49 protein-coding genes and 1 riboswitch (1 of these 50 running past the window's edge) are annotated in these 57,671 nt (G+C 46.5%); of the genes, 24 read left to right on the forward strand and 25 right to left on the reverse strand.

What is annotated here, in order from left to right:
* From L5L77_RS17240 to L5L77_RS17255, 4 genes are all read right to left on the reverse strand, one after another.
* A partial coding sequence (locus L5L77_RS17240) for a transposase (protein ID WP_263185135.1) occupies window positions 1–156 on the reverse strand: 156 nt, incomplete at its 3' end.
* A gap of 123 nt (window positions 157–279) precedes the next feature.
* A complete protein-coding gene (locus tag L5L77_RS17245; protein WP_263223273.1) occupies window positions 280–1,479 on the reverse strand; it encodes a lipocalin-like domain-containing protein in 1,200 nt (399 codons plus the stop codon).
* A complete protein-coding gene (locus L5L77_RS17250; RefSeq protein WP_263186482.1) occupies window positions 1,479–4,088 on the reverse strand; it encodes an ABC transporter permease in 2,610 nt (869 codons plus the stop codon). The genes L5L77_RS17245 and L5L77_RS17250 overlap by 1 nt, the downstream gene beginning before the upstream one ends.
* Window positions 4,078–4,752, reverse strand: coding sequence for an ABC transporter ATP-binding protein (locus tag L5L77_RS17255; protein WP_173246740.1), 675 nt, complete (start codon window positions 4,750–4,752; stop codon window positions 4,078–4,080). The genes L5L77_RS17250 and L5L77_RS17255 overlap by 11 nt, the downstream gene beginning before the upstream one ends.
* A 446-nt stretch (window positions 4,753–5,198) precedes the next feature.
* Window positions 5,199–5,328: riboswitch (glycine riboswitch) on the forward strand.
* A gap of 250 nt (window positions 5,329–5,578) precedes the next feature.
* On the opposite strand from L5L77_RS17255, the gene L5L77_RS17260 reads away from it, so the two are divergent.
* The 3 genes from L5L77_RS17260 (at window position 5,579) to L5L77_RS17270 (ending at window position 13,480) form a co-directional block, all read left to right on the forward strand.
* Window positions 5,579–6,937 carry an alanine/glycine:cation symporter family protein gene (locus tag L5L77_RS17260; RefSeq protein ID WP_263204465.1) on the forward strand — a complete coding sequence of 453 codons (1,359 nt, stop codon included), beginning with the start codon at window positions 5,579–5,581 and terminating at the stop codon, window positions 6,935–6,937.
* A gap of 144 nt (window positions 6,938–7,081) precedes the next feature.
* Window positions 7,082–12,415, forward strand: coding sequence for a PAS domain S-box protein (locus L5L77_RS17265; RefSeq protein WP_263223274.1), 5,334 nt, complete (start codon window positions 7,082–7,084; stop codon window positions 12,413–12,415).
* 48 nt (window positions 12,416–12,463) lie between these two features.
* Entirely contained in the window at window positions 12,464–13,480 is a 1,017-nt protein-coding gene (locus L5L77_RS17270) for a two-component system response regulator (protein ID WP_263143070.1), read from the forward strand.
* 88 nt (window positions 13,481–13,568) lie between these two features.
* On the opposite strand, the gene ygfZ is transcribed toward L5L77_RS17270, so the two are convergent.
* Together ygfZ and serA are read right to left on the reverse strand one after the other, a co-directional pair.
* Window positions 13,569–14,531 carry a tRNA-modifying protein YgfZ gene (ygfZ, locus tag L5L77_RS17275; RefSeq protein WP_263145364.1) on the reverse strand — a complete coding sequence of 321 codons (963 nt, stop codon included), beginning with the start codon at window positions 14,529–14,531 and terminating at the stop codon, window positions 13,569–13,571.
* 154 nt (window positions 14,532–14,685) lie between these two features.
* Window positions 14,686–15,915: a phosphoglycerate dehydrogenase gene (gene serA, locus L5L77_RS17280; RefSeq protein WP_105251515.1), complete on the reverse strand. Its 1,230-nt coding sequence runs from the start codon at window positions 15,913–15,915 to the stop codon at window positions 14,686–14,688.
* Between the two features lie 154 nt (window positions 15,916–16,069).
* Here serA and L5L77_RS17285 point away from each other — a divergent pair, with 154 nt between their 5' ends.
* Both L5L77_RS17285 and L5L77_RS17290 read left to right on the forward strand, forming a co-directional pair.
* Window positions 16,070–16,678 (forward strand): DUF2238 domain-containing protein, encoded by a 609-nt coding sequence (locus L5L77_RS17285; RefSeq protein ID WP_105251516.1) that lies wholly within the window; start codon window positions 16,070–16,072, stop codon window positions 16,676–16,678.
* Between the two features lie 394 nt (window positions 16,679–17,072).
* On the forward strand, window positions 17,073–17,738 hold the full coding sequence (locus L5L77_RS17290) for a helix-turn-helix transcriptional regulator (protein WP_014611267.1): 666 nt from the start codon (window positions 17,073–17,075) through the stop codon (window positions 17,736–17,738).
* Between the two features lie 165 nt (window positions 17,739–17,903).
* Here L5L77_RS17290 and L5L77_RS17295 read toward each other — a convergent pair whose 3' ends face one another.
* From L5L77_RS17295 to sfsA, 10 genes are all read right to left on the reverse strand, one after another.
* Window positions 17,904–19,409, reverse strand: coding sequence for a curlin (locus L5L77_RS17295; protein WP_263145361.1), 1,506 nt, complete (start codon window positions 19,407–19,409; stop codon window positions 17,904–17,906).
* A 14-nt stretch (window positions 19,410–19,423) separates the two neighbouring features.
* Window positions 19,424–19,843 carry a curlin gene (locus L5L77_RS17300; protein WP_105251518.1) on the reverse strand — a complete coding sequence of 140 codons (420 nt, stop codon included), beginning with the start codon at window positions 19,841–19,843 and terminating at the stop codon, window positions 19,424–19,426.
* 553 nt (window positions 19,844–20,396) lie between these two features.
* The gene (locus tag L5L77_RS17305) at window positions 20,397–20,924 is read right to left on the reverse strand and encodes a DUF4124 domain-containing protein (RefSeq protein ID WP_263145357.1); all 528 of its coding nucleotides are present in this window, start codon (window positions 20,922–20,924) and stop codon (window positions 20,397–20,399) included.
* A gap of 390 nt (window positions 20,925–21,314) precedes the next feature.
* A complete protein-coding gene (gene panC / locus L5L77_RS17310; RefSeq protein WP_173246722.1) occupies window positions 21,315–22,160 on the reverse strand; it encodes a pantoate--beta-alanine ligase in 846 nt (281 codons plus the stop codon).
* A gap of 24 nt (window positions 22,161–22,184) precedes the next feature.
* Window positions 22,185–22,982, reverse strand: a complete 798-nt coding sequence (gene panB, locus L5L77_RS17315) for a 3-methyl-2-oxobutanoate hydroxymethyltransferase (protein ID WP_028761774.1) — start codon at window positions 22,980–22,982, stop codon at window positions 22,185–22,187.
* A gap of 56 nt (window positions 22,983–23,038) precedes the next feature.
* Window positions 23,039–23,521, reverse strand: a complete 483-nt coding sequence (folK, locus tag L5L77_RS17320) for a 2-amino-4-hydroxy-6-hydroxymethyldihydropteridine diphosphokinase (protein WP_263145355.1) — start codon at window positions 23,519–23,521, stop codon at window positions 23,039–23,041.
* Window positions 23,521–25,062: a polynucleotide adenylyltransferase PcnB gene (locus L5L77_RS17325; RefSeq protein WP_173497280.1), complete on the reverse strand. Its 1,542-nt coding sequence runs from the start codon at window positions 25,060–25,062 to the stop codon at window positions 23,521–23,523. The genes folK and L5L77_RS17325 overlap by 1 nt, the downstream gene beginning before the upstream one ends.
* A gap of 19 nt (window positions 25,063–25,081) precedes the next feature.
* Window positions 25,082–25,996, reverse strand: coding sequence for a tRNA glutamyl-Q(34) synthetase GluQRS (gene gluQRS / locus L5L77_RS17330; RefSeq protein ID WP_263186479.1), 915 nt, complete (start codon window positions 25,994–25,996; stop codon window positions 25,082–25,084).
* Between the two features lie 169 nt (window positions 25,997–26,165).
* A complete protein-coding gene (dksA, locus tag L5L77_RS17335; protein ID WP_006082967.1) occupies window positions 26,166–26,609 on the reverse strand; it encodes an RNA polymerase-binding protein DksA in 444 nt (147 codons plus the stop codon).
* Between the two features lie 163 nt (window positions 26,610–26,772).
* Window positions 26,773–27,477, reverse strand: coding sequence for a DNA/RNA nuclease SfsA (gene sfsA, locus L5L77_RS17340; RefSeq protein WP_263193223.1), 705 nt, complete (start codon window positions 27,475–27,477; stop codon window positions 26,773–26,775).
* A gap of 201 nt (window positions 27,478–27,678) precedes the next feature.
* On the opposite strand from sfsA, the gene pepB reads away from it, so the two are divergent.
* Together pepB and L5L77_RS17350 are read left to right on the forward strand one after the other, a co-directional pair.
* Complete coding sequence (gene pepB, locus L5L77_RS17345) at window positions 27,679–28,971, forward strand: aminopeptidase PepB (RefSeq protein ID WP_263193224.1); 1,293 nt, start codon at window positions 27,679–27,681, stop codon at window positions 28,969–28,971.
* Window positions 28,972–29,147: 176 nt separating this feature from the next.
* A complete protein-coding gene (locus tag L5L77_RS17350) occupies window positions 29,148–29,657 on the forward strand; it encodes a GNAT family N-acetyltransferase (RefSeq protein ID WP_263223275.1) in 510 nt (169 codons plus the stop codon).
* Window positions 29,658–30,341: 684 nt separating this feature from the next.
* Here L5L77_RS17350 and L5L77_RS17355 read toward each other — a convergent pair.
* The 3 genes from L5L77_RS17355 to L5L77_RS17365 form a co-directional block, all read right to left on the reverse strand.
* On the reverse strand, window positions 30,342–31,229 hold the full coding sequence (locus L5L77_RS17355; protein WP_011847692.1) for a phosphoribulokinase: 888 nt from the start codon (window positions 31,227–31,229) through the stop codon (window positions 30,342–30,344).
* Window positions 31,230–31,319: 90 nt separating this feature from the next.
* A complete protein-coding gene (locus tag L5L77_RS17360) occupies window positions 31,320–31,565 on the reverse strand; it encodes a YheU family protein (RefSeq protein ID WP_113939743.1) in 246 nt (81 codons plus the stop codon).
* Window positions 31,549–32,592: a hydrolase gene (locus L5L77_RS17365; protein WP_263168356.1), complete on the reverse strand. Its 1,044-nt coding sequence runs from the start codon at window positions 32,590–32,592 to the stop codon at window positions 31,549–31,551. Before L5L77_RS17365 ends, L5L77_RS17360 begins: the two co-directional genes overlap by 17 nt.
* Window positions 32,593–32,780: 188 nt before the next feature.
* On the opposite strand from L5L77_RS17365, the gene L5L77_RS17370 reads away from it, so the two are divergent.
* The 3 genes from L5L77_RS17370 (at window position 32,781) to L5L77_RS17380 (ending at window position 35,414) form a co-directional block, all read left to right on the forward strand.
* Window positions 32,781–33,287: a TAT leader-containing periplasmic protein gene (locus L5L77_RS17370; RefSeq protein WP_105251529.1), complete on the forward strand. Its 507-nt coding sequence runs from the start codon at window positions 32,781–32,783 to the stop codon at window positions 33,285–33,287.
* Window positions 33,288–33,356: 69 nt separating this feature from the next.
* Window positions 33,357–34,952 carry a GMC family oxidoreductase gene (locus tag L5L77_RS17375; RefSeq protein WP_219234457.1) on the forward strand — a complete coding sequence of 532 codons (1,596 nt, stop codon included), beginning with the start codon at window positions 33,357–33,359 and terminating at the stop codon, window positions 34,950–34,952.
* Window positions 34,953–35,003: 51 nt separating this feature from the next.
* Complete coding sequence (locus L5L77_RS17380) at window positions 35,004–35,414, forward strand: GFA family protein (RefSeq protein ID WP_263183050.1); 411 nt, start codon at window positions 35,004–35,006, stop codon at window positions 35,412–35,414.
* Window positions 35,415–35,482: 68 nt separating this feature from the next.
* On the opposite strand, the gene L5L77_RS17385 is transcribed toward L5L77_RS17380, so the two are convergent.
* The gene (locus L5L77_RS17385) at window positions 35,483–35,944 is read right to left on the reverse strand and encodes a TIGR02444 family protein (RefSeq protein ID WP_263183048.1); all 462 of its coding nucleotides are present in this window, start codon (window positions 35,942–35,944) and stop codon (window positions 35,483–35,485) included.
* A gap of 54 nt (window positions 35,945–35,998) precedes the next feature.
* Window positions 35,999–37,912 carry an ABC transporter ATP-binding protein gene (locus L5L77_RS17390; protein ID WP_263193227.1) on the reverse strand — a complete coding sequence of 638 codons (1,914 nt, stop codon included), beginning with the start codon at window positions 37,910–37,912 and terminating at the stop codon, window positions 35,999–36,001.
* 253 nt (window positions 37,913–38,165) lie between these two features.
* Here L5L77_RS17390 and L5L77_RS17395 point away from each other — a divergent pair, with 253 nt between their 5' ends.
* The 8 genes from L5L77_RS17395 to L5L77_RS17430 all read left to right on the forward strand — a co-directional run bounded on the left by L5L77_RS17395 (window position 38,166) and on the right by L5L77_RS17430 (window position 45,132).
* Entirely contained in the window at window positions 38,166–38,369 is a 204-nt protein-coding gene (locus tag L5L77_RS17395; protein WP_012088350.1) for a YheV family putative zinc ribbon protein, read from the forward strand.
* A gap of 662 nt (window positions 38,370–39,031) precedes the next feature.
* On the forward strand, window positions 39,032–39,262 hold the full coding sequence (locus L5L77_RS17400; RefSeq protein WP_263223276.1) for a hypothetical protein: 231 nt from the start codon (window positions 39,032–39,034) through the stop codon (window positions 39,260–39,262).
* Between the two features lie 106 nt (window positions 39,263–39,368).
* Window positions 39,369–39,803: a hypothetical protein gene (locus tag L5L77_RS17405; RefSeq protein WP_248085093.1), complete on the forward strand. Its 435-nt coding sequence runs from the start codon at window positions 39,369–39,371 to the stop codon at window positions 39,801–39,803.
* A gap of 119 nt (window positions 39,804–39,922) precedes the next feature.
* The gene (locus L5L77_RS17410; RefSeq protein ID WP_263186465.1) at window positions 39,923–40,255 is read left to right on the forward strand and encodes a hypothetical protein; all 333 of its coding nucleotides are present in this window, start codon (window positions 39,923–39,925) and stop codon (window positions 40,253–40,255) included.
* Between the two features lie 88 nt (window positions 40,256–40,343).
* The gene (locus tag L5L77_RS17415) at window positions 40,344–40,721 is read left to right on the forward strand and encodes a hypothetical protein (RefSeq protein WP_263223277.1); all 378 of its coding nucleotides are present in this window, start codon (window positions 40,344–40,346) and stop codon (window positions 40,719–40,721) included.
* Window positions 40,722–41,189: 468 nt separating this feature from the next.
* A complete protein-coding gene (locus L5L77_RS17420; RefSeq protein ID WP_263223278.1) occupies window positions 41,190–42,077 on the forward strand; it encodes a pirin family protein in 888 nt (295 codons plus the stop codon).
* A 339-nt stretch (window positions 42,078–42,416) separates the two neighbouring features.
* A complete protein-coding gene (gene dbpA / locus L5L77_RS17425) occupies window positions 42,417–43,793 on the forward strand; it encodes an ATP-dependent RNA helicase DbpA (RefSeq protein WP_011847678.1) in 1,377 nt (458 codons plus the stop codon).
* Window positions 43,794–44,082: 289 nt separating this feature from the next.
* Window positions 44,083–45,132: a hypothetical protein gene (locus tag L5L77_RS17430; protein WP_263193399.1), complete on the forward strand. Its 1,050-nt coding sequence runs from the start codon at window positions 44,083–44,085 to the stop codon at window positions 45,130–45,132.
* Window positions 45,133–45,328: 196 nt separating this feature from the next.
* Here L5L77_RS17430 and L5L77_RS17435 read toward each other — a convergent pair whose 3' ends face one another.
* On the reverse strand, window positions 45,329–46,873 hold the full coding sequence (locus L5L77_RS17435) for a DEAD/DEAH box helicase (RefSeq protein WP_168822533.1): 1,545 nt from the start codon (window positions 46,871–46,873) through the stop codon (window positions 45,329–45,331).
* Window positions 46,874–47,506: 633 nt separating this feature from the next.
* Here L5L77_RS17435 and L5L77_RS17440 point away from each other — a divergent pair.
* The gene (locus tag L5L77_RS17440; RefSeq protein WP_263223279.1) at window positions 47,507–48,553 is read left to right on the forward strand and encodes a DUF3626 domain-containing protein; all 1,047 of its coding nucleotides are present in this window, start codon (window positions 47,507–47,509) and stop codon (window positions 48,551–48,553) included.
* A 135-nt stretch (window positions 48,554–48,688) separates the two neighbouring features.
* On the opposite strand, the gene L5L77_RS17445 is transcribed toward L5L77_RS17440, so the two are convergent.
* Window positions 48,689–49,207, reverse strand: a complete 519-nt coding sequence (locus L5L77_RS17445) for a type II secretion system protein (protein WP_105251541.1) — start codon at window positions 49,205–49,207, stop codon at window positions 48,689–48,691.
* Window positions 49,208–49,493: 286 nt separating this feature from the next.
* On the opposite strand from L5L77_RS17445, the gene cydD reads away from it, so the two are divergent.
* The 3 genes from cydD to cyaB all read left to right on the forward strand — a co-directional run bounded on the left by cydD (window position 49,494) and on the right by cyaB (window position 53,870).
* Window positions 49,494–51,443 (forward strand): heme ABC transporter permease/ATP-binding protein CydD, encoded by a 1,950-nt coding sequence (cydD, locus tag L5L77_RS17450; RefSeq protein WP_263223280.1) that lies wholly within the window; start codon window positions 49,494–49,496, stop codon window positions 51,441–51,443.
* Window positions 51,440–53,191, forward strand: coding sequence for a heme ABC transporter ATP-binding protein/permease CydC (gene cydC / locus L5L77_RS17455; RefSeq protein WP_263223281.1), 1,752 nt, complete (start codon window positions 51,440–51,442; stop codon window positions 53,189–53,191). Before cydD ends, cydC begins: the two co-directional genes overlap by 4 nt.
* A 91-nt stretch (window positions 53,192–53,282) precedes the next feature.
* Entirely contained in the window at window positions 53,283–53,870 is a 588-nt protein-coding gene (gene cyaB / locus L5L77_RS17460) for a class IV adenylate cyclase (RefSeq protein ID WP_263175838.1), read from the forward strand.
* Window positions 53,871–54,182: 312 nt separating this feature from the next.
* Here cyaB and L5L77_RS17465 read toward each other — a convergent pair whose 3' ends face one another.
* Window positions 54,183–54,359 (reverse strand): helix-turn-helix domain-containing protein, encoded by a 177-nt coding sequence (locus L5L77_RS17465; protein WP_006082937.1) that lies wholly within the window; start codon window positions 54,357–54,359, stop codon window positions 54,183–54,185.
* A gap of 93 nt (window positions 54,360–54,452) precedes the next feature.
* Window positions 54,453–55,196 carry a DUF599 domain-containing protein gene (locus L5L77_RS17470; RefSeq protein WP_131524297.1) on the reverse strand — a complete coding sequence of 248 codons (744 nt, stop codon included), beginning with the start codon at window positions 55,194–55,196 and terminating at the stop codon, window positions 54,453–54,455.
* 348 nt (window positions 55,197–55,544) lie between these two features.
* On the opposite strand from L5L77_RS17470, the gene L5L77_RS17475 reads away from it, so the two are divergent.
* Both L5L77_RS17475 and L5L77_RS17480 read left to right on the forward strand, forming a co-directional pair.
* Entirely contained in the window at window positions 55,545–57,107 is a 1,563-nt protein-coding gene (locus tag L5L77_RS17475; protein ID WP_263146494.1) for an OmpA family protein, read from the forward strand.
* 22 nt (window positions 57,108–57,129) lie between these two features.
* Window positions 57,130–57,671, forward strand: the start of a protein-coding gene (locus L5L77_RS17480; protein ID WP_263142684.1) for a hypothetical protein. 1,069 nt of this gene lie beyond the right edge of the window; the window shows 542 of its 1,611 coding nt (coding positions 1–542); the start codon lies at window positions 57,130–57,132; the stop codon falls past the right edge of the window.

A 57,671-nucleotide genomic window follows, 5' to 3' on the forward strand; every position in this document is an offset into this window, starting at 1 on the left:
TTTAGGTAAATCTCGCCAAGGGATACCTGTTCTAAGGCGGTAAAGAATACCTTCGAATGTTTGTCTATGTTCAGGTTTGTCATAAACACGGCCTGTGCTTTTCATTAAATGAAATAGCTTTTCCCAGCGTTCATCGGTTAGCATAAGTCTTGGCATGGCTTGAGGTTATGGTTACTTTTGGCGAAGCAAATTATAACGTCTTGCCATGCTGTCTAAAAATCACTCTCGAAAGATCAACAGACCCTAGTTATATTCACATTGTTTAGTATATATAAGACGTTAATAGCCCGTTAGCTCCATATAACCCGTACCTGTATGGCTGCCAGAGAGATGCACTGGGCCTTCCCAGTAGGGCGTTGATAATGGCATAGCGCTATTGGTATTGAGCGGGATGATAGTGAGATCGATATTTTCGCTGGGGATTTTTACTTGCCAGCTAACGGGATAGTCGCCATTGACTGTGTGTTGCCATTTAAGAGGCGTCATCTGAATGTCATTGGGATTGTTAGTGGAATTGATGTTGCGACCTGTGCCATCGGCAAACATTCTTCTGGCGCTATAAAATGCTGAGATAGGTGCATTCTTTGCGGACTCTGCCGGAGACTGATCCCGTAACTGAAACAACATCAGCGTCGAGCCATCGTTTAACCTGAGCGCGAACCAATCCCAGCCCTGTTGCGTTTTAGTGAGAAATTGCGAGCTCCATTCCCTGTCGAGCCAACCTTGGCCTGTGACTTGCTCCACTTTGCCATTGCGGTTGATTTCACCTGAAATTTCAATAAAGGGTTGGCTGTAATAGTAAGAGGCTACTTGGCCGTCGCGGCTTTTAAGGCTATAGCCGTTAACGCCTTGGTATTGCAGTGGCGCTTGGCTATTAAGCTGAAGTCGATAGCTAAAATCAGAATTCTCCACCGTTAAGGTCGCGGGAAAGAGTGCATTGGTTTCGCTCTGCCAGTGCCAGTTATCGAGGCGGATTTGATAAGGATCTAATTTTACCTCGGCAAACTCGCTATGACGGCGTGACCACTTTTCGTGAGCCAGATGAGTTTGACTCGAGGTTAATGCGCTGTGGGCCAAGTAAAGCTGCTGAGTCTCCCAAGTGGATTCACTTTTGGGCGTTGCATCTGTTACTTGCGGAACTGTTGTTTGTAGAGCGATTGTTTGCAGAGTTGTGGGTTTCAGGGCGACTCTAAACTGCGTCCACTGGACGCCGAGTTGCTCACCTGTTTCTGTGGTTAAATTCGCGGTCAGATACCACCATTCCTGACGAAAGCCATTGTGCGCCAAGTGATCCCGCGGAAATTCAAATCTATAGCCGGGAACAACAGGCGTAAAAGCTAAATCATCTTGATTAGTAGAGGTTTTCCCCACCACATTGGCCATGGATTTGGACTGAGTGTTTTGCGTCGATGGCGTTTTATCGCAGCCGCCGATCAGCATTAACCCAACCACTGCCCATACAATACTGAGTGTTTTCATCACAGGGTCTCCTGCTGCAGACTAGCGACCAGTGGCTTGCGGGTTTGCCAATACAGCGGTAAGAGTACGGCTAAGGTGCAGGTGGTTAAGGCAATCAGTATTGCATGGCCGTAAGCTTGCCAATCCCAAATCATTTTTATCGTCCAGCCAAAGGCTTGCAAGGTGATCTTATTAATAAGCAGGTAACCTAACAGCGCGCCCGTTGGCATAGCGAGCAGGCAAGTGATCAGCACCACAATCAACATCTGCATAAACACCATGCCGCGCAGTGCATTACGACTGACGCCGAGGGAATACAGCCGTGCCAGTGGCGCTTGCCTTGCCTGAGTCAACATTAAGCAGGCACTAAAGAGACCAATCGCGGCGACAATCAGCGTCAAACTATTCAGCACTAAGGTAATGGAAAAAGTGCGTTTAAACATAGCGATAGCTTGGGTTTTAATCTTAGTTTGGCTGTAGATTTGCGCTTGGGATAAACCTAGCTCAGTCGCCAGTTGGACTTGTAGTTGATCCAGTTCTGCTTCACTTATCCTACTGCCTTGCTCTTTACCGCGAAAACTTGCCGCTAAACTCACCGGCAGTACAGGTAACTGGGCCCGTTGCCAAAGTGGCTGGCTGATAATGACCTCGTTTCGGGTATTGCCGTGGTCATAATAAATGCCGCCAATAATGGCTTTGCTGTTACCTGTTTTCTCAAGCACATCCAATGACACAGTATCACCAAGCTGTAATTGGTATTTGATGGCTAGAGGTTCGCTCACCAATACAACGGGGGCATTAAAGTAGGATTGCCACAGAGTCGGCAGGCTTTCTTTTAGTGCACTGGTGTGGCGAATCGAATATTCATCACGGCTAAGTAGGCTAATTGGAATCGTCAACTCGCTCGAATTATCCGTCGATACTGGGAGTGAAAGCTGGGCTTCAATTTGCCACTGCTGATAAAGACCGCTGACTCTAGGATCGTGCATCAATTGGGTTTGAATCGTGTCGATACGCTGGCTCGGTGGGCGGATATAGAGATCGGCATGCAGGCGAGTTTCTAGCCAAGTTCGCAGGGTTTGCTCGAAGCTTCCAACGAGGGTGTTCATCGACACATTGGCACTGAGCGCCAGTAAGATCGCCATCATAGCAAGGGAAAGAGGTGCAATAAGCTCACGGGTTTCGGCGAGCAGATATTGCCATAATCCGGGACGTGCCAAGGGCATTAACGCACTGACGCCCCAATGCAATAATTGCGGCAACAATAAGGGAATAGCGATAGCGACGATACCGAGTAACACTAAGCTGATGTTATAGCTTTGGCTGAAGGGAAACAGCAATGCCGCTAAGGTCAATAAGCCACAGGCTAAGGCAAATTGAATGCTATGGGTTTTGCGGTGTGCCTGCATTTGCTGATAACGATTCGCCCCTTGTGCCAATGCTTGGCGCGTAAGATCTAAATACAAGGGCAAGCAAGCCCCGAGCGCGGCAATTAAGGTGAGGGCAATTGCCTCAAAAAGCCAAGTCCATTGCCAAATACCGGGGAGCAAGTGGGCGCCATACATTTGCTCTAAGGTCATGGCGACCATAGGTTGCAGCCAGTGGCTGAGTTGCAAACCACTGATAAAGCCCAAACTTGAACCTATGACAACTAACAAAATTAATTCGAACATCAGCGCCGTCATCAAGGCGCGGCGCTCGATTCCCTGTTGTAATAATTGCACTAATAGTTTTTGCCGTTTCATTAGGCTGTAGCGCACACCGTTATAGGCGATAAAGAGGCCGACAACGAAGGCTAACATGCTCATGGCATTAAGATTAAGGTGAAAACTGCGGGTCAGCGCTATCAGCGCTTGGCCTTGATCTTGCTGGCTAAAACTGGCCTTTTGCGGCGTAATCCCTAAAGCGTCGAGTTGGGATTTTAGTTTAGGTAGGTTTTCTCGCTCACTGAACATAGCGATATAGCTCAATCTGCCTTGCATGTTTAGTAATCGCTGGGCGAGGGACATATCGGCCAAGATGGCGCTGCCGAGACCAAAACTGTCATCAATTGCAATGACATCTAAGGTGCTATTTTCTAAAACAAGTTTACCGTCGGGTGCCACTTTGGCAGCTAGGCTGCGGCTCATGATTACTGTGGCTGCGCCGCTGAGGAGATCGGCAAGCGGTAAGTCATTCATCTGTGGCGAGGTGGCTGATTGTGTGTCGGTCGAGGCGTTACTTCTCGATTTTTGTAGTGTTAATGCAGCGATCAAATCGCTGCCTTCCAGTTGCCAGAACTGACCGTTTTTACTGGAGATTTTGCCACTTACGACGGCGAGACTCTGACTTAATCCGGCTCGTCTCAAGGCGAAATAGACAGATTCATCTAAAGTGTTTTGTCCAAGGGGCGGCGTGAGTAGCACATCGGCGCGTTGGCTCAAAAGCTCAGTCGCCTCGCTATAGCTGCGCACGGCATTGTCGTTGGTTGCCTTGACTCCAATGAGCAGAGTCACAGCTAAGGCGATACCGAGCAGAATGGCACCTGCTTGTATGGGCGCATGGCGATAATGGGCGATAAAAACCTTTAGGCTGAGCCACGTCAGCCTAAGCCCCGAGGGCGTCGCCTTAGTGAGCAGTTTATTGTTCATAGATAGCGACTGCACCTTGGGATAAATGCCAACGTTTTTGCATGAAGGCGGCGCATTCTTCGCTGTGGGTGACCATCAAGATACTAGTTTGGCTTTCCCGTGCCAGTTCACACAGTAGTGCCATCACTTGTTTGCCTGACACATCATCTAAGTTACCCGTAGGTTCGTCGGCCAGTAGCAAGGTCGGTTTATGGGCTAAGGCGCGGGCGATGGCGACACGCTGTTGTTGACCGCCTGAAAGTGCTTCAACTTGCCGATGAAGTAGTGGCATCAGCCCAAGTTTTTCAACCAGATAGTCACACCAAGGCGACCATGGCTGCGCGGTTAAACTTAAGGAGAAGGCGATATTGTCTTTCACGTTGAGTGGCGTGAGTAAGTTAAATTGCTGAAACACGACACCTAAGGAATTACGTCTGAAACGGCTCCAATCTTTGTCTTGCCAAGTTGAGGTGGACGCTTGTTCTAGCAAGATTTCACCCGAGTCTGGCGTTTCAAAGCCGGCGATCAGGTTGAGTAAGGTGCTTTTGCCGCTGCCGCTGGGACCTGTAAGCGCCACGGTTTCACCTCTGTGGATCTGTAGATTAACCGCTTGCAGTACTTGATGATATTGCTCACCATCGCGAAAGCCTTTGGTGACTTGGTTAAGCTTAGCGACGTCGGCCATTGAGCAACTCCTTTATATCCATTGGCGGCGGGTGTAGTCAGTAGTGTTTTCAACTGTGGCTGCAGCATATCTTGGCTGCAATTTAGCATTGCAATCCCGTGTTCAAGATAAAGCATTTTCTATTCAGATAGATACTGATTTTTCCTGTAATGGGATCATAAACGGGATCACAAAACATAAATCGTCACTTGCCGTAAAAATAGTCAATTGAATTAAATCCTCGACGAACTGTGAGCAAACGGCTTGAGCTGACGCCGTGTTTGTTGCATTCTGTGCGTCCTGTTAGCTTGGGAGTAAATCTCAATCTAGCAATCCGTTCGGATGAAGGTAGCAGGAGAGTGGGGAATTGACCCCACACCGACGAGGCAACTTTGGTTTTACAGAAGCGAGTCTTCTTATAAAAAACAAAGCACTCTTTCAGGTGCCGATAGGCGTGGACTGTTACTGGACGAGCCTCTGGAGAGACTACCAGTTGCACTCATTGTGCAATCAGGTGGCGCCGAAGGCGAAAGTGTCGTGGTGTTATTGTATAACCTGCGACGCGAAACGCTCAGGCAAAAGGACAGAGGAGAGGATGACTGCACAGTCCCTGTCGTTTGTCGTCGTGGGCTATTTTTACTCTTTTGCTTGAGATGGAGCACTTTTGCTCTTATTGAAAGCACTCGTGTAGAGCTCTCGCTTGCTACGCTTTTAGCGTTCGGCTTAGGCGATTCTCGGCCGAGATTAGGTCAAAATAGTTCGCTATAGCGTCCGACTGCGGCGCGTCACAGCCATTTCTTTTCCTCCTCCGTTTATTAATTTTGTTGTTTAATATTCGAGGAATATCATGAGTTTTCAAGCTTTACTTGCCAGTATTAATGGCATCGTCTGGGGCCCAATTACCCTTTGTTTGCTGGTGGGTACAGGGGTTTACCTCACTGTGCGTCTCAAGCTTATCCAAGTATTTCGTCTGCCGATGGCGATGGGATTGTTGTTTAAACCCGCCAAAGGTCATGGGGATTTATCTTCCTTTGCAGCGCTTTGTACGGCGCTGTCCGCCACTATCGGTACCGGTAATATTGTCGGCGTGGCGACGGCAATAAAAATGGGCGGGCCAGGGGCGTTATTTTGGATGTGGTTGGCGGCATTTTTCGGCATGGCGACTAAATATGCTGAATGTATGTTGGCGGTAAAGTACCGTACCACCGATGCTCGTGGGCAGATTGCGGGTGGCCCTATGTATTATATCGAGCGCGGCCTTGGTCTACCTTGGATGGCGAAATTGTTCGCTCTCTTTGGGGTTGGTGTGGCCTTTTTCGGTATTGGTACTTTTGCACAGGTCAATGCCATTAGCGATGCGCTGACGATCGCCTTTGAGGTGCCGACTTGGTTAACCGCGGCCGTACTGACATTTTTAGTGGCCGCAGTTACCTTGGGTGGGGTTAAGCGTATTTCAAATGTGGCGCAAAAACTTGTGCCTGCGATGTCGATTGGTTATGTGTTGGCCTGCGTGTGGATCTTAGTCGGTTTCTCCGAGCAGATTTTACCCGCCTTAGCTTTAGTGATTGAATCTGCCTTTACGCCACTCTCAGCTGCGGGGGGATTTTTAGGGGCGACAGTCGCGCAGGCGATTCAAATCGGTATTGCCCGAGGTGTGTTCTCGAACGAATCTGGATTAGGCAGTGCACCCATTGCCGCCGCTGCCGCTAAGACCAATGAACCCGTTGAGCAAGGTCTCGTCAGCATGACGGGTACTTTCTTCGATACCATTATCATTTGCACTATGACGGGGTTAGTGCTGATCATCACTGGGGTATGGAGTGGTGAGACTGCGGGTGCCGCGATGACGAGTGCTGCTTTTGCTCTGGGAGGCTCAGCGCTTGTGGGTCAGTATTTGGTGACGATTGCGCTAGTGTGTTTTGCGTTTACCACGATTTTGGGCTGGCATTATTATGGTGAACGCTGTTGGTATTACTTAGTCGGTGAGCGCGGGCTACGCATGTATCAAGTGGTGTTTTTGGTGCTGATTGCCGGTGGTGCTTTTATCAAACTGGATGTGATTTGGTTGTTGGCCGATACGGTTAATGGTTTGATGGCTATCCCTAACTTGATCGCCATTGTGGGCTTGAGGCATATCATTATCGCCGAAACCCAAAGTTATTTTGCTCGTATCTTACCTAATCAAACCTTAGAGACGGCTTCTTAGAGACGGCTTATTAGTATTGTTAAAACAATAAATTACTTCACATTATTTTAACTTTGACATTGTCGCCACTAAATTCTTCGTTTACTTTATAAGTGCTATTTTTAAATGCAGTGCTTATAAAATCGGGGGCTTTAGGGCGACACCATGGAAAAAAGTAAACTTCGTACTTTTCGCAGTAGGATTTTATCCCACATAGCCTTGCCTCTCATTTTAATTATGGCGAGTGTCTATGGTGTAAACGCTTGGTTTAGTTATATCTCCTCAGAGAATCGGCTTTACCATAGCCTGACACAAGAGGCGAGTCATTCGGCTTCTCGTCTGCAGTTTCTGCTCGAGCATGCGCAGGCCAAAACCCAAGGTCTTGCTGATTTTATTGGTTTTTTGTCAAGTAAAGAAGACATGAATGACACTGAGAGTGTTAAAAGTGTCTTGATGAATCGAGTCAAACGTAATCCTGATTTTTTTGGCTCCGCAGTCGCATTTAAACCGAACACCTTTCCTAATCGCAAGCTCTTTTCTCCCTATGTTTACCGCGACACCAGTGGCAGCGACGATCTCCATTATCTCGATATTGGCGCTGAAGGCTACGACTATACCGATGGCACTTGGGATTGGTGGAGCAAGGCTATCAATCAAGCGAACGGTTATTGGTCAAAGGCATACTTTGATGAGGGGGCGGGAAATATTCTGATGTTGACCTATTCGGCTCCTTTTGGTGAGGTAGACAATTATTTTGGGGTCGCCACGGTTGATTTAGCTTTAGATGGATTGCCAAAACAATTGGGGATTGCACCAAATCGTCTGGTGGTTTTAGACGATCAAGGGCGGCTGATTTATCATATAGATAAAGAAAAAGTACTGGCAACGACTTCAGCCCAGTGGCTCGATAAGAATAAAGATAAAAATGCCGATTTTTGGACGCTACAGGATAAAAGGCTTGATGGTCAAGCAAGGTTTGTCGATAACCAAGATGTTGTTTATCTTGCGAGTATTGCGACTGTCCCTCAATTAAAGTGGCGTGTGATTGTATTCGCGCCAGAACAAGATTTATTCAACTCCCTACTTGATGATCTAGCATCTATTATCCTCAATTTAAGTTTATTAACCCTCTTATTATTGCTGACTTGTTATCTGGCGGCGAAACGATTAACTCGGCCGTTAGAGCTACTCGAGTCGGGTATCTTGTCCTTTGGACAGGGTAAAACTCAGCAGCTCATTGTACCTAAAGGTGCCGTGAGTGAAATAGTGACGCTGAGTACTACCTTCAATCAAATGGCGGAATTACTCGCAGAACGTGAACAAGCCATTCTTGATTCCCGTGGCAACCGCTTTGCGCGCCTAATTGATGGTATGAGCGATAAATCTTTCTATTGTTCCCTAGAACCTAATGGTCAACTCGCCCAAGTCAGTGAGGGGGTAACTAAGGTGTTGGGGATCTCACCTGATTTGCTCAAGCGCAAATATCAAAGGCTCTTCTCGGCTAATCCCCTTAATGAGAAAAACTGGGAATATACCGATTTGGCCTTAAAGGGCCAAAATGTCCCTTCGCATCAAGTGGAAATGCTGGATGAAAAAGGGCATTTAAGAAGGCTCGATGTATTTATGCAGCCGTTATTATCAGATACGGGTGAGTTAATGTCGGTGGAGATGTTATTTACCGATGTTACTGAGCAGTTTTCAGCAGCAGTTTGGTCAAATGCCGTACTAGAAGCCGCTCCCGAGGCCATGCTCATTGTCGACGAACTTGGGAAAATCGTCTTTACTAACAGTCGCTGTCAGCAGCTCTTTGGATACGAAACGGGCGCTATGCTGGGTTTGCAGGTTGAGGCGTTATTGCCGCAAGAGTTAGGAAACGGGCATGTACTTGAGCGGCAAACATTCCTGCGCGAAGGCCGCGATAGAGGCATGGCAAATGCCCGTCATGTACGGGCGTTAAAAGCTGATGGTAATGAATTTATTGCGGAAATAGCGCTGAGTATTCTTCCCTCTGCCTTTGATGGACAAAGGCAAGTGGCGGCTTCAATACGCGATATGACACAAAAATTGGCCGTTGAGCAGAAGATCCGTGATAGCGAACAGCGTTTTCGTGGCTTAGTGACTAATATTCCCGGCGCCGTTTATCGGACTCGTATCGGGGATGTATGGTTCATGGAATATATCAGTGACAATATTGCTGAGATTACGGGTTATGCAGCGAGTCAGTTTATTGAAAATCGCCAACGTACTTTTGCTTCGCTGATTTTAGAAGAGGATCGGCCTACATGTCATTTGCATATTGATAGAGCACTCGCGCAGCAAGAAACCTTTGAAGTGGAATATCGTATCCGCCATCGCGATGGCAGTGTGCGCTGGGTGCATGAGAAAGGTAAGGCAAGTTATACCGAAGAGGGCGTTCCACTTTGGTTCGACGGCAGTATTGATGACATCACAGAGAGTAAGCTTGCTATAGGACAGCTAGAGGCTTCGCGCCTGCAATTGACCAATATTACAGAGTCTATTCCTTGTACCGTGTACCAATTGTTGTGGCACTCGCCTACTGATCGCAGATTTACCTTTCTCTCTGGTGCGGCAATGAAAATGCTGGGGCTACATCGTGATGATCTTATTAGTAATTTTGACATCATAGCGGAGCGAATTTTTGATGAAGAAAGGCCGGACGTCGTGCGGGCACTTTCGGGTAAGAGTGAAGATAGGTTTCAATGGATCCGCGAGTTTCGTTATCGCCATCCCAATGGCAGCATACGTTGGATGGAGGCGGGTGCGAGCGGCCATGTTGAAGAGGATGGCGCCATTACTTGGAATGGGTATGTAATGGACATCACCCAACGCAAGAGCATAGAACAAGAGTTAGCCCTCAGTGAAGCGCACTTTAAGGCACTGTTCGATGGTGCGACCATTGGTATCGTCAATGTGGATGTTAAAGGCGTTATCTTAGATTGTAATGACCAATTCTGTGCTGATATGGCGCGGTCTCGGGAGAGTTTACGCAATACCGCAATTTTTGAGGTCCTTAGCGCACAAGATAAGCATATCGCCAAGGCGCAATTTAAGGAATTGGTCGGTGGCAAAATTGACCATTATCGTGGCGAGAGAAGTTTTATTCGTCCTTCCGGTGCGCCTTTATGGATGACGGTCAATGTGTCGGCATTGTTAGATGCCCAAGGACAATTTGAATCGGCTGTGATCAGCATGGTCGATATGACAGAGCTTAAATTGCTTTCCGATGAACTGTTACTTGCCAAAGAGCAAGCCGATGCCGCCAGTAAAGCCAAGGGTGACTTCTTGGCGAATATGTCCCACGAAATACGCACCCCAATGAATGCCATTATCGGCATGTCCCAGCTGTGCTTACAGACCGAATTAGATAAAAAACAGAAAAACTATGTGGAGAAGATTGAGCGGGCATCGCAGTCTTTACTGTCTATTATCAATGACATTCTGGATTTCTCTAAGATCGAAGCGGGTAAGCTCGACATAGATTCAGTGCCATTTCAGCTCGATACTATGCTAGAAGATCTCAGCGATATGTTCTCTGAGAAAGCCGCCCACAAGCAGATTGAATTGTTATTTGCAGTCGCCCCTAACGTGCCGCGTTATTTATATGGTGATTCGCTACGCTTAGGTCAAGTGTTGATTAACTTGATGAATAACGCCATTAAGTTCACCGAGCGGGGTGAAGTATTACTGTCGTTAAATCTTGTTGAACAGCAAGATGATGATGTCGTGCTGCGTTTTAGTGTGCGTGACAGCGGCATAGGCTTAACTGAGCAGCAGCAAGCAAAATTATTTAAATCCTTTACCCAAGCGGATACTTCAACCACCCGTAAATACGGTGGTACAGGCTTAGGTTTGGCTATTTGTAAGCAACTCGTTGAACTCATGGGGGGCAATATTGGTGTCGAAAGTCAATTTGGTCATGGCAGCACCTTCTATTTCACTGTGAAGTTACAAATTTCCGAGGGCCAAAAATTAGTGCTTGAGCAAGAGCTTGAGGGCATGTCTGTGCTGGTGGTAGATGATAACGCGACCGCTAGGGACATAATGCGTACAACGCTCGAAAGTATGGGCTTTAGAGTCGATACGGTTCGTTCAGGTGAAGAAGCAATAAGCCGCTGTTTACTGCAGACCTATGAAGTGGCATTAATCGATTGGAAAATGCCCAGTATGGACGGGTTAGAAACCGCCCGTCAGATCCAACTACAGGCTAAGTCTCAGCCTAAGATCTTGATGGTATCCGCCCATGCGAATCATGAATTTATCACTCAAATTGAGCAATTAGCACTGGCGGGGTACATCAGTAAACCCATCAGCGCCTCACGCATGCTCGATGGCATAATGAATGCGATTGGCCGTGAAGGCATATTGCCAGTCAGACGCCGTACCGAAGACCTGGCGCCGCAGTTATTATTACCACTTCAAGGGAAGCGTATCTTATTAGTGGAAGATAACGAGATGAATCTCGAAGTCGCCAGCGAGTTTTTAGAGCAAGTGGGGATTATTTTATCCATAGCGACCAATGGCCAAATCGCCTTAGATAAGCTATCCCAACAGCATTTCGATCTAGTGTTAATGGACTGCCAAATGCCGGTGATGGATGGTTATCAAGCCACTAAAGCGATAAGGAAAAGGCCTGAGTTGGCAAATTTACCTGTCGTCGCTATGACTGCGAATGCGATGGCTGGTGATAGAGATATGTGTCTTCGGGCTGGGATGAATGACCATATTGCCAAGCCCATAGAAGTGAATGTGCTCTATCAAACCCTATTGAAATACCTCGGATCTTCTTCTGGAATTTCTGCTGCGATAAGGGCGGAAGCCTCAACTCGGTTAACTTCGTCCAGCGCACAGGGTGAAGTCAGCAATGGCGCTGATCAAACGGTATTGCTCAAATGGCCAGAACACCCTGAGCTGGATATCGATAGAGGTTTGCAACTGGTGCAGCATTCGACGCGTCTTTATCAACGAATCTTTGATCGTTTCGTGAGCAGTCAACGTAATGTGGTGGAGCAGGTTCGCAAAGCCATCGCGGCGAATCAAGTCGAAGATGCGGTGCGTATCGCCCACACCCTTAAAGGCTTAGCGGGTAATTTAAGTTCGGCAAAATTGGTGGAATTAGCGCGTTTGCTTGAGTTGCATTTAACAGAGAAAGCGCCTTATGAAGATGAATTGGTTCAAATTCAACCGCTAGTGGCCTCTATCTGCGATGCGATTGAACACGACAAACCAGCAGCGGTAAATCAAGCCGAACCTCAAGCCGTTGATTTATTATCTGCTGAAGATTTAAGGGCGGCATTACAGGCCTTGCGGCAGAATCTAGATGATGCCGATGCCAGCGCAGTGGTAAAAATTGATGCCTTAAAGCCGAAGGTGAGTAGTGCGATGTGGCAAACATTAAGCCCCGCTTTATCTATGATTAACCAGTATCAGTTTGATGAGGCAATCGACTTAATTGACGATGTGATTACACAGTTAGGATAGAAAGCGGTAGCGCGAATTTATAATGCGTGACATTGAGTGGAGTTGTTAATGGAAAAAGCAACAATATTAGTCGTCGATGATACACCTGAGAATATCGATATTTTGATTGGTATTTTAGGTGATGATTACAAAGTCAAAGTGGCGATCGATGGCCCGAGGGCGTTAGCGTTAGTGACAAAATCGCGGCCTGACTTGATTCTGCTCGATGTCATGATGCCAGGTATGAATGGCTATGAAGTCTGCAAGGTGCTAAAGCAAGAGCCGCTGACCAGCCATATTCCGGTGATCTTCGTGACCGCCTTATCTGAAATTGCTGATGAAGCCCAAGGTTTTGCATTGGGTGCGGTGGATTACATTACTAAGCCTGTCAGCGCGCCTGTCGTTAAAGCGCGGGTTAAAACACATCTTGCGCTTTATGATCAAAAACGTCTACTCGAACAACAAGTTAAAGTTCGTACTCACGAATTAGAAGAAACCCGTTTCGAGATTATCCGTCGTCTTGGCCGTGCCGCTGAATACAAGGACAACGAGACGGGTCTACATGTTGTGCGTATGAGCCATTACGCCCGCATATTAGCGATAAAGCTCGGCTTACCGACAACCTTTTGTGACTTGATTTTTAACGCGGCGCCTATGCACGATATTGGTAAAATCGGTACGCCCGATGCTGTGCTGAAAAAGCCTGGGAAACTTGATGCGCAGGAATGGGAAATTATGCAGCAGCACGCCGCCATAGGTGCAGAAATTATTGGTGAACATAGCGATCCGTTATTGCAAATGGCCCGTCGTATCGCCTTAACTCACCATGAGAAGTGGGATGGTTCAGGTTACCCTAATGGCTTGGTAGGCGAAGAAATCCCCCTTGAAGGGCGTATCACCGCGATTGCGGATGTGTTCGATGCGCTGACTTCGCAACGGCCTTACAAGCAGGCTTGGACGATTGAAGCAACTATGGAGTTATTTGAAAATCAAGCGGGAAAACATTTCGATCCTAAGCTGGTGGAGGAGTTCAAGCAAATCCTGCCAGAAGCAATTGCCATTCGAGATACTTATTTAGAAAATTGATGCTCGAAGTGCATTGACTAAGGTAAAGGCGCCATTGGCGCCTTTATTCTGCTTCAATATTTTATACTAATCATATTAAATCAAAGCATTACGCTTCATCTAATGAGTAGGGCAGGGCTTGGATCGTTAAATGTGATTGTTCATCGTCGGCAAAACGTAGCTGAGTATCATTAGCCGTGTCATTAGGAAGTACGGCGGTTAACAAGACTTGGTTGCCGCGCTGTACAAACTCAATGATTTGACCGCCACGGCGAAAACTGTCTTCCATCGCGATTTCAAGGCCTGATGCTAGGGTGATTTGAAGACTAGTGTGGCCGTGCAAAATATACAGGGCGCGTTTATTACCACCGCGATATTTCATTCGCGCTATGGTTTCTTGTCCCATGTAGCAGCCCTTGTTGAAGCTGATACCGTTAACCGCTTGTAGATTACACATCTGCGGTACGTACTGGCTGGCATGGCTGGCGGCAAGGTTGGGGTAACCTGCTGCAATCTCTAACGCTTGCCATGCACTGGCGTCAAATACACTCAGTTCCGATTGCGCAACTAAAGCTGCCGCAGCATCTGGTGTTAATACTAAAATAAAACGTTCAGCGTCTTTTAAAATCGCACCATTTTCAATGAGTGTGAGCTCTTGCTGAATGTCACCAAAATGTTTGTTCACGAATTGGCTTGCCTGTTCACCGGCAACCCCGAGCAGAGTCCACTCAGCGGATGCATTGCTTAGGGTGGCTTTACTAAAAACGGCATATTTTTGTAACTGGGGTAAATCGACTTCGATGGCATCCTTTGGCATCAACATAAAGAGTGCATCTTGAATGGCAAAGGTTCTGAAACTGGCCAGCATTTTACCTTTAGGATCGCAATGCGCGCCCCAGCGCCATTGATCTGTGGCCAATGAGCTGATGTCTGTGGTCACTTGGCCATGGATAAAACTGCGGCCTTGTTCTCCAACGACTTTGATGAGGCCCAAATGAGATAAGTTGGCAAGCATAAGTGGAGGCAAGGTAGCGTCCAGATCCCAATGGGGCGTAGAAACTGAAATAGTCATAGCGAGATCCTGAAAATGAAGACGATGTGAGAGGCTAGATTGTAACGGAATTCCAGTTGGCTCAAAAGCATAAGGCGCACATATCTGTGAATGATCTGTGCGCCTTAATATGTGTGCTTTAGTCGATAGGCTTAAAGCGAGTGGAGTTTAAAGTTTAAAACAGCACGCGAGTACGCAATGTACCTTCAATGGCTTTGAGTTCAACTAAGGCTTCTTCCGCTTGAGTTGTGTCTACTTCCATCACGACATAACCAATTTCTGCGGTGGTCTGCAAATATTGGGCGGCGATGTTGATGCCTTTTTCCGAGAAGGCTTGGTTGATCTTGATCAACACGCCCGGACGGTTTTGGTGAATATGCAGCAAGCGCGAGGTGCCTTTATGCGTTGGTAATGACACTTCAGGGAAGTTAACCGCAGAAACGGTTGAGCCGTTGTCTGAGTATTTAGCGAGCTTACCCGCGACTTCGATACCAATGTTTTCTTGGGCTTCGGCCGTGCTACCGCCCACATGCGGCGTGAGTAGAACATTGTCTAAACCGCGTAGAGGACTGATAAATTCATCGTCATTCGATTGTGGTTCAACGGGGAATACATCGATTGCTGCACCTGCGAGGTGACGTTCTTTTAACGCAACGGTTAAAGCTTCAATATCGACTACAGTACCGCGTGATGCGTTGATAAAGATGCTGCCCTTTTTCATTGCTGCAAACTCGGCAGCGCCTATCATGTCTTTTGTTTGTGGAGTTTCAGGGACATGTAAGCTTACTACATCAGCTTGTGCTAATAGGAGTTCCAACGAATGGACTTGTTGTGCGTTACCTAGTGGCAGTTTGTCTTCGATATCGAAGAACACGACGCGCATACCTAAGGTTTCCGCCAGAATGCCAAGTTGAGTACCAATATGGCCGTAACCAATTACACCTAAGGTTTTACCACGCACTTCATAGCTGCCCGCTGCGGTTTTCATCCAGCCGCCACGGTGAGCGATAGCGTTGCGTTCAGGGATACCCCGCATCAACATAATGATTTCGCCAATCACGAGTTCTGCAACACTGCGAGTGTTTGAGAAGGGAGCGTTAAATACTGGGATACCAAGGGATTCGGCGGTGGCAAGGTCAACTTGGTTGGTTCCAATACAGAAACATCCTATCGCGATTAACTTCTCGGCACGTTTCAGCACCTCTGCAGTTAATTGGGTACGCGAACGAAGTCCCACAAAATGCGCATCTTTAATGGACTCAAGTAAGGCTTCATCGCTTAAGGAAGCTTTGTGGTATTCGATATTGGTGTATCCCGCACGTTCAAATACATCGACCGCAGATTGGTGGACGCCTTCCAACAGCAGGATCTTGATCTTATCCTTGTCCAGCGAATGTTTCGCCATGATATGGGTACCCTCTAATTAATAGAAATGTTTCTTATGATATGCTCACAACCTTCACCCACCAAAATAGCACTTTTTTTGCTCAGTGTGGAGGGCTAGATGGCTAAAGTTAATATTCTAAATTTAGAACAATATCGCATAAGAGGAAGAAACATTGAATAACAAAATCGCATGGTGCGGTATTTACCTCTCAGTTTTGGTGTGGTCGGCGATAAAACCCGCAGATCCTTTCACATGGTGGCTCGAAGCCTTACCTGCATTGATTGCTGTACCGATTTTATTCTTTACTCGCAAACGTTTTCCACTAACACCTCTAGTGTATTTTCTCGTCTTAATACACTGCTGTGTGTTGTTTGTAGGTGCTCATTATACTTACGCTGAAGTGCCGTTATTCGACACGATTGCGGATTGGATGGGTTCAGAACGTAATAATTACGATAAAGTGGGTCATTTTGCGCAAGGTTTTATCCCAGCCATGCTCGCCCGTGAAATTATGTTGCGTAATCAAGCTGTCAAACCTGGGGCTTGGTGCGCGTTTCTTGCTACTTGTTTTGTGCTCGCATTTTCGGCGTTTTATGAACTGATCGAATGGTGGGTTGCCGTGGCAACCGGCGAAGGGGCTGAAGCCTTTTTAGGGACTCAAGGCTATGTATGGGATACCCAATCCGACATGTTTCTTGCCCTCATTGGCGCAATTGTCGCGTTAGCTTTACTGTCTCGTTTTCAAGATAAACAAATCGCGAGACTCAAGCAGAGGATTTAGCGGCTAAAAGTGGGTGATGCTCTCTGTTTGAGTTGTAAGACTTTCTTCCCTGAAATATATGGTGTGAGTGTGATGACATTGAGTTGTCATACTTTAGTGTTGTTATTGTGTTTTCTTTGTGTTGCAACTTTGGATTGATAACGTCATAGTTGGAAAGTATTAGGTGCTGGGCGTTGGCCAAGTAAAACGGTATTTTTGACTGTTATTCCATTTTATTGTGGTGAGTTAGTCGAACCTACTAGCATTAAACAGGGAATAGTACATTTGGGTGATGTTTTTCAATCGTTAACTAGTCAGAATTAACTAGGTTAATGGAATGTTGAAAAATCTAACTAAAAAGACGAGTCAAACATACCATTTTGCAATAGAGAATACTTTTCAGGGAGGAGAGTCATTGAGCACAATTAATGAATTGGTTTTTTTACACCAAATGGCCGCGCCATGTCATTTAGCGTTACTCGCTGAATCCATAGGTTTGAAAACGCGAATAGTAAAGCATGCGGCTGAACTGGATTTAGACAAGAGTCGCCGTAGTTTTTATCTGATCACCCAAAAAGGTTCAGCATTAGATAACAAAGGGATACCTCTGTTAGCTTCGCGATTAGTGTCACATTTTCCTGTGGCGCTGTATCAAGTTGAGCGAGACTCCTTAGACCAAGAATCTGCAATGTTACTCGGCATTCGAGGTATTTTATTTGCCGATCAACGTATGGATCTGATGTTAACGGGTTTACGTAAAATGGTGGCAGAGGAACTTTGGTACGATAGAACTTTGCTAAGCAAAATGTTCCGCCGTGTCGTACAAAAGTTAGAAGGTAATAATGAAATGCCCTCTGATACTGTGGCTATGCTGCAGATGCTGACATCCCGTGAACGCACTATCATTCAATTCGTATCGAGTGGTGCGAGGAATAAAGAAATCGCTCATAGGTTATGTATCAGCGAACATACAGTGAAGGCGCATATTTCTTCTATTTTCCGCAAGACCCAGTCTCGTAATCGGGTTGAGCTTTTACGTTGGGCGCAAACCTATCAAACTCACTTTGAGCTGTGCAGTTAGTCAGTTAAAGATATTGGTCGTTAGCTTTTCGCTGTGAGTGGTTAATGATTGCTGGCATATCAACATAGAAAAGCGGGAATGTTTATTTAAACATTCCCGCTTTTTGTTTAACACCCATTTTATAAACCACCAAAGAGTTTAGCTGTGGTGGTTTAACAGTATTGATTAGTATTGCACTACAGTGGCAACGTTCATATTGCCTGATTGGTTCACGTTGATGCTGTTGTTAGTGCCTGCTTGAGAACCTAACACTAAGTTGTCATTACCCGTTTGAGTGATTGACAGGCTGTTATTGTCACCGCTAACGCCAAATGAATTTGAAGCAAATGAAGTGTCGCTATCGCCGCCTACCCAGTTACCTTTACCTGATTGAGTAATTTGCGCGGTGTTTTCATCACCTTCAATAATCAGGTCAATAACGTTAAGATCGCCACTTTGAAGTGCGCTGACATCGGCATTGTTGTTGCCAGTAACAGAAATCAATGTTTCGTTCTCAGCGCCATCTTGCTCAACATCAACTTCGTTATCGCTACCCACGGCATCTACATAAGCAAAGTTCTCATCGCCTTCTTGGCTGACTTCAATGCTGTTATCTTCACCATCAGCGAAGGCAATGATTTCGTTGTTATCGCCTTTAGAAGATAAATCGAAGTCATTATCTGCACCGTATGCACCAAAGGTCGCGAAGTTCGCATCGCCTTTTTGTTTCAAGTCAACGTCGTTGCTATCGCCCCATACTTGGAACTCCGCACCGTTGACATCGCCTTTTTGAGTGATAGTAATATCGTTATCATCACCTTGGATATCGGCCACTAAAGTATCACCGATAGTGTTGCCGCTGCCATTTTGAGTAATATCGACACTGTTGTCATCACCCGTAGTCATCGCAAGATAAGCCGTGTTGCCGTTACCTTTTTGATCCATTGAAATATCGTTATCGCTGCCGGCCAGTGCGTAAACGAAGCCAACATGGTTATCACCTTTTTGGACCATGTCTACTGTGTTGTCATTACCTGCAATACCTTTCGCTGCGCCAAAGTTATTGTTACCCGCTTGATTAACAGAAACGTCGTTGTTGTTACCCACGTTAGCGGTTAAGTCGAGAGCGATTAAACCTGCTTGGTTGTTGTCACCGATTTGTGTGATTTTACCGTCGTTGTTGCTGCCTTCAACGCGAAAAACTGCAAAGTTTGCGTCGCCTTCTTGCTCAACAAACACGCTGTTTTCAGCGCCAGTGATTTCAACTTGGCTTTCGTTGACTTCGCCTAATTGGTTAACGAATACCGTGTTATCGTTGCCAGTAACATCGCTACTGCTTTGGTTAAAGAAACCATTTTGCGACACATTTACATTGTTGTTGTCACCTACAACATTTGCACTTGCCACATGCCAGTCAACTTGTTGCGTTATTTGGACCTTGTTATCATCACCCGTTGAATTAATAGCCGCTTCATGCCACACACCGTCTTGGATGACAGTTGCGGTTTGAGCTGTACCTGTTTGCACAACCGCAGCAGCGTTAAGGCCACCCGTTTGTGAGACTAAAGTGTCTTGGGCTTGGCCTGACTGTACTACGCTAATTTCGCTCACTGTACTGGCAGCAAAAGCTTGACCGCTTAAACCTGTTGCAATGGCCAAAGCAATAAGTGATTTTTTAGCTTGTGATTTCATGTGACGCTCCCTGTTTAATATTGAGTTATTGAGATTGCAGCACCGTCCGCAATCTGTTGAATCGAAAAGTTGCCGCTTCCTAGTTGGTTCAGTTGCACGAGATTGTCATTGCCAATTTGTGTCACTGAAGCCGTATTTTGACTGCCGACTTGCAGTAGTTGGACTTCATTGTTTGAACCAATCTGTGTGATTAGCGCATCGTTATCATTGCCCACTTGTGTTACATCGGCCTTGTTATCGCTGCCTGACTGGAACAGTAATCCTTGGTTGGCAGTGCCTTGTTGAACCAGCTCGATAAGGTTATCGCGACCGGAACGTTCCAGTAATGCCTGAAGGGTTACGGGTAACTCGTTGACATTCAGCTCTTGTGCTGAAGTCATACAACTACAGAGCAAGATCAGCGGCACCAAAAAGCGTATAGAGGTATTTGGCACGGGTGACTCCTTGCATCAAATATCTTGGGCTGCTTAAAGCAACTTGCATCCCAAATTCAGACCTGAAGATACGAGTCCCGTTAATATGTCGCAATTGGCCAAACGGGTATTTATTCTAGAAAGGATTAACGGAAGGTAAATGATGGCTGTATTAATATCGTATTGATTAAATAGATTTTATATGTTTATTGACGTGTTTTTATTTAAGGGGTCTAGCCTAGTTGTCCTAGTAGTTAAGTCGTATTTGTTGTGAAGAGAGTATTTGATTTTTAAACAATGCAATAACAAGTGAAGGGAAATACATCGACTATCGCGTTTGCATTTTCTTGATAAAAAAGCACGCGTTTGTGCCAGCGAGAAACTGCTGTGGGGTTTAATTAACTGTAGCAACCTATGTCATTTACCCAGTGTGCAACAACAGGCTTCTTGTCTTTGCGGTAATGAATCCTAGGTTAAATAAAGGGACATTACTGTGAGCGGAAAATTAACCATTATTATGATTAAATTCCTTAATGGGGTAGAGAAAAGATTAATACTACTGTTTTATGCGAGATCAGTGCTTTTCTGGTTCTTTTAACTCTTCATGGAATGCTTCTGTACTGATTTGGCTTTTACGGTCTTGCAGTTGTTGCATCGCGCTGTTATTACTCACAGTTAACGCATTGAAGCGAGAATTGATATCGTCCATTTCGTTAATGTATTCAGGATCGGTTTTCTCTTTATTTTGCCAATAACGCTTACGTTCTAATTTCTGCAATTCACTGGCGCGCAGGATTTCAAAATAGCTATTTTCCTGCTTAAGACGATATATCTCGCCGTCGAGTAACTGCAATAATTTTTCTTTAGAAATGGTTCGGCTATTCAGTAGAGTGTGTAAGGGATCGACAGGAATGTCTCTTTTATCAGAGTCTACTTCAGTCGTTATCCCTAACTGGTATTCGATTTTATGTTGGCTAAATTCCTGCGGACAAGCGGTTTGGCTAAAGACAATTTTGTCATCTTTACGGCATTTATAAATGGTATTTGCCTGTATTGCAGTGGGCAAAATAACACAAATTAGGGTGAGTATCAGTCTTGCCATGAGGCCACAAATCCTTTGTACACTTGCATAGCTATTATGATTTAATTGTTTGATTAAGCATGATAAATAATGATTGTGACGTTTACATTATTATGCCTTTATAACCGTTTTTTATTAGGCTTAACCGGCTGTTAAGCCCAATAAATTAAAGGATTAGCCATGCATCATTATAAGGTCAAATTCACTCGTCAATGTCTGCCGCTAATCATTTACCTTAAATTAACATCTGCATCATACTATGGCGTAAATTTAGGGATAAAACCAGTTTTTTGACGCTTCAAATTTTTGGCGCTTGGATTGATTCTAAAGAAGAAAATAGCTTCTGGTCGGTCATTAGGTAAATAAAAAGGAGCGACTGCTCCTTTTTATTTATTGATAACGCTTAAGAGATTAGCGATCGAACCTTAAGTTGTCGATAAGTCGCGCTTTACCTATATAGGCGGCGGCCAAAATGACTAAGGTTTGGTCTTGGCTCTGCGCTTTCTCAAGCGTGTGGGCATGACGAATTTCCAGATAATCCGGCGTAAAGCCCGCCGCCACTAAACTGATTTTCGCTTGCTCGGTGACAGCATCAACACTCTGACCTTGTTTGATCCCTGCAGCCATAGCATCTATTGCCTGTTTTAACGCTGGTGCCGCGGCTTTTTCTGCGGCGGTGAGATAACCATTGCGCGAACTCATGGCTAAACCTGAGTCCTCACGTATGGTATCAACACCGATAATCTCAATCGGTAATGACAAGTCTTCAACCATAGTTTCAATGACTAATAGCTGTTGATAGTCTTTATTGCCAAAGAGTGCCACATCGGGCTGTACTATGTTGAATAGTTTACAGACGATTGTCGCAACGCCACGAAAATGCCCCGGACGGCTAGCGCCGCAGAGCAGATCTGAAATACCTGGCACTTCAACATAGGTTTGTTGCGCTAAGCCCTTGGGATACATCACGGCTGGTGTTGGGGTAAACAGCAACTCAGCGCCAGCGGCGGTGAGGGCTTCACTGTCGGCGGCGAGTGTGCGTGGGTAGGCATCGAGATCTTCGTTCTGGCCAAACTGCATTGGATTGACGAAAATCGATACCACCACATGATCACAACGTTTAGCCGCTTCTTTCACTAAGGTGATGTGTCCCCGATGGAGATTGCCCATGGTCGGCACAAAGGCGACAGTCTCGCCCTTGGCACGCCATGCACGCACTTGAGTGCGAATATCATCAATATGGGCGCTAGTGATCATTGAGCCTTACCTTGCATAAATCTGTTATTTGTTAAAAGTGTGTTCTTCGCCAGGAAAAGTTCCTTGGGCAACTTCGTCGATATAAGCACGTACCGCAGAACGAATTTCACCGGTTTGTTTTAGGTAGTTTTTCGAGAAACGAGGAATGTAACCACTTGAAATACCTAACACATCATGCATCACCAATATTTGGCCGTCGGTCGATGCGCCTGCGCCAATTCCAATGACTGGAATCGTTAAGGCTTGAGTGATCGCCGCAGCGAGAGGCGCAGGGATACATTCCACTACGAGTAGTTGAGCCCCCGCGGCTTCTAAAGCCTTAGCTTCGTCGAGGATGCGCTGGGCATTTTCGGCATCGCGGCCTTGCACTTTAAAACCACCAAACACATGAACCGACTGAGGCGTTAAGCCTAAGTGGGCACATACAGGAATACCGCGTTCGGTGAGCTTAGTGACGGTTTCGAGTAACCAGTGGCCGCCTTCGACTTTGACCATGTTCGCGCCAGCTTGCATTAACTCAGTGGCGTTGACCATGGCTTGTTCTGGCGTGGCGTAACTCATAAAGGGCATATCGGCGATCAGCAGGGCACGTTCAATACCGCGACGAACACAGCGAGTATGGTAAGCGATTTCTGCAGTAGTGACGGGCAGGGTATCGTCATGGCCTTGGAGAACCATTCCCAAAGAATCGCCGACCAGCAGCACATCGACACCTTCGCTATCGAACGCGCTGGCAAAACTGGCATCATAGGCTGTCAGTGCCGTGAATTTTCTACCTTCCTGTTTGTATTTCAACAGGGTTGAGCTAGTAATTTTAGACATATGGATGATCTTCAAACCAAATAGAAGTGGTGTTATAAGCTAACTGAGGACGGACTTCAATGATCAATGCCCAGTTGTTGTAACTCGGCCAACATTTTTGTATCGATAAGACTGTCGATGGCAGTGTTGCAAGGCAGAATCAGATCCGGTGCAATTGCGGCTAAAGGCACGAGCACAAAGCTGCGCGTTTTCATGCCGTAGTGGGGCACTTTGAGTCTAGGAATATCAATGTTCTCATTACCATACAAGAGTAAATCGAGATCTAAGGTTCTAGGCCCCCAACGCTCTAGGCGGACTCGACCTTGGGTGTTTTCAATATGCTGCAGTGCATCGAGTAAAGCTAATGGCGCAAGATCAGTATCGAAACTCGCCACCGCATTAATATAATCGGGTTGCACGACATCGCCCATGGGCGTCGAATGGTAATAGGGAGAAACGACGAGCCTATTGTCTAAGGCGGACAATGCCGTCACGGCATTGTCCAATTGAGCCTTGGGATCTTCAAGATTTGCGCCTAATGCGACGTAGACGCGGGGCATTATTCAGCCGTTTTAACTTTAGGTGTGCCACTCGCTTTAGGTGCGCTCGTCGGCGCTGAACCATCGGCATTTGGTGCACGAGGACGGCGACGACGTTGGGTGGCATTACGGTTGCGGTTTGGCGATTTACTGCCGCTACGCGCTATGGCTAAACGTTCTGTTTCATCGGCTTCGACAAATTGTTGCCACCAAGCGGCACTTTTAGCGACATTACCCGCTTCGACTTCGCCCCTGAGCAAGAGCAAATCATATGCGGCTCTAAACTTAGGGTGTTCCATCAGTTTAAAGGCGCGGGTGCCTTGGCTACGATCGAAGCGTAACTGCAATTGCCAAATGTCTTTTGCCGGCGTACTAAAACGGCGCGGAATGCTAATGGTTTGGCATTGCTGCTCCATCACATCGCCCATGGCGGCAAAGAAGGCATCATATAACGTCAGACCACTTTCAACGGCAATATCTTCGGCGCGCTGACGTAGTGGATACCAGAGAAGCGCAGCATAGAAGAATGAAGGTGTGACCGGCTTATCTTCGTTAACTCTTTGATCTGTGCTCTTCATGATGGCTTGCACCATTTTCATGGTCGTACCTTTAGGATCATCTTTTAGCAGAGCGGCCACTTGCGGAAACAGCGGCGCGAATAGCTTGTATTCTTGCATTAATTCGAAGTTGGCTAAGGCTTTGCCTGCAAAGAAGAGTTTCAACACTTCTTCGTACATACGCGCTGCCGGAATATCTTTGAGCAGTGGCGCTAATTGTTTAATCGGCGCTGCTGTGACTGTTTCGATACCCATGTTGAGCTTAGTGGCGAAACGCACCGCCCTTAACATACGTACCGGATCTTCACGGTAACGGGTTTCTGGATCGCCGATTAATCTCAGCGTGCCAGCTTTGAGATCGGCCATACCGCCGCCGTAGCTGCGAATCGAGTAATCGCTGATATCGTAATAGAGGGCATTGACGGTAAAGTCGCGGCGCTCGGCATCTTCATCGATTTCGCCATAGACGTTATCGCGCAGCAAACGCCCTTCGGCATTGGCTTTCGAGACTTTCTCATTGCTTTCGCCATGGTGACCACGGAAGGTGGCGACTTCAATCACATCGCGGCCGAAAACAATGTGCGCTAAGCGGAAACGGCGACCGACAACACGGCAATTACGGAATAATTTTTTGATTTCTTCCGGTGTTGCATTGGTCACTATGTCGAAATCTTTCGGTTCAATCCCTAAGAGTAAATCGCGTACACCGCCGCCGACTAAATAGGCTTTAAAGCCAGATTTATTCAGTCTGTATAATACCTTAAGGGCATTCTCGCTGATTTGTTTGCGCGAGATGGTATGGGCATCTCTTGGTACTAACTCTAAACTCAAAGCACCGGAACTTTGTTCAGGTGTTGTTGGTTCAATCTGAGCTGGAGTCGGAGCGGTCGTTTTAGGCGCGTCTTCAAATAGCTGTTTGCAGAATTGGCTGATACGGCGAAAAATGGGACACCTCGAAATATGATCTGTTATTTGATTAAAAATCTGGCGGCTATCATATACCAAATGCGGCCTAATGAGTATATCAGGGCTCGATCAGTATCTCAGATTGTTGCGGTATAGTGGATAATTGAAACTGATCCACGGCTTGAGCGAGCATTTGCGCCACAGAGCCGCGGGTTTCGACGGGGGGTTGGCCTAAAAATGTCAGTGCCGCATTGAGGCTCGCCTGTGGATTAAGTGTATCAATTGCCTGTGCATGATTTTGTTTTGAGAGCTTAAAGCCTTTACTTAAGCAGGCGAGTGGCAAGTGCAACCATTGCGGTGCGGCTAAACCAAAGCTTTGATACAAACTCAGTTGGCGACAACTGGCTTCGATTAAATCGCAGCCTCGAACCACTTCAGTGATGCCTTGATAGGCATCGTCGAGCACCACGGCCAATTGATAGGCGTACAGGCCATCGCTGCGTTTGATGATGAAATCCTCTGCGGCAAAATGGCTATCAACGCAAATATGGCCCATTAGATTGTCATCAAATTCTTGCACTTGCGCCGTGTTGACGATTCGCACCGCACCCGACCTAACAAGATTTGCAGACTGGGTTTGTGGCAATCGGTGGCAGCGGCCATCGTAGACGCCGCCCATGGTTTGAATTTGCTTGCGACTACATTGGCAGAAATAGGCTTTATCTTGGGCGAGTAGCGAGTCAATTTGCGCTTGATAAGCCGCTGTGCGCTGGCTTTGATACAGAGGCACATCATCCCACTCAAATCCATAGGCTTCTAAGGTGCGTAAGATATCATCGGCGGCACCTTTGACTTCCCGCGGTGGGTCTATATCTTCGATGCGAATTAGCCATTTACCCTGTAGCGAGCGGGCGCGCAGATAGCTGCCAAGGGCGGCGATAAGCGAGCCAAAGTGCAAGGCACCCGAAGGCGAAGGCGCAAAGCGGCCGACATAGGGCTGGCTGGATAAATCGGAATGTAATGGCTTTGACATAACAACTAGATGGCGTTTTAAAGTCGCGACGGTAAAAGTGGATGTATTTTAGAGGGATGCTAAGAGAAAAGCGAATCGGGGTAAATTGGAGTGAGCTTGGCTTAAGCTCGTCGAGTTTACGAGTTGCTAGAAACAAATAGGCGGGGAAATCCCCGCCCAGTATGCTTGATTAACCAGCCATTTGTTTCTCTTTGATCTCTGCAAGCGTTTTACAGTCGATGCATTGATCGGCTGTTGGACGCGCTTCGAGACGGCGGATGCCGATTTCGATACCGCAAGAATCACAGAAGCCGAAATCGTCTTCTTCAATTTTTTGCAGTGTTTTTTCGATTTTTTTGATCAGCTTACGTTCTCTATCGCGAGCACGAAGTTCGAGGCTGAACTCTTCTTCTTGTGCTGCACGGTCAACAGGATCGGGAAAGTTTGCGGCTTCGTCCTGCATGTGGCTAAGAGTACGGTCGACCTCTTCACGCAACTGATTGCGCCAAGCTTCAAGAATTGTCTTGAAGTGACCCAGTTGCTTAGCGTTCATATACTCCTCACCCGGCTTTTCCTGGTAAGGATTTACACCTGCGATAGCGAGTACGCCAAGTTTTTTGGTGCCTTCAGGCATAACGCATCTCCTGTAATCATTTGCGTTTGTAGGGCGTCCTTAAGAACGGCCGCTATCTATAGCAGAATCTTCACATCGAGGCAAACTTTTCATTCTGCTTTGATTGAATTTTTTGACTATGTTCGCTAATTCAAATGAAATCAAATTTAACTCAGCCTTAACATCATACTCGTACATCGCAGGCTTGGGCTAGGTGAATCTCTGTAGGGGAGATTTTACAGCGATAGGCTAGCACTTCAACGCCGGCTAACACAGCCATTTTCAGTAACTTAGCATATTCAGGGTCGATATGTGCTGCTGGGGCAACACTGAATATTTCACTATGCTGCACCACAAATAGCAATACGGCTCGATGGCCTTGACTCACCATGTGCATCAATTCTCGTAAATGTTTTTGACCGCGTAGGCTTACAGCATCGGGAAAATAACCTTGGTCATCTTCGAGCAAAGTACAACTTTTGACTTCTATATAACAGGCGGGTTTTTGAGCACCCTGTAGCAGGATATCGATGCGACTATTTTCATCACCGTATTTGACTTCACGGCTGAGGCTATCATAACCCGTGAGTTCCTTGATGATACCTTTATTGATGGCTTCTTCGGCTAAGGTGTTCGCCTGACCCGAGTGGATACCGATCAAGCCAGCATCTGGCGTGGTCATCAGTTCCCATGTATGGGCGTACTTACGTTTAGGGTTATCAGAGGTAGAAAACCATACAGTTTCACCGGGATACAGGCAATTACGCATAGAGCCGGTATTGGGGCAATGTAGGGTGATCTCACTGCCATCGCTTAGCTGCACATCGGCCAGAAAACGCTTATAGCGGCGCAATAAAATGCCCTGTTGTAGTGGCGGTGTAAATTCCATCGATAGACCTATCTCGGCTGTTCAAGGTCGCAAAGCCTAGCAAATTTCGCAAATGTTTACAGATTTTACCTGAGTAACTTTAGCCAATCGCTTTGCGTCATCGTCTGCTAGCAGTAAACTGCCGCCATAAAGTTTGTTCTGATTGCTGATTGATTGTTCTGATTGATTGTTCTAAAACGAATCGAAAAATAAGGATCCCTAATGAGTGAACTAAAAGTAACTGAATTGATGAAAGTGCAATTAACTAAAGAAACGCCAGCCGCGCACTGGGGCAAGGCTGATGTAACTTATACTGCCGACGGTGCGCAAATTCATTTAGCGGGTGGCGATGAGCTACGTCAAATTCAAATGGCGGCCCGTAAACTGCGCAGTCAAGGCATTAGCTGTGTGGAATTAGCTGGGCAGTTTTGGGATCTCAATAGCCAATGGGTGTTTGCCCAAGGTTTCGCGACGGCAAAACCAGGCTATCAAATCCATTGGTGTGGTGATGAGTCTGTGCAAGCAGAATTGCAACGTCGACTCGATGTGGCGACTTTTGCCCGTCAACTGATCAACGATACGCCTGAGAACCTGTCGCCAGTGAAGCTTGCCCAACAAGCAGCAAAATGGTTGGCTGACGTTGGTGGCGACAAGGTAAGTTATCGGATTATTGAAGGCGAAGCGCTGCTTGAAGAGCAGTGGATTGGTATCCATGCCGTCGGTCGCGGCAGTGAGCGTCCACCAGCAATGTTAGCGTTAGACTTCAACCCATTAGCCGCCGATGCACCCGTGTCTGTGGCGCTTGTGGGTAAAGGGATTACCTTTGATTCTGGCGGCTACAGTATCAAAGCTTCTGAAGGCATGTTAGGCATGAAATGCGATATGGGCGGCGCGGCGACTGTGACTGCAGCACTTGGTTTAGCGATCAAGTCTGGCCTCAACAAACGCGTTAAACTCTTCTTATGTTGTGCTGAAAACTTGATCAGCGGTCGCGCCTATAAGTTAGGTGATATTCTGACCTACAAAAATGGTGTAACAGTTGAAGTGGTGAACACAGATGCGGAAGGGCGCTTAGTGTTGGCCGATGGCCTACAAGCTGCTTCTGCTACAGGCGCACCTTTTATTATCGATGCAGCGACCCTTACAGGCGCCGCTGTGATGGCGGTGGGTTCTAACTACAACGCGATTTTCTCGCCACAGGCGGATGTGTTGCAACTGGCCCAGCAAAAAGCCACTAGCGTTGCCGAGCGAGTATGGCCGCTGCCGCTGGATCCTTGGCACAAAGAAATGTGTCCATCTGCCTATGCTGACACCGCAAACAGCCGCGCAATGAAAGGCGGCGGTGCAGGTGGTGCTTCTAATGCCGCTGGTTTCTTATGGCGTTTCGTGTCACCCGAAGCTAAATGGTTACACGTTGATTTAGCGGGCGCTTTTGAAGATTCAGCTTCTGCCATGTGGGGCGCGGGTGCAACAACCCACGGCGTATTGACTATTAGTGAATTGATTAAAGGCTAAGTCTAGCGCTAAGACTAAGTCAGATATGTTAGCTAAGATCCATTAAGGTTCTGTAGCTTTGATTAAACCGCCTACGGGCGGTTTTTTATTGGTTGAAAGATTAGAACACTCGTTTACTTGGCGTTTTAGCGGCTTCATGGCATGTTATGGCTGAGCATTTTTAATTGGAAAACATGATGATAACTATACGAAAAGCGACGAAAGCTGATGCTCAGGTCTGCTGGGATATCCGTAATGCAGCTATTAATAAAGGCTGCGCCGGATTTTATGATGCGGGCGATCTGGTGATTTGGACCGAGGGCGAACTGACCGAGCAATTTAGTCGTATCGTCGATGCACATTTTTATGTGGCAGAGTTGTCCTCTGACGAGTCGCAGCTTAAGACTGTGGTCGGCACGGCCATGTTGGATGAACCCTATGCTCAGTTAGAAGCCTTGTTTGTTTCCCCCGATGCTATGGGGTTAGGAGTTGGTAAAGTGCTGCTGCAATTTATTGAAACTATGGCTTTTAATCAGGGGATTGCCCAGTTGAGGTTGGAATCGACTTTGAATGCGGTAGATTTTTATCGCCACTGTGGTTTTGGTGGTGAAGGTTTAGAAGAGGAATCCATCTACTGCTCGCCCAGAGGCATAGCCTTAGAGTGCATGGTGATGTACAAGAATCTCGTGCGTAGAAAATCAGTTTAAAATACAGGCTGGATCAAGCACAGGTATGGAGTTAACTGTTTATTAAGAGGTTGCTGACATACACGAGGGAATCAATGGATGTGGAATTAACTCTGAAGATTTAGAGTTTAAGAGAAGTTTGCTGACATACTTAAGGTAATCAACAGGTCAAGCATGGATGTGGAATTAACTCTGAAGATTTAGAGTTTAAGATAAGGTTGTTGGTATACCTAAAGGAATCAACAGATCAAGCATGGATGCGGAAGTAACGCTGAAGACTTAAAAGTTGCTGACATACTCAAGGGAATCAACGGATCAAGCATGGATGCGGAAGTAACGCTGAAGACTTAAAGGTTGCTGATATACTCAAGGAAATCAACAGATCAAGTATGGATGTGGAATTAACTCTGAAGACTTAAAGTTACGTTAAAAGGTTGCTGACATACTCAAGGGAATCAAGAGATCAAGCATGGATGCGGAATTAACTTATATAGTTTCGTTAAAAGGTTGCTGACATACTCAAGGAAATCAACAGATCAAGATGGGGGAATTAACTCCCAAGAGTATGCCAACTATCGTTCTTTCGCCTGAAATCCCGATGCCGACAAGATTAGCGCGAGTGGCTTAAATAAAACTTAATCCATTGCAAAAAAAGACTTTATTTCCTTAGCCTTTAGTCAAAATTGCCCACAAATCCTCAAGGTTTCAGTTCGCCTCTGGAGTATTAAGTTGTTGACGTTTTTCCATCAAATCTTTAATCAAAGGCGTAAGGATCAGCTCCATCGCCAGCGACATTTTGCCGCCGGGGACGACGAGTGTGTTGACCCGTGACATAAATGAACCTTGGATCATATTGAGGTAATAGGGGAAGTCGACATTATTGATACCGCGGAAGCGGATCACCACAAAGCTCTCATCTAAGCTCGGAATATCTTTGGCACTAAATGGGTTAGAGGTATCGACCGTCGGTACTCGCTGAAAGTTAATGTGAGTGCGGGAGAACTGTGGCGTCATGTGCTTAATATAGTCGTCCATACTGCGCACAATTGACCCCATGACTTTTTCACGGCTGTGGCCACGTTCTGAAGTATCGCGGATAATTTTTTGGATCCACTCTAAGTTGACTATGGGCACCATGCCGATCAGCAAGTCCACATGCTGGGCGACATTGGCATCACCAGTAACCACACCGCCATGTAAGCCTTCGTAGTAGAGCATATCGGTATTTTCAGGTAGTGGTCGCCATTGGGTAAAAGTGCCGGGCATCTGGTTAAAAGGCACTGCCTCATCGAAGGTGTGTAAATAGCTGCGGGTTTCACCTTGGCCTGTGGTGCTGTAATCGCGAAAGCATTGCTCTAAACGAGCAAAGTTATTAGCCTCTGGGCCAAAATAGCTAAGATTGCGGTTTTCAGCTTGGGATTTGCGGATCATGACTTCCATTTCGGCGCGGGTAAAATGATGAAAACTGTCGCCTTCGACAAAGGCGGCGTTGATCCCGAGTTGGCGAAAAATATGGCTAAAGGCGGTGGTCGTCGTGGTGGTTCCCGCGCCTGATGAGCCTGTAACTGCAATAATGGGATGTTTTGCTGACATTTTTTCTACCTAGCTAGGAACCAAAAGAGCCGCTTATGGGGAAGCGATAAAAACGCGAGTACTATTTATACGGTACAGAGATAGGACTGGTCAATCTTGCTGCTGTGCTATTTGATCCGCCGAGCGTATCGCGAAGGACTCATCGTCCTCACTGTACTCTAATTTCAGCTTACCTTGTTTAAGTGCTTGTTGACATTGGACTATCGCCTGCATCAGTTCCTGTTCATCGAGACTGGCAAAGCTGCCATCCTCCACTTGACCTAAGAGATATTCGCGGATCACATTGGCGAGCGTTTCCTTTGGGAGTTGTAACAGGGTTTCATAGGGAATGAGCATCGGTGTTTCCTTGGGTGATATTGTCGCCGTTGATTGGGTCTGCGCTAAGTGAGTCAACACTTTGATCGCCTAGTAAAAAATGTAAGATCCGTCGCTCAAGGTAGAAGCGCGGTTTCCAAGGTGTACCGCCTTCAATAAAGCCGACATGGCCGCCATAGGGATGCAGTTCGTATTCCACATAGCCCGACAATTGACTTGATTGGGGGATCACTTCATCGGTCATAAAGGGATCGTCCTTAGCATGTATGATGAGCGTCGGTTTAGTTATGCGGCTGACAAAGGGTAAGCCACTGGCACGCGTATAGTAATCGTCGACGCCGTCAAAGCCGTGTAATGGCGCTGTGACTTTATCGTCAAAATCATAGAAGGTATTTAAACGGTCGACCTGTAACTGGCTTAGCGGCATAGAGATGGCTAAGTCGGGATCATTTAGTTTATGGCTTATTTTCTGTTGCAACTGTTTGATTAGATAGCTTTGATACACCTTCGAAAAGCCATTTTCCAAGCGTTTAGCGCAGGCTGACAATTGCAGCGGCGCAGAGACAACCACAGCGCGGGCTAATAAACTATCATCCTGATATTCGCCTTGATACTTAGTCAGCACATTGCCGCCTAAACTGTAACCTACGGCTAATAAGGGCGATTGCGGATACGCGCTTTTCAGTGTCGATAGACTAAACTGTAAATCGTCCGTATCGCCACTGTGATAACTGCGGGCGAGGCGATTAGCCTCACCCGAACAACTTCTGTGATGGTGCACGACGGCTGCGAGTTGCTGTTCCTTACAGGCTTGCAGTATCCGCCGCGCATAATGGGATTGAGCACTTCCTTCTAAGCCGTGGATGATCACCACGATCGGTTTGCCAGACTGTGGAACATCCTGCCAATCTAAATCGATAAAATCGCCATCGGGTAACTCTAAGCGCTGCCGCTGTAATGCTGGTTTGGCCACTTTAGTGAATACGGGTAAAATCGTTTGTATATGGGGGCTCTTGGCCCACCAAGGTGGCATAAAGGAATTTGGCATAGATGTTTATCTTGGTATCGGCTATTGCTGAAAATTAAAACGTGTGTTTAATTTATACCCAAACCAACTCAAAATGCTGAAATTCGTATTTTGAGGTCGCTTGGGTATAAACTCGCGGCCATTGTAGCACAATTGTTTTTTATGCTGATATTTAGGCCGACATTTAGGTTGATAATTAGGAGATAGAGATGAAGCGACGAACCTTTATAATGGGTGCGTTTGCCGGTACGGCTGCGTTAGCCTTAGGGGTTAATCTCTATTCTCCTGAGTTTAGTTTGCCCGAGGATAGCGAAGGTAAAGATTATCGTTTGTTGTTTAGCGTGCTTTTGCCTGTGATGCTCGACGGCGCCTTGCCTGATGTGGCCATCCATAAGTTAGCGGCGCAAAACCGCACTTTAGATGCCATCAAACAGTCGATTGCTGTGTTACCCGATGAGCAGCAGACCGAATTGTTTGAGCTGCTCGATATGCTCGAAAATCGTCTTGGTTTACTAGTACTCACCTCGAGCATGACGCCGCTATTGATGCGCTCTCCCGCCGAGTTAACTGATATGTTAGAAACCTGGCGCCACAGTTATTTTGCTTTGTTACAAACGGCTTATCTCGGATTGCGCGAATTAGTGATGGCAAGTTACTACGCTTGTCCTGAGCACTGGAGCCGCCTGCATTATGCCAAGCCTGAGCTGTTCAAATAGCGAGTCCATTTTTAACCTAATTAAACGCCGAATAATAAGCATTTTACCCGCGACAGTGGAGCACTCAAGTTGGCAATCATAGATCCTATAGTGAATGGTTTAAACTCTGGTTGGTTGCACACTGATGCGAGCCAATTGCAAGAAAACCAGCAGTTTGAAGCTGATGTGATTATTGTCGGCACAGGTGCTGGCGGCGGTGTGGCGGCTGAAATCCTCACCCAAGCAGGGCTGAGCGTGATCATGATTGAGGCGGGACCGCTAAAATCCTCCAGCGATTTTAATATGGAAGAGCGGGTCGCTTATCCCAACTTGTATCAACAAGCTGCGGCGATGAAAACCGCCGACAAGGCGATTGGGATTTTTCAAGGTCGCGCAGTCGGTGGTTCAACCACAGTTAACTGGACCACTTCTATTCGCACGCCGACCGAGGCGTTAGCCTTTTGGGCGCAACATAAATCGGTTGTTGGGCTTAATCGCGAGAGTTTAGATCCTTGGTTTGAGCAAATGGAACAACGGCTCAACATTCATGAATGGAATTATGAGCCTAATCGCAATAATGCCGCCCTGAAGCAAGGTTGTATCAATCTTGGCTGGGAATACACTGTGATTAAACGCAATGTGGCGGGTTGCTGGAATACCGGCTATTGCGGCATGGGTTGTCCGGTCAATGCGAAGCAATCTATGCTAGTCACTACGATTCCCGCGGCACTTGAGAAAGGCGCGCAGCTGATCAGTCGCGCTAAAGTGACTAAGATTGAGCACCATAATGGCCAAGTGTTTGCGTTAAAGGCGCAGGCGCTGGATGTGAATTTACGACCCACTGACGTTGAGCTGTTATTTAAGGCTAAACATTATATTTTGAGTGCGGGTGCTATCCATACACCGACGATTTTGATGCGTTCGCAAGTGCCCGATCCCCACCAACTTTTGGGTAAACGCACCTTTTTACATCCTACTTTGTTATCCGGCGGCGTATTTGCCGATTCGATCAATGGCCATAGCGGTGCGCCGCAATCTATCTATTCCGATGAATTTGTGTGGAACAATGGCGCCGATGGTGAGCTGGGTTATAAACTTGAAGTGCCGCCGGTGCATCCGATTTTAATTGCCTCTAAAACCTTAGGTTATGGTACAAGTCATGCTGAGTTAATGTCACAATTCAATCAGTTGCAAGTGACTATCGCTTTGATCCGCGATGGCTATCATCCCGACAGTCAAGGCGGTGAAGTACACTTAACGGATAAGGGTTTTGCTTTAGATTATCCGCTGACCGATGCCTTTTGGCGGGCCGCGAGACGCGCTTTTGCCAGTATGGCGGAGTTACAATTCTCGGCTGGCGCCTTAAAAGTGTTGCCGATCAGCGATGGCATGCCTTACTTATCCTCGTGGAAAGACGCCAAAGAGAGCATTGCGCAGATGTCACTCGCGCCACTGCGCACTATCGTTGCATCGGCGCACGTAATGGGCGGTTGTCCCTTCGGCGAAGATGAAAAGCTTTCTATGGTCAACAGTTATGGACAGTCGCACTATTTAGAGAATTTATCTGTAATGGATGGCTCTATCTTCCCGACCAGCCTTGGCGCTAACCCGCAGCTGTCGATTTATGGCATCACGGCACGTAATGCCACCGCACTCGCACAGAAGCTCACTGACGGTAAAGCCTGATGTTATCTTATCAAAATGCAGCTTAGCTTGATAAAGCTTGATGGGGTGTGAATGTCTGAAAACACATTACGGGAAGGTGGTTGCTTATGCGGCGCGATTCGTTATCAGATAGAAGGTGAACCCTTTGATGCGGATTATTGCCACTGCCGTTCGTGCCAAAAAAGCACGGGCTCTGCATTTGGGGCTTGGATGGATTTTAAACTCAGCCAAGTGATTTGGCTTAAAGGTCAGGTGACTGAGTTTGCATCGTCTGAGTTTATTCGCCGTGGATTTTGTGACAAGTGCGGTACATCGTTAACTTACCGACATACTCAATATCCCGATTATTTGACCTTGAGCATAGCGAGTCTGGACGATGCTAACCAAGTTCAGCCTAAGTACCATATTTATACTGAGAGTCAGTTGAACTGGTTGGTGATCAAGGATGACTGTGAACGCTATCCGCAAGGCCGCAGCTGTTAGCGGCTCACGTCAATTTGATTGAGTTTGAGCTAACATGGTTGAGCTTGTTCTAACTTGATTAACTTAGGTCAGGGCGCAATGAGGCCGATTTCGTTGGCATCAATGTCACTGAGTCCAAACAGGCTTAAGTAGCTCACTAGATTTGTTGCTTGGCCGCTTGGGCTGAGTTCATTGAGTTTATTCAAGATGGTTCGCTGCGCTTTACGTTCCATCATTAGCTCAACGGCGAGCATCTGCTGATACTCTTGCTCATTTAGGCTGGACTTAGCGAGTTTACGTAATTTGCGGTAGGGCGTGAGAAACCTTTCATCCCATTCACCTACAGCATTCATCAGTGCTTGCCATTGGTCTGGGCTGTATTGCTGCGGCCCAGACACATCCATAGTGATATCTAAATATTGTGCCAGTAGCAGTAGATTGACGTTCACCTGACAGCTATTTTGCAATTCGAGACAGAGCGCTTTGTTTTGCGCATAGCTCATATCACACCATTGCCAGAGTTGACTGTCGAACTGGGTTAAAACCGCCATACTATTTCCTTGTATTGCCGCTGCTACTGACTTTTATTTAAAAGAACGCTGGAGTTATTGTTGCTCCATGACCTCTTGCTCCATTGCATCTATCTCTTCTTGCAACTCGAGCCATTGCATTTCACTGTCTTCTAAGGTTTGCGTCAAGCTCGTTCGCTCGGTTAATACCGAGGTTAGCTTGGCTTTGTTATCTTGATCATACAATTCGCTATCGGCCAGCAAGTGTTCTAGCTCGGCGAGGCGTTCGCTCAGCTTTTGTTGCTCGGTTTCTAACTTAGTTTGTTTGCGCTTGAGCGGCGATACCTTTTGGCGGATCTCGGCCTCGAGGCGTTTTTGCTGTTTTTTATCGGCGGCAGGTTTGATCTCGTCGCTGGTGCTGTTTTGATTCGAGTTGGCTTTCGCCGCATCGAGCAACCATTGGTGATAATCGTCTAAGTCGCCGTCGAAGGCGCGTACTTCACCTTGATCCACCAGATAGTAATCGCTACAGGTTAATCGCAGTAAATGCCTATCATGCGAGACGACAACCATAGCGCCTTCAAAGGTTTGCAATGCCATTGTCAGGGCGTGGCGCATCTCTAAGTCTAAATGGTTGGTGGGTTCATCGAGCAGCAATAGGTTAGGGCGTTGCCAAACTAATAGCGCTAACACTAAACGGGCTTTCTCGCCGCCAGAAAAGGGGCGTACAGGTGAGAGCGCCATATCGCCATTAAAGCCAAAACCGCCTAAGAAGTTACGCAACTCTTGCTCTCTGGCGTTGGGTGCCAGACGTACTAAATGCTGCATCGGCGTATCGTCGAGGCGTAAAAATTCGATTTGGTGCTGGGCAAAGTAGCCAATATTGACGCCAGGGTTAGGTTCATACAAACCTGTCAGTGGTGACAATTGGCCCGATAACAGTTTGATGAGCGTCGACTTACCCGCGCCGTTACGGCCGAGTAAACCAATGCGCGCACCCGGTACTAAGTTTAAATGCACCTTGCTCAGGATTGGCTTATCGCTATAACCGATCGCGACTTGCTCCATTTTAATCAGTGGATTGGGCAGGGCTTCTGGAGCCCGAAACTCCATATAAAAGGGGCTATCGGCTTGAGACGGCAACAACTCAGTCATGCGCTCTAGTGCCTTTAAGCGGCTCTGCGCTTGTTTGGCTTTACTTGCCTTGTAACGGAAACGGTCAACGAAGGACTGCATGTGTGCACGTTCTTTTTGTTGGCGTTCGAAGGCAACCTGTTGTTGCGACATGCGTTCGGCACGAATGCGCTCAAAGGCACTGTAATTGCCTTTGTAGAAATTGAGTTTTTGATTTTCAACGTGGACGATTTCATCAACGATTTCATCGATAAAGTCCCTATCATGGCTGATTAAAATCAGCGTGCCTTGATAGGACTTAATCCAACCTTCGAGCCAGTACATGGTATCTAAGTCCAAGTGGTTGGTCGGTTCGTCGAGGAGTAATAAGTCAGAGCGGCACAGTAGCGCTTGGGCTAAGTTGAGGCGCATACGCCAACCACCCGAAAAGCTTTTCACTGGATTGCTTTGCTCGGCTTCACTAAAGCCCAGACCCGCTAACAATGAACCCGCGCGCGAATGAATCGCATAACCACCGATAGCGTCGATTTTGCCGTGTAAGAGTGCGATGGCATTGCCGTCGTTCTCTTCTTGGGCCTTGTGCAATAGGGCTTCTAATTGGCGATATTCGCTATCGCCATCGATCACATATTCCAGTGCCGAGACGTCGAGCGCAGGGGTTTCTTGGGCCACAGTGGCAATTTGCCAGCCAGAAGGCAGACTAAATTCACCTTTATCTAGGCTTAAGTGACCTAAAATTAATGCGAGCAGTGAAGATTTGCCTGTGCCGTTAGCACCGACTAAACCGACCTTATGGCCGGGATAAATCGTGAGAGAGGTCTCATCTAGCAGGGTTTTGCTGCCACGGATTAATTGCGCTTGGTTGATGCTGATCATTAACTACAACTTGGTTAGAACGTGAATTCGTCAGGGCACAGATAATAGCGTACAACCCAGTTTCAAACCACAGCCTGACCCGATAACTAGGACAATTATTCGACTTTTCAGGATGATCTTTAGCGAATCGCATCACATCGACCTAAGGCCTCATACTTTCAGGTAACACTGGTATTCAATCATCAGTGTGGCAAAATAGCGGCAATTTCTTCGGCCGAGTCCCTTGGCCCTGCTATCTGGTCCTTTATCTATTATGACAAACACTAAAATCAAAAAGCGTTTCGTAGCCGGTGCTAAGTGCCCAAAATGCAGCGCCAAAGACAGCATTTTACTCTACAAGGAAAACGGCATCGAAACCGTTGAATGCACAGAGTGTGATTACCGTGAACAGCAAACCGATGAAAAGGTCACAGAAAAAGCCACCGGTGCTGTGATCGGCGTGTTTAAACCGGATTAGGTTGAAGCTTCAATTCATCAAAGTTAGTTTCGAAAAAGATTCACAACATGTGCAGTGTCGATTGGCAATATTGCTCCAGCGACACGCCGTAAACTCGTCCTTGAGGGCTCGACGGTGGCATCTGCTGTACATGGATTTACGAATGTTGCGATCACATAGATGTGAATGAGCAACCATGCCACCAACGGTCACTTCCGTAATAATGCCAATCCTAACTAACCCTCTCGCTGCCCGTTCTGCTAAAAAGCTATTGCCCCATTTCGTGTTTCGGCTCGTTAGCTCAACCGAAAATTCCCACTCCTGCTGCCATACAAATTCTTATCTATTTGCCTATGCTTGGCCTTACCAGAAATCGACTAACAATGTATGGGTATACAGTCGTATTTAAATTTAGGTGTTTTGGTATGATTTTCAGACAAAATCAGTGCGCACTAATTCCATTCGAAATAAATAAAACTCTTTAAAATCAGGTAAATATAGTAACTGAATTTTAGTTAATAGGTTTGGAAAACGCGCATGCGCGTTTTTCCAGATGGTGTATTTTATAAAAAGCTGATAACTTCTGCATAAACAGATAGTTAACTGTGCGCATTTTTACTGGTCTAACGTGATAAACGCGCATGCGCACTAATAAAATGTTATATAACAAGAGGCAGATTCAAGTGAGTAAAGCCCTAATCATCGTTGGCTGTTTAGTTCTTTTATATGCGGTTGCAGGCTTCGCGGTAGACTTCTTGCCAGTTGATGCGTTTCAATCGTCATCTAATGATTCTTACTTAAAAATTGCGCCTACTGATGAAAGCTCATTTGATTGGGCAAAATTTAGGTTGCCGGCTTTAGTTGTTGGGGCAATATTGGTTGTCATTGGCAAGTTTGCCGGTGGTAAAAACTAGCATGTTATATAACAAGGCGCATCACTCGTGGCCTGCGGCCACTGGGACGTCAAACGCTGTCGCGTTTTTCCGCCCGTGTGCTTTGCGTTAGCAGCAAAAGGTAGTCATGAGCATAATTTCTATTGGTGCCCAATGTGGCGGTCCCAAAGACGGCGGGCTAGGCAAGATAAAAGTTGACCTATATAAGGCACTGCGAAGCAGTTGCACATCAACGTATTGCAAAGAAATTGATGAATATGCACCTGTACTGAGAATAGATGGAGAATTTCAGAAGTTTGGCGATGAGGGTATAACCAGGCTGAGATTCGCAAAGAAGCAGCGTTACATAACCGCTGATATTCAAATTCCCAGCGAAGTCTGGGAGGTTCGATCCAAGAATGAATTACGAGACTATCTTGCACATAAAGTACGGGAAACAATTGTCACTTTTGTCGAGCGTCTTAGGAAAGATAGGTTGGAAGTGGACGCAGATTCTTTATTTAAAGAGGTTGATGCTGGAATTAGTATATTTAAAGGCTTCGATTACGAGGCCAGCAGCTAACAAGTTGCTGTACTCGGACTCAACTACGCGCCGTAAGCTTGTGGTTTGCTGCGCAAACTTTACCACAAGCTTACTCTGCTCCGTTGGGCCGGTAAGCAAGGCGTTAGGCATTCATCATTATGAGTCCATATATCCTACCAGTAGCGCCATTGTCCCAGGTCGTGTTCGTTCATGACTACATTCATTTGGTGTTTCAGGATGCTTGTTTTAGCATTTACAACACAGCTGAACTAAAGCAGGACGGAAATTTGTTACTGCAAGGGCAGTTTGGTTTTTGTGATGCATTGGTAAGTCTTATCGGTTTACTGTTAACATCAGTTTCAAGTCAGCCCTTGTTGTCACTTAGATTTCAAGGTGGGGCGGAGTTTGTTGTTACAGAAGCTTGTAGCGGGTCTGAAGCATGGCAGTACAGTTCACCAAGCTCGCAAACAGTGGTTGTTCAAAATGCCTAACAAAGCAAAGCAGCGGTGCACAGGCAAAAAGCGCCTGTGCTGGACCTCACTATCGTTCGGCCGCTGTTTGCGGCGTTAGGCATACAAAATGAGCCGTAGATACCTTAATCTTCAAGAAGCTGAGTCGGCGCTTAAGCGAGGAAAAGCAGTTGAGTGCTTTCTTGGTGGCTGTGAACGGGATGGCCGTGCTGGTATTCAGTGGCTAAGCGTTCGAGTTTCCAAATCCGAAATAGATGTTTCAGTTTACGAAACTGCTGATTTGGGTGATGAATCATTCCTTGATATTTATGAGTTTGGTCCACTAGATCCAGATCTAGAGGATGCGAATGAGGTCAAATCATACACTTCATTTGGCCAAGCGATAGAGTTTATTGAGCAACGATTCGCAGGATCATCTGAAAGGTTATTGAACGAGTTTATGATTCAAGATGAATATGCCGACTATATTTCGAGGGGCCGGAAGTAGAAATGCCTAACAATCGCAGGCACAGCGACGGCCTTTTCGTTGCGGCTCCGCCTTCACTACAAAGCCGCGCGTGCTGCGGGCGTTAGCCCATAGAGATTTTCATCCGAAAATGACGAGTTAGAGTTAATAACCTAACTCATTTTTGTCCCAAAGTGTGTTGCGTATATCTTTTAAATCTACAGGTTAGGCTAATGCCAAAAAGTGAGTCATGGTGATTAGCGAGACGACCGTCCGCCCCATGGGCGGACTGGCTGCAAGTTGACGAGTCAATACGATGGCAAACCTGTGTGAGTGGATATCAACAGCCTACCGTTCTATTTTTTCGAATGTTTAGGCCGTGATTTCGCGTTATTCTTTTGTAAACTTCCTTGTTATTCTGCCTCAATCAGCAAAGCGTTTGCGTCTTGTGTTAGCCGTATGATTTTGGCGTTTCACGCATCGCTTTGCTCAACCGATAGGAGAGCAGCAATGAAAGTATTAAGTCAGTTTTCCGCCAAAGCCGCGATGGATGGCGATGGGGTCAATATTCGCCGTGTCGCCGATTTTGTGACGACTAAATTTGATCCTTTCTTGATGATCGACGAAATAAAATCCGATGATGAACAAGACTTTATCGGTGGCTTCCCCGCACATCCCCATCGCGGGATGGAGACGTTCACTTATATTCGTAAGGGCGGTTTTGAGCATCGCGACCAAATGGGCAATGTGAAGGCGATTCGTGCCGGCGATGTGCAGTGGATGAGCACCGGGTTCGGAGTAGTACACTCTGAAATGCCGCTGGCAGATGCTATCGATGGTCTGCATGGATTCCAAATTTGGGTCAACATGCCCGCCAAAGACAAGTTGCGTCCAGCTAAGTATCAAGATACTGCGGGTAGCGCGAGCGTTGAGACGACCAATAACACTGGCGCTAGCTTAAAAGCTTTAGCGGGTGGTTGGGGCTTTAAAGATCAACCGCTTATTAGTGCGGCTATTCAAGGATTAGCGGGCGAAGCAGCCATTGCTGATTTAAGTCTATCGCCAAATGCTGAGGCCACGCTTGATTTGTCTCAACATGAGTTTGTCGCCTTGTACTTGTACCAAGGTGACTTATATAAAAGCGATTCGAGTAAAGGCGAAGATTCGCAGTGGTCATCTGCTTCAAATCAACATCATCAGGGCGAGTTTTTAGTGCTCGATAGCCAAAGTGTGCTTAAGCTTAAAGCCAATGAGCGCGGCGCTGGGATGTTACTATTTGCGGGTAAACCTATCCGTGAAAAAATCGTCCAGATGGGTCCCTTTGTGATGAACACCCAAGCGGAAATTCAGCAGGCGATTCGCGATTATCAAGAAGGGCGTTTCGGCCAGATCGCGTAATTTGTTAAATCTGCCGCGCTGAGCTAATTCTAAACCCAAACCTAAATCTAAGTTTAAGCCCTGTATTCCTGCAGGGCTTTTTTATTGCTGTTCACGCCTACTATGTCTATTGCTTAAGGACTTGAGGCAAAAGCCGCGCTTTGTTGCTACAATAGCCGTGCTTTTGGGTTGAGCGAGCCTAGCGCTTAAATCTAAACTCAAGCTAGCCCAAAGCTAACCTGAATCTTGATAGACCAGTTTAATCGATAAGTAACGCAATTTCAGTAACCTAGCAGCCGCTTCGTTACCCACCACAGGATATTCACCTTGAGCAACTCTGATACTAAGCCTAATCCATCAATGGCTTTTTCGACTCTTAAGCTAAAACCCGAACTGCTTGAGAACCTTTCTTCTATGGGCTACAACGAGATGACGCCAATTCAGGCGCAAAGTTTGCCACCCATTTTAGCGGGGCAGGATGTGATAGGTCAGGGTAAAACTGGCTCGGGTAAAACGGCCGCCTTCGGCTTAGGATTACTGAACAAGTTAGACGTTAAACGCTTTCGCATTCAAACCTTAGTGTTATGCCCAACCCGTGAGTTGGCCGACCAAGTGGCGCAGGAAATCCGTACTCTTGCCCGTGGTATTCATAACGTTAAAGTACTGACACTTTGTGGCGGTGTGCCTATGGGGCCACAGGTTGGCTCGCTGGAACACGGTGCACACATTATTGTGGGTACGCCGGGTCGTATCGTCGATCACTTAGATCGCAACCGTCTAGATTTAAGCAATCTCAACATGTTAGTGCTCGATGAAGCCGATCGCATGTTAGAAATGGGCTTCCAACCCGCTCTCGATGCGATTATCGAACAAGCGCCACGTGAGCGTCAGACGCTGCTATTTAGCGCGACGTTCCCTGAGCAAATTCAATCGATTGCTAAGCAAATCATGTATGACCCAAGCATGGTTAAAGTTGAAGGTAATCACGACAGCTTAAGCATAGCTCAACATTTTTATCACTTAGACGATGACAAGGCGCGTATGCAAGCGCTGCAATTATTGTTGTTAGAACATAAGCCTGAAAGTGCAGTGGTGTTTTGTAACACTAAACGCGAAACCCAAAAAGTGGCCGATGAGCTTGAAGGTTTAGGCTTTAGCGTATTGGCTTTGCACGGCGATTTAGAGCAAAGAGACAGGGACGAAACCCTGCTGCAATTTGCTAATAAGAGTGCCTGTGTATTAGTGGCGACCGACGTTGCTGCCCGTGGTTTAGATATCGATGCACTGGATGCCGTGTTTAACTATCACGTCGCCTATGACACCGAAGTGCACATTCACCGCATCGGTCGTACTGGCCGTGCGGGCAGTAAAGGCGCCGCTTATACCTTCTATAACGACCAAGACGGTTACAAAATTGCCTTGTTAGAAGAGTATTTAGAGCGCGAAATCACCAGCGAATCACTGCCATCTGAAAGCCTGCTCGGCAACACGCCTGCAGCGCCAACCATGATCACTTTGCAGATCGATGGTGGTAAGAAGGAAAAGCTGCGTCCAGGGGATATCTTAGGCGCGCTGACAGGCGAAAACGGTATCGAAGGCTCACAGGTGGGTAAAATCCAAGTGACAGATTACCGCGCCTATGTGGCCGTTAATCGTAAGGTTGCCAAGAAAGCACTGAACAAAATTACTGGCGGCCGGATCAAAGGAAAATCTTACCGCGCTTGGCCAATGAAGTAAGTTTGGCCTAGCTTGAGTTGAATCGTACCTCGATTTAATTCGCTCTATTTTTAAAGGGAATAAACTCAGGTTTATTCCCTTTTTTTGTTCGGTTTTATAGCGGTAGTCATTACACCTTTGTGTCTACTTCACCGCGAATCTTATTGGGCGATTAAGTAACACTTTGTATTTGTCTGCTTAATTGATATGCCCCTCAGCTTGCCTGTGTTAGAAGTGATTCTGAGTAAAAAATAAATGAGCGGATTAACGGCTTTGTCAGGTGATAAGGCTGCATCGGTTTGGAGTATTTATGTTTCGATGGACTATTTTACTAAGCATCTTTTTGAGCGCAGCGAGCGCCGCATCAATTCTGCCAGAGCCGCAACCGTTACAGCACTTCATCTACATTAACCATCGTGAGGCTAACGGAGAAAACATTCGTGCCGACAAGGCGCTGCGCGATCCCCGTTTTGGCGGTGCGCAGATTGTTTATACTTGGCGCAGTTTAGAGCCTAAGCAGGGCGAATATGATTTCAGCGCGATTAGGGCCGATATTGCATATCTCGATTCGATAGGCAAAAAATTGTGGATCCAGCTGCAAGAGAAATCCTTTACGCCCAGAGTCAATGTGCCGCGTTATTTGCTCGATGATCCTATTTATCAAGGCGGTGTGTTGAAGCAAAGCATGTTGAGTGCACCAGAGCGTGATCCCAATAAACCGGTGACGGATGATGAGTATGGCTGGTCAGCCAAAATGTGGGAGCCCTCAGTGCGTGCACGTTATCAACAATTGGTGCGTCAGCTTGGCCAAGAGTTTGATGGGAAAATTGCGGGCATTAACTTTAGTGAAAGCTCAATTGATGTGGGGACTGAAAACGCCGATGGAACGACCACCTTCCCCAGTGATTTTAATCCTAAAGCCTATATCGATGCGATTGGCGAGAATATGCAGGTATTAGCTGAGTCATTTCAGCATTCAACCGCTATGGTGTATTTGAACTTTTTGCCAGACGAATGGCTGCCATGGAATGACAAAGGCTATATGCGAGGCTTATTTGCGCAAGCCAAATCGCTCAACATGGGTGTGGGTGGCCCAGATTTGATGCCTTACCGTAAAAGTCATATGGCACAAAGTTATGCCTTTATTAAAGATTACCCAGCGACACTGGTGAAAGGTATGGCGGTGCAAGACGGTAATTTGCGGCAGATTAATCCTAAAACGGGTAAAAAGAATACTGTGCCTGAGCTGCTGGATTTTGCGCAAAATTACCTAGGCTTAGACTACATTTTTTGGGTTGAAGATGAACCTTATTTTACGGATGAAGTCCTGCAGCAGTTGCCAGATACAAAGGCGAATTAACTTAGGTTGCCGTTTTAGGCTGTTTTTAAGGCAGTGATTGTTCAAGCCGATTATTGTTCAAAGCGTAGATAACGAGCTAAGCATCGATCAAGACAAACTAAGACAAACAAAAACGCCCAATTCCATGCGGAGTTGGGCGTTTCTGTTTAGGACTTAATACGGCTAAATCGCTAAGCAAGTTCGCTTAGCTTTTGCATTAATCCTGTGAGTGTCTTGGACGACTCGCACCATTATTTGGGCGACGGGTGTTTTTCTTTGGACCATTGGCGTAAGGATTCTCACCCGCTTGGCCACGATTTTCGCCAGCGCCTGAACGGCTTTCAGTTGGACGACTAGCGCCTGCGCTATTGGCTCGGCCATCGTTTGAACGTGGTGGACGAGGTTTGGCATCACTGCGGGGGGCGCTACTGGCTTCACCGCTGTGTCTTGGATTCTTGTCGTTTGGCTTGTGACCGCGCGCGACGTCACCGCTGCGTTGACCGTCTTTATGCTCGGCGCTTCTTGGAGCTCCATCGCGTGAGCTAGGTTGGTTTGAGCTGCGGGTATTTCTACGACTTGGTACTGATTTACCGCTACTTTTCCCACCGCCACCTAAACGTGATTCTGGCAATTCATGGTTAAAGCCTTCAACCATTTCTCGGTCTAATACGCGATTGATTAAACGCTCGATATCGTTCAGCAGTTTGATTTCTTCGTTACTTACCAGTGACACGGCTTGACCCGATGCGCCAGCGCGGCCAGTACGGCCGATACGATGTACATAATCTTCTGGCACGTTCGGTAAGTCGAAGTTAACCACTTGTGGTAATTGGTCTATGTCTAAACCGCGGGCGGCGATATCGGTCGCAACCAGTACGCGAGCTTGACCATTTTTAAAGTCGGCTAAGGCTTTAGTACGGGCGGTTTGGCTCTTGTTACCGTGGATAGCGGCGGCTTTGATACCTGCCTCTTCAAGGCTTTTCGCCAGACGGTTAGCACCATGTTTAGTGCGCGAGAATACCAACACTTGTTGCCAATCGTTTTGCTTGATGAGTTGGATCAAGAGTGCCGATTTTTGGCTCTTATCAACTGGGCAAACCCATTGTTTTACTGTGGTCGCTGCCGCGTTACGTGGCGTGACCGAAATTTCGACTGGATCATTGACTAGGCCTTTTGCCAGCTCACGAATTTCATCGGAGAAGGTGGCTGAGAACATCAGGTTTTGACGTTGCTTAGGTAAAATGGCCAAAATTTTACGGATATCGCGGATAAAGCCCATGTCGAGCATGCGGTCGGCTTCATCTAACACTAAGATCTCAAGCTGGCTGAATTTCACCGCTTTTTGATTATATAGATCCATCAATCGACCAGGTGTGGCGACTAATACGTCGACACCGTGGCGCAATTTCGCGATTTGTGGGTTGATAGGCACGCCACCAAATATCACCGCTGAGCGCAGTGGTAAATTCTTACCATAGGTTTCAACACTTTCTGCAACCTGAGCTGCCAATTCGCGTGTCGGAGTTAACACTAATGCGCGCACTTGGCCTGCTTGGGCACGGTTACCTTTACTCAGGAGTTCGAGCATAGGTAGGGTGAAACCTGCTGTTTTACCTGTTCCTGTTTGGGCGGCCGCCATCACATCTTTGCCTTGAAGCACAGCGGGAATTGCTTGAGCTTGGATTGGCGAAGGTGTGTCGTAGCCTTGTTCGGCAACGGCTTTAAGTATCGGGGCCGATAAGCCCAGGGAGGTAAAACTCATAGATTGGTCTCTTGTGGCAACACTGTGCTGCATTTATGGTCAATAGCCAGGTCTGCTGGCGGGCGTGCAGCTTACAGGATCAGGGCTTTAAGTGCCATCTAATAAAGGTTTTTGGGCTGGGTTTCATTCATATTGGCACATAAATCGCTTGTCGGCGGCTTTCACTCGGCCTCGCTTATCTTTTAGGCGCAAGTTTAGATGGCAGAGTTTGAGGTTATGGAAGTTAATTGATTTCAAGGAACAAGATGACTATTAGGCCTATTTCATAATATCAATTGAAGTCATAGGCATTTTTTATTTAGAGTTAGAATGAGTTAGCGGTAGATCACGCTACAATAATGAGAGTGGTATAAACTAAAGTCGATTGGAGTAGAATTAACTAATAACGCAATTGGTTTCGCTATCTGTTCAGTTCGTGATTGATGTTATTCGCTGAATTTTTAACAATGAACCGAGCGAAAGAATTATTGAGTGTTTTCACGGTCACGTTTAACTGAGTCATTCATGTTTAACTTAGTCATTTAGATGGAGTGGCTTAAGAGCTGTTCTCTGCATGCTTGCGATTTATCTCACGTTTATTTTAGGATGAGGCATTGTGGGAACGGTTAAACGCCTCTCATTTATAGGTGGATTATGACAGCGATACAGCATATTGAACGCCTTGCACGAGGACGCAGTGAACAAGCCGTCGCTGTGATTAAAAATGTGCAGCAGATGTCAAATATCCCCATGCATGAGATGCAACTCGCGCTTAAACAATTGCTCAACTGTGGCCGAATTGCTCTGCATTTTCATCCCGATAGAATCGATAGCCGTGGTATGACTGTGGCCGAAGGTTTACTGCGCGATGGTCAATACCGCAGCCAGTTTGAGACCCATATTTCTAATGGTCAGTTGTCACCTGAGTTAGGTGGCCCACGGGATCATTGGGAAAATCAGCTTTTTGGGGATGCATACAAGGGCACTAAATCTCGGCCTAAATACGGTGCACTCGATCTGGGGATGTGGCAGGACGGCCCTGCGCCGCGCTTTGGTAGCTGCTATTTTCTGACTCATACGAGTGCGATGGCGCGCTCAACCTTTAGTTATCTCGACTCGTATCGTAATCCGAAAGAGAAGGGCACGCTGTCATGTTTCGATGATATTTTAGCGGCGCTGCTGACTGAGAGTTTTGAGCGTCACTATGCCTTAGGCAAAACCGATTTTAAGCCGCTGAATGTGATCCATTACTTGGGGCATCAGCTCAATGCTTCCTTGCTGTCACGTTTCGAGCGGCCGCTATCGAATAATCTTGACCATTATATAGAGGCGCAGATCCATGGTGATGTTTCCCTCGATGAAGATATCGCCATGCTGGTGGCGGACCCCAGTTTTAAGGGGACTGATATTGGCGCAAGCTTAAGTAAAATTTGCGATAAATATGATATTGAGCTGCAATATCATGGTGGCTTTAGCCTGCATACGGCGCAGATCCCCAGTGATTTCCGTGGGCCAACTATGCCATCGCTGGCTAATCGGATTGCCATAGAAGACAGAGTCGATGCCTATGCCATAGGCGTGGCGGCGCGGGATTTATACCATTCGCCCCAGCATTGGCGTGACCGCGGTAATCGTGCGCAAGTCGCCCATGAACTTAAGTTGCTCTGGCATGTGCTAGTGAAATACGGTGGAGTGCAATAAGCGCGAACTCTTTAAAAATGCTTAATTGTAAACGTAAGCATTAACAACAAAATGAGTTTAGATCGTAAATAAAACAGCGAGATAACCTCAGGTTAACTCGCTGTTTTTATATAGATATTTTATCGTTAAGGTCGCCTAGCAACCAGTGTCGACTTTTTTATAAGTGGGAACGCCCGTTGTCTCCCATTTATAGTCGATATAGCAATTTGTCGCTTCGACTTGCGCTTCTGTGGGCGTGGCAAGGTTCAGTTTTTGCTTTGGTGTGGCGATAACTTCATAGGTGCCGTTGGTGGTGTAAATTCGATAGGACCACTCATTCACATTTAGCCCTGCCGCTTTAAAAATTTCTGGCGGAGTCGTGTAAGCCGTACTTGGCGTTATACCGCTGGTACTGGCAGCCCAAGGCTGATAGTTTTCACCACGGATTTCGTCGTAAACGACTCTATTCGTGGTGCCACTATTAGCAATTTCCGACTTTGATTTGAATAAAGTGACGGCGGATTTCATCGAAGCCAGTGCACCTGAGAGCTGACTCTTATAGGCATCTGATTGTAAATTAATGAATTTAGGTGCAGCTACTACGGCTAATACGCCAAGAATAATAATAACCACAACGAGTTCAATCAGGGTGAAACCAGCATTTTTATTTGGCATAGATAGATAGATAGAGGACATTTAATACAAAGAGCTTCATGCTACCTAAGTTTTTAAAATCAGGCTAGTACTAGGTAAAGTTCCGTTAACTCCTAGATTTATTTATCTTTAGCTCGTTTTTGTGAGTCCGCTAGCAAAAGTCTGTGATAGGGTTTCATCTGTTGTAGATGCCTGCGATACTGCGTCCCTATCGGAACTTTTTAGCTGTTGCAAGCCCCTTAAACTGAATTATTATCGATAGTCGATCCCGCTACGAGTCGCTTAATTGTTTTCTTGTTGGAGCACCATGGATAAGTCGTTAGAAAAATCCCTTCTCGTTTGGCTTAAAGCCCAGAAAAAAGCCTGTGGCCTGTTCCTTAAATTGTTGTTATGGCTTGGGATGATAAGCGCCGTCGCTATGGTGGCGCAGGCTTATATTATCGCGACGATTCTGGATGGCGTGATCATAGGGCAAGTTATACCGCTAACTGACAATGCCCAAACGATCAGTTCCAGCGTGAATATTGATACCTATACACCTCATTTTATTGCGCTAATTGCCTTGATGTTACTGCGTGCTTTGCTGGCTTATGGGCGTGAACGCGCCAGTTTTGAGGCGGGTAAGCGTCTACGTGGCCATATTCGCGCGGCAGTGATGGACAAGTTGACTAAGCTAGGTCCGGCATTTATTAAAGGTAAACCCGCAGGGAGTTGGGCAAGCATAGTCTTAGAGCAAGTCGAAGATTTACAAGATTTTTATGCCAGATACCTTCCGCAAATCAGCCTTGCTGGTTTTATTCCCGTACTCATTTTAGCGGCGGTATTCCCGATTAACTGGGCGGCAGGCTTAATCCTGTTACTCACAGCGCCATTAATCCCTATGTTTATGATCTTAGTTGGCATGGGCGCTGCCGATGCTAATCGCAAGAACTTCAGTGCGCTTGCAAGATTGAGCGGCCATTTTATGGATAGATTAAAAGGCTTAAGCACCTTGAAACTTTTTCACCGTGGTGATGCCGAACTTAAGGTGATCGCGAGTGCTTCAGAAGAGTTTCGTAGCCGCACTATGTCGGTGCTACGCATGGCCTTTTTAAGCTCAGCAGTCTTAGAGTTTTTTGCCGCGGTATCGATTGCTGTTTTGGCGGTTTATTTTGGTTTTAGTTACTTAGGTCACTTAGATTTTGGCTACTATGGCGCCCATGCCAATATCAGCTCAAGTACAGATCCTGACATGGGTGGTATTCCTTTCAGCCTATTTACTGGGCTATTTATTCTGATTTTAGCTCCTGAGTTTTATCAACCGCTGCGCGACATGGGGACTCATTACCATGCTAAGGCGCAGGCTATAGGCGCGGCAGAAGCCTTGATTACCTTGCTCGAACATCCGGAACCTGAGTTTGTCGGCCACTTCCGTATCAATAGCATAGAGACGCTGAGTGCCGACAATCTTGAGGTGTTCAGTGTCGATGGTACGCGTTTACTTGGCCCACTGAGTTTTGAGTTAAAAGAGGGGGAACGCTTAGCTTTAGTTGGTCCGAGCGGAGCGGGTAAAACCAGTTTACTCAACGCCTTATTGGGATTTTTACCCTACAAGGGCCATTTGTTGATTAATGGCCATGAGTTATCCGCATTAGACTTAGCCCATTGGCGACAGCACTTAGCTTGGCTTGGACAGGAACCGCAGTTATTTCACGGCACAGTGCGGGATAACGTGGCCTTAGCCGACCCAACTCTGCCCGACGATACGCTGTGGCACTTACTGGCTGAGGCCAATATCAGCGACTTCGTTAAGGCGCAGCCATTGGGTTTAGATGCGCCGGTCGGTGAGCAATCTTCCGGTTTATCCGTCGGCCAAGCTCAACGTATTGCTTTAGCAAGGGCGCTTGGGCAGCAGGCGAGTTTGTTTGTCCTTGATGAACCCACAGCCAGTTTAGATAGCCAGAGTGAGCAGGCGGTGAGTTCAGCGCTGAATCGCGCCATGGCGGGTAAGATGTGCATTATGGTGACCCACAGATTAGATCAGTTAGATCAAATGGATACTATTCTTGTGCTCGATAAAGGCTTGATAGTACAGCGGGGCGACTTTACCACTTTGTCTAACACGCACGGCTTATTCCAAACCTTGCTGCGTGAGAATATTGAGTCCGTGGCGGATATTGAACTTGTACCGTTATCGGTCAGTGGCAGTGATACGCAGCTTGATAGTGACACTCCGGTCGATATTGCCGCCGAGCCAACTAAAGGAGAGGCCCAATGAAAGTGCTAATCCCCTTTATTCGATTGTTCTCGCGCCAATGGCTGATGATGTCCGTGGGCTTGCTGCTGACCATTATTACCTTGATGGCTGGCATAGGTTTACTGTCACTTTCGGGCTGGTTTCTTTCTGCTACTGCGGTCGCGGGTTTGACGATAATCACGGCGCAGTCCTTTAACTTTTTCACTCCCGCTGGCGGGGTACGTTTCTTATCAATTGCCCGTACTGCCAGTCGTTATGGCGAGCGTTTAGCGACCCATGAGGCGACCTTTAAGCTGCTGACAGAGCTTCGCGTTTGGGCGTGGCGTAAACTCTTGCCGCTCAGTGCTAAAAATCTGCAGGGGCTACGCCGTGGCGACATGCTTAATCGCTTAGTTGCCGATATCGATACCCTAGATCATCTATATCTGCGACTGCTCACGCCTATGGCTGCATCACTGCTGATGACTGGGCTCTTGTATCTATTTCTCGCTTGGTTCTATGCCAAACTTGCCCTCAGTCTTTGCCTGTTTTTAGTCGCCATTTGGCTGGTGATGCCACTGCTATTTTATCGCCTTGGACACGCGCCGAGCCGGACTATGCTCGAAACCAAGCGTCATTATCGGGTGCAGTTGTTAGATATGCTGCAAGGCCAAGCCGAACTCAGCCTATTTGGCGCCAACGACAGATTCAGGCAAAAACTGAATGATGCGCAGACAGAGCTGTTTCGCAGCCAAAGTGCGATGGCCAATATCACTGCGCTCAGCCAAGCCATGTTGATCCTCTCCACTGGTTCAGCCTTGATCATGATGCTGTATTTAGCCGCTCAAGGCGTGGGTGATGCGGTGCCGCCGGGCCCCATGTTTGCGCTTATGGTGTTTGCCACTATGGCCTGCGTTGAGATGATGATGCCGATTGCGGGCGCGTTTCAGCATTTGTCAGGCTGCGTATTGGCGGCGACACGGATTAATGAAATCACCGAACAAGAGGCCGATATTCAATTTGTTGCCGATACTGGCCTGAGGGCAAAATCTGGCGCCTTACAGATTGAAGATATCCACTTTGGTTATCGAGATGATCAACACGTGCTGCAAGGCTTGTCCCTTGAGATAAAAGCGGGGCAAAAAGTCGCGTTACTTGGGCCAACGGGTTGCGGTAAGTCGAGTTTACTGGCGCTGATTACCCGCGAATGGCAAGCGCAGCAAGGGCACATCAAGCTCGATGGTCTTCCTCTTTCAGATTACAGCGAGCGCGGCCTTAGGGATGCGATAACTGTGATTAGCCAACGCATCTATTTGTTTGCGGGCACCTTGCGGGAAAATTTAGTATTAGCGCTACCTGTTATCGAAGGTGAGAAACGCACGGCCCACGACGGACGCTTGATTGATGTGTTACAGCGGGTTGGACTTGGCGCTTTACTCACCGGTGATAAGCCGCTGGATATGTGGATTGGTGAAGGTGGACGTCAGCTTTCGGGTGGCGAGCAGCGCCGTATTGGTGTAGCAAGAGCACTGCTGCGTGATGCGCCGCTGCTATTGCTTGATGAGCCAACAGAAGGGCTAGATAAACGCACCGAGCGAGAGATTTTAAGTTTACTATTTGAGTTTGCTCAGGATAAAACCTTGCTGATGATTAGCCATCGTTTAACGGCTATGGCGAAGATGGATCAAATTCATTTACTCGGTCAGGGGAGGATTATTGCGTCTGGTACTCACCAGAGCTTAATTGAAGACAGTGTAGAGTATCAGGCCTTGTACCACAGACTTGCTTAAGGTTTTGGATTTAATCTTTTGGAATTAAGGCGTTGGCGCTTAATATTATAAATAGCGATATATTTTACCCATTAAAAGCGGATATGAATCTATGAACCCTGCGATGCCAGAAGCATTAGCCCCACAAATTAATGCTCATTTTAATGGTAAGTTTGAGGTCGAGCTTAAATATCGCTTATTGGATCGCCACGATTTTTTCGCTGCCTTACAAATGAGAAATCCCGAGGTCATGCTCGAAGATAACCTTGAGCATGACTGTTACTTTGATCTGCCATCACAGTCACTTAAAGGTGAGCACAAGAGCTTGTGTATCCGTGAGATGCAGCCATCGGGGATAATGCTGTGGATAGTGAAAGGGCCAGAAAAAGACCGCTGTGAAGCCGTGAATATCACTGAAGCAACAAAAGCAAAAAGTATGCTGCATACCTTAGGTTATGAGTGTGTACTGGAAATTAAAAAGCGCCGCAGTATCTATTTTCTGGGTGAATTTCATCTAACAATCGATCATATCGAAGGTTTAGGGGATTTTGCTGAACTCGCGATTATGACCAATGATGAAACCCTATTGCCTAAATATGAAGTGCAATTGCAACAACTCGCCGCCGATTTGGGTTTAAGTGAAACGCAGCGGGAGTGGTTATCCTATCGGCAGTTGCAGCAGGCTTTAAATAATAAGTAATGGATTGAATTTTTTGGATTAACAGCTTGAGGTTTAATAGCTTAAAGTTCCATAGCTTAAGTTTAATGGCTTGCACCGCTAAATTCGGCTAACCAATCCTTCGAAACAAACCGCTATAGCTCAGTTCAAATCCCTTTGAGCGTCACTGTCCATATCGCATTCACTGCCTGTTTTAACTTGCTATCGACGACTTAAACTTAAGCAGCATACTTAAATTCGAGTATCACATTTCAATTCAAGCCACCTTTACAAATTCAAACGGCTTAAATACTGATGACTCAGTTTTATTTGCCGTGAGTTACTTGATGCGTTTTAGCCTAAGCGTTGTGAAAAGGCGAGGTAGCGTTTAACTTCCGCTTCAGGGAATTTTAATTCGTCACCATCTTGAACACTTGAGAGTAAATTCTCCCGAGCGAAGCGTTTGATGGTCGCTGGTGTTTTATCTAGCATTTTGCACACTTCATCTAAGGTTAATAAGTTATCGCTCATGGCACTCTCCCAGTAATTCAATAGAAACATGACCCAAAGAGTATAGAACAATAATTCCAATCAAGATGACGCCAGCGGCCTAAACCGCCAAGGCTATGATTCTATTTTATGGTTGCGGGCGGTTTCTCGCACTTGGCTCTCTATTTGGAGATGGCCTTTCGCTGCCGTGATCGCCAGAACGGCACGGGACTTGAACTCGCGGCGATATAAGGTTGCTACCACAAATAAGCTGGCCGAGATAAAGAGTATCGGGTGTACAAACCAGCACAATACCGCCATTGAAAAGTAATAGGCGCGTAAACCATAGTTATAGGAGTGTGCCGCTTGATCTTGCACTGTCGCCATTTGTCTTGCATAGGCTTTGAGATTGTCATTTGAGCCATCGGTGTCCAGAGGACCCGCGCCTATCATCACGTTCACAAAGCCGTATTGACGCATTGACCAAGTAAACTGGAAGAAGGCCATCACAAAAATGCCGACTAGCAGAGCTAACTTGACTTGCACCAGCGCATGATTCGGTGGCGTAGCGAAGGGAATCGTCGCAATAACACTTTCTAGTCGTTCAACTTGCGCAAATAAGGTCAGTACACCCGCAAGCACAAACAGCGTGGTCGAGGCAAAAAAGGCAATATTGCGTTCTAAGTTGGCCAGTAGTGCCGCATCACCCACGCGCACACCGCGGGTCATCACCTCAAGCATCCAGTAAATTCTATGCTTATGCAGACCACGGGCAATACAGTCTGTATCTCTCGCCTTGCTACGGGCAAAGGCGGTGTAGCCAGCCCAAGAAACGATAAACCACACCAATGCAGAAATATCTAACAACGAAAATGTCATAGCCACCTTAGTAAAATGTAATATGGGGAGAAAGAGAGAGATTAGTCATGTGCAGATTATGAGGTCTATGAAAGATTTGGTGCAACTGAGAAACGATTCCCAGTAATGATTTTTTTGCATAGTGATTGTGATTTCACATTAGGATAAAACTGTTTTATGACAACTCCTGTGTCAGTCGCTTAAATATCTTCGATATAAAGTTGCTCACAAATTTCAGCCTTAATTAATATTTTGGTTACATCAGTATCAACTTTAGATTGACTTTTTAGGGCTAATTCCTTCTAATCCTTAACTTAATTTATTGCATCTAAAATTCAATTTTGAATTTTTAAAAAGTTAGGGATGACTATGAAGTCAAATTTGAAATCCATATCGCTCGCAGTTGCTGGCGTATTAGCGCTTAGCAGTTGTGCCATCACTCAATCTGTTGAAGATAATAAAGAAACTGTTATTGGTTGTGCTATTGGTACTGGTTTAGGTGTACTGATTGGGAATTATTTAGGTGGCAATGAAGGTATGCTTTATGGCGGTGCCGCTGGTGCTGCGATTGGTTGTACCGTTGGTTATGATTTTCAGCAAAAACGCGAAGCATTAGAACAGTTAGCGAAAACAGAAAATCTTGATATTCAATTTACTTCAATCAGCGCTTCAAAAGCATCAGATGAACAACAAAGTAGCTTACTGATCAGTTCAACCGAACAAACCATGTCGAAGGAAGATTCAGAAAAGTACGCTAATTATCAAGTTGTGGGTATGGCTGCGACAGTTTCGAGTAATAGTGAAGTGATGTTTGCTTCTGGAGCTTCAGAGGCGACGCCACAAGCTAAACAAAAATTTCAAAAACTCGCCGCTATCTATAAAGACTCTAAACAAAACATTTTGATTACAGGTCATACAGATGCCAGTGGTGCTGAATCGTTAAATCAAGAGCTTAGCGAAGCGAGAGCGCGTTATGTGGCAACCCTCTTTAATCAAGCTGGCATTCCGACTGAGCGATTATTCTTCCAAGGTGCAGGGGAGTCACAGCCTGTTGCAGCTAATAGTGATGACGCTGGCAAAGCAAAAAATCGTCGAGTAGAAATTATTGAAATTGACGGTAAACCGGATCAATTACTGGCTTATTCATACAAACAGAAGGCAAATTTGAGTTATTTATCCCGCCGATCGCAGGATAAAGTGGCAGCAGCCAAGCCTACTAATCAAGTGGAAAAGCAGCCTACAACTCAGCCAACTAAACCGAGCACTTCTCGCCTTGAACCAGCTCAAATACAAATGACGGAGTCGGAAATCGTCAAGTTACTTGAGCCAGTGAAACTGCAAAAAGCCTTGGTAGATTTTGGTGGTAAGAAAATGCTCGACCCATCGACAAACTTTACCCAGTTAGTGGGTGCTAAAAAAGAGAGCGGTTTTGCATTATTTAGCAAGGCGTATGCATCTGAAGTCTCTAGCCTAAATTGCGCCGTTGAGGGACCGAGAGTCACGGGGGACGTGAAGAGTTTAGCCACAGGTGAGAGCTATAATCGTAAGGATTACAACACAGCAGATTATTTACCGGGTATGAATGGTACTGCTTGGGGTTATAAAGTGAATGGCCATTATATTGGTTTGACCCCTGTTGCTGTGATTAAGGACAGTGGCACTGCTGTTTCTGCGCCTAAAGTGAATATTTGGAAGAATTACAAAGGTTCAAGTAAAGATGATCCAAATTATCAGCTTACGAGCCATGTAGAGACTTATTATGGTGATAAAGGCTTGTTATATCGTGTTTTTACAACGGAAAAAGACTCTCCTGTGCGCTGTATAGATGTGGTGATGCCAATCGATCGTTCAGCGACCGCGATTGCTGGCAAGTTGTACTACGAGAAGAATAAAACGGTTTATGAAGCCGATTTTGAACCCAAATTGTTATAAGCAATGTGCTTAGGAGCGGTAAATGGATTTTGTGTCTATGTTATTTAATGAGTATCGCACGTTAGTGTCGCTGTTACTTTCGTTGATGGTATTAGTGGTCATTATTACGGTTTGGTGGGATAAGGTCAGTTTCTGGTGGCTTAATACATGGTATGCCTTTCCGGTAATCGGTAAGGAGAGTCGCTTAGCGAAAGATTATGAAACCCAAGTTAAGATTTACGATAAGGATTGGTTGAATACTGAAGTCGCACTGTGTACTGATTTTGCCGCTCATTATGAGAAAGTGAATAAGGACGAGGAGCTTTTCAGTAAAAGCCAAGACTATTTAGGTAAAGTGACAGAAAATGGTCGTAACAACTTACATATTTTGGGGTGGATATTGATTGCCGCTTTAGTGTTTGTTGAAGCAATGGGATTTAGTTACGTTCTTTCAGGTTTCACGATTCCCGGAGCATCGGAAAAACTACAGCAGCAAGGTGCTGTGGGTATCGCCTTCATAATCTCGGTTTTACTGGTAGGTTTAACTCACTTTACTGGACATGAGCTGCATGCTAACTCGCTCAT

It is taken from the genome of Shewanella sp. SM29, from assembly GCF_025654245.1.
GTDB classification, from domain to species: domain Bacteria; phylum Pseudomonadota; class Gammaproteobacteria; order Enterobacterales; family Shewanellaceae; genus Shewanella; species Shewanella oncorhynchi.

Bases quoted from the DNA above. Each gene is read 5' to 3' on its own strand.
- L5L77_RS17355 (WP_011847692.1), bottom strand. From the start codon at position 31,229: ATGTCAGCAAAACATCCCATTATTGCAGTTACAGGCTCATCAGGCGCG.
- serA (WP_105251515.1), bottom strand. From the start codon at position 15,915: ATGGCGAAACATTCGCTGGACAAGGATAAGATCAAGATCCTGCTGTTG.
- L5L77_RS17440 (WP_263223279.1), top strand. From the start codon at position 47,507: ATGACAGCGATACAGCATATTGAACGCCTTGCACGAGGACGCAGTGAA.
- L5L77_RS17260 (WP_263204465.1), top strand. From the start codon at position 5,579: ATGAGTTTTCAAGCTTTACTTGCCAGTATTAATGGCATCGTCTGGGGC.
- panC (WP_173246722.1), bottom strand. From the start codon at position 22,160: ATGATCACTAGCGCCCATATTGATGATATTCGCACTCAAGTGCGTGCA.
- L5L77_RS17395 (WP_012088350.1), top strand. From the start codon at position 38,166: ATGACAAACACTAAAATCAAAAAGCGTTTCGTAGCCGGTGCTAAGTGC.
- L5L77_RS17380 (WP_263183050.1), top strand. From the start codon at position 35,004: ATGTCTGAAAACACATTACGGGAAGGTGGTTGCTTATGCGGCGCGATT.
- pepB (WP_263193224.1), top strand. From the start codon at position 27,679: ATGAGTGAACTAAAAGTAACTGAATTGATGAAAGTGCAATTAACTAAA.
- L5L77_RS17295 (WP_263145361.1), bottom strand. From the start codon at position 19,409: ATGAAATCACAAGCTAAAAAATCACTTATTGCTTTGGCCATTGCAACA.
- cyaB (WP_263175838.1), top strand. From the start codon at position 53,283: ATGAACCCTGCGATGCCAGAAGCATTAGCCCCACAAATTAATGCTCAT.
- L5L77_RS17365 (WP_263168356.1), bottom strand. From the start codon at position 32,592: ATGCCAAATTCCTTTATGCCACCTTGGTGGGCCAAGAGCCCCCATATA.
- L5L77_RS17420 (WP_263223278.1), top strand. From the start codon at position 41,190: ATGAAAGTATTAAGTCAGTTTTCCGCCAAAGCCGCGATGGATGGCGAT.
- L5L77_RS17465 (WP_006082937.1), bottom strand. From the start codon at position 54,359: ATGAGCGATAACTTATTAACCTTAGATGAAGTGTGCAAAATGCTAGAT.
- L5L77_RS17475 (WP_263146494.1), top strand. From the start codon at position 55,545: ATGAAGTCAAATTTGAAATCCATATCGCTCGCAGTTGCTGGCGTATTA.
- cydD (WP_263223280.1), top strand. From the start codon at position 49,494: ATGGATAAGTCGTTAGAAAAATCCCTTCTCGTTTGGCTTAAAGCCCAG.
- L5L77_RS17370 (WP_105251529.1), top strand. From the start codon at position 32,781: ATGAAGCGACGAACCTTTATAATGGGTGCGTTTGCCGGTACGGCTGCG.
- dbpA (WP_011847678.1), top strand. From the start codon at position 42,417: ATGGCTTTTTCGACTCTTAAGCTAAAACCCGAACTGCTTGAGAACCTT.
- L5L77_RS17350 (WP_263223275.1), top strand. From the start codon at position 29,148: ATGATAACTATACGAAAAGCGACGAAAGCTGATGCTCAGGTCTGCTGG.
- L5L77_RS17270 (WP_263143070.1), top strand. From the start codon at position 12,464: ATGGAAAAAGCAACAATATTAGTCGTCGATGATACACCTGAGAATATC.
- L5L77_RS17265 (WP_263223274.1), top strand. From the start codon at position 7,082: ATGGAAAAAAGTAAACTTCGTACTTTTCGCAGTAGGATTTTATCCCAC.
- gluQRS (WP_263186479.1), bottom strand. From the start codon at position 25,996: ATGTCAAAGCCATTACATTCCGATTTATCCAGCCAGCCCTATGTCGGC.
- L5L77_RS17305 (WP_263145357.1), bottom strand. From the start codon at position 20,924: ATGGCAAGACTGATACTCACCCTAATTTGTGTTATTTTGCCCACTGCA.
- L5L77_RS17435 (WP_168822533.1), bottom strand. From the start codon at position 46,873: ATGAGTTTTACCTCCCTGGGCTTATCGGCCCCGATACTTAAAGCCGTT.
- L5L77_RS17445 (WP_105251541.1), bottom strand. From the start codon at position 49,207: ATGCCAAATAAAAATGCTGGTTTCACCCTGATTGAACTCGTTGTGGTT.
- L5L77_RS17385 (WP_263183048.1), bottom strand. From the start codon at position 35,944: ATGGCGGTTTTAACCCAGTTCGACAGTCAACTCTGGCAATGGTGTGAT.
- L5L77_RS17360 (WP_113939743.1), bottom strand. From the start codon at position 31,565: ATGCTCATTCCCTATGAAACCCTGTTACAACTCCCAAAGGAAACGCTC.
- folK (WP_263145355.1), bottom strand. From the start codon at position 23,521: ATGCCCCGCGTCTACGTCGCATTAGGCGCAAATCTTGAAGATCCCAAG.
- cydC (WP_263223281.1), top strand. From the start codon at position 51,440: ATGAAAGTGCTAATCCCCTTTATTCGATTGTTCTCGCGCCAATGGCTG.
- panB (WP_028761774.1), bottom strand. From the start codon at position 22,982: ATGTCTAAAATTACTAGCTCAACCCTGTTGAAATACAAACAGGAAGGT.
- L5L77_RS17405 (WP_248085093.1), top strand. From the start codon at position 39,369: ATGAGCATAATTTCTATTGGTGCCCAATGTGGCGGTCCCAAAGACGGC.
- L5L77_RS17415 (WP_263223277.1), top strand. From the start codon at position 40,344: ATGAGCCGTAGATACCTTAATCTTCAAGAAGCTGAGTCGGCGCTTAAG.
- L5L77_RS17470 (WP_131524297.1), bottom strand. From the start codon at position 55,196: ATGACATTTTCGTTGTTAGATATTTCTGCATTGGTGTGGTTTATCGTT.
- L5L77_RS17255 (WP_173246740.1), bottom strand. From the start codon at position 4,752: ATGGCCGACGTCGCTAAGCTTAACCAAGTCACCAAAGGCTTTCGCGAT.
- ygfZ (WP_263145364.1), bottom strand. From the start codon at position 14,531: ATGACTATTTCAGTTTCTACGCCCCATTGGGATCTGGACGCTACCTTG.
- sfsA (WP_263193223.1), bottom strand. From the start codon at position 27,477: ATGGAATTTACACCGCCACTACAACAGGGCATTTTATTGCGCCGCTAT.
- L5L77_RS17410 (WP_263186465.1), top strand. From the start codon at position 39,923: ATGAGTCCATATATCCTACCAGTAGCGCCATTGTCCCAGGTCGTGTTC.
- dksA (WP_006082967.1), bottom strand. From the start codon at position 26,609: ATGCCTGAAGGCACCAAAAAACTTGGCGTACTCGCTATCGCAGGTGTA.
- L5L77_RS17250 (WP_263186482.1), bottom strand. From the start codon at position 4,088: ATGAACAATAAACTGCTCACTAAGGCGACGCCCTCGGGGCTTAGGCTG.
- L5L77_RS17245 (WP_263223273.1), bottom strand. From the start codon at position 1,479: ATGAAAACACTCAGTATTGTATGGGCAGTGGTTGGGTTAATGCTGATC.
- L5L77_RS17430 (WP_263193399.1), top strand. From the start codon at position 44,083: ATGTTTCGATGGACTATTTTACTAAGCATCTTTTTGAGCGCAGCGAGC.
- L5L77_RS17390 (WP_263193227.1), bottom strand. From the start codon at position 37,912: ATGATCAGCATCAACCAAGCGCAATTAATCCGTGGCAGCAAAACCCTG.